General features: G+C 74.0%; 48 protein-coding genes, 3 tRNA genes and 1 riboswitch. Of the genes, 28 read left to right on the top strand and 23 right to left on the bottom strand.

The annotated features are described in order from the left end of the window. Positions 1-16: 16 nt before the first annotated feature. Positions 17-92 (bottom strand) — tRNA-Arg (locus tag K353_RS31335). Between the two features lie 174 nt (positions 93-266). Beyond that, positions 267-357: transfer RNA gene (locus tag K353_RS31330), tRNA-Ser, on the bottom strand. Positions 358-558: 201 nt separating this feature from the next. Here K353_RS31330 and K353_RS31325 point away from each other — a divergent pair. Beyond that, a complete protein-coding gene (locus K353_RS31325) occupies positions 559-3,966 on the top strand; it encodes a PAS domain-containing protein (RefSeq protein WP_111556879.1) in 3,408 nt (1,135 codons plus the stop codon). A 146-nt stretch (positions 3,967-4,112) separates the two neighbouring features. Here K353_RS31325 and K353_RS31320 read toward each other — a convergent pair whose 3' ends face one another. The 3 genes from K353_RS31320 to K353_RS31310 form a co-directional block, all read right to left on the bottom strand. Then, on the bottom strand, positions 4,113-4,658 hold the full coding sequence (locus K353_RS31320) for a DUF4396 domain-containing protein (protein WP_111556878.1): 546 nt from the start codon (positions 4,656-4,658) through the stop codon (positions 4,113-4,115). Positions 4,659-4,769: 111 nt separating this feature from the next. Continuing rightward, positions 4,770-6,440: a long-chain fatty acid--CoA ligase gene (locus K353_RS31315; RefSeq protein ID WP_111556877.1), complete on the bottom strand. Its 1,671-nt coding sequence runs from the start codon at positions 6,438-6,440 to the stop codon at positions 4,770-4,772. Between the two features lie 259 nt (positions 6,441-6,699). Further along, positions 6,700-7,758: a DUF1906 domain-containing protein gene (locus K353_RS31310; RefSeq protein WP_111556876.1), complete on the bottom strand. Its 1,059-nt coding sequence runs from the start codon at positions 7,756-7,758 to the stop codon at positions 6,700-6,702. Between the two features lie 272 nt (positions 7,759-8,030). On the opposite strand from K353_RS31310, the gene K353_RS31305 reads away from it, so the two are divergent. Continuing rightward, a complete protein-coding gene (locus K353_RS31305) occupies positions 8,031-8,939 on the top strand; it encodes a DMT family transporter (protein WP_146616628.1) in 909 nt (302 codons plus the stop codon). Between the two features lie 285 nt (positions 8,940-9,224). Here the strand turns inward: K353_RS31305 and K353_RS31300 are convergent, their stop codons facing one another. Both K353_RS31300 and K353_RS31295 read right to left on the bottom strand, forming a co-directional pair. Further along, positions 9,225-9,557, bottom strand: coding sequence for a hypothetical protein (locus tag K353_RS31300; protein WP_111556874.1), 333 nt, complete (start codon positions 9,555-9,557; stop codon positions 9,225-9,227). Between the two features lie 597 nt (positions 9,558-10,154). Then, complete coding sequence (locus tag K353_RS31295; RefSeq protein WP_111556873.1) at positions 10,155-11,519, bottom strand: FAD-binding oxidoreductase; 1,365 nt, start codon at positions 11,517-11,519, stop codon at positions 10,155-10,157. A gap of 116 nt (positions 11,520-11,635) precedes the next feature. Between K353_RS31295 and K353_RS34080 the strand changes: the two genes are divergently transcribed. From K353_RS34080 to K353_RS31285, 4 genes are all read left to right on the top strand, one after another. After that, positions 11,636-11,857, top strand: coding sequence for a hypothetical protein (locus tag K353_RS34080; RefSeq protein ID WP_146616627.1), 222 nt, complete (start codon positions 11,636-11,638; stop codon positions 11,855-11,857). 747 nt (positions 11,858-12,604) lie between these two features. Next, a complete protein-coding gene (locus K353_RS34665) occupies positions 12,605-12,928 on the top strand; it encodes a hypothetical protein (protein WP_158585549.1) in 324 nt (107 codons plus the stop codon). A 4-nt stretch (positions 12,929-12,932) separates the two neighbouring features. Continuing rightward, positions 12,933-13,631, top strand: a complete 699-nt coding sequence (locus K353_RS31290) for a helix-turn-helix transcriptional regulator (RefSeq protein WP_158585548.1) — start codon at positions 12,933-12,935, stop codon at positions 13,629-13,631. 177 nt (positions 13,632-13,808) lie between these two features. Continuing rightward, positions 13,809-15,014, top strand: a complete 1,206-nt coding sequence (locus tag K353_RS31285) for a response regulator (protein WP_111556871.1) — start codon at positions 13,809-13,811, stop codon at positions 15,012-15,014. 118 nt (positions 15,015-15,132) lie between these two features. On the opposite strand, the gene K353_RS31280 is transcribed toward K353_RS31285, so the two are convergent. Together K353_RS31280 and K353_RS31275 are read right to left on the bottom strand one after the other, a co-directional pair. After that, a tRNA-Ser gene (locus K353_RS31280) sits at positions 15,133-15,218 on the bottom strand. Positions 15,219-15,297: 79 nt separating this feature from the next. Beyond that, entirely contained in the window at positions 15,298-17,007 is a 1,710-nt protein-coding gene (locus K353_RS31275; RefSeq protein ID WP_111556870.1) for a S1C family serine protease, read from the bottom strand. Positions 17,008-17,250: 243 nt separating this feature from the next. Next, positions 17,251-17,402, top strand: a riboswitch (TPP riboswitch). A 14-nt stretch (positions 17,403-17,416) separates the two neighbouring features. Here K353_RS31275 and K353_RS31270 point away from each other — a divergent pair. Next, a complete protein-coding gene (locus K353_RS31270) occupies positions 17,417-18,769 on the top strand; it encodes a cytosine permease (RefSeq protein WP_233533949.1) in 1,353 nt (450 codons plus the stop codon). Positions 18,770-18,858: 89 nt separating this feature from the next. On the opposite strand, the gene K353_RS31265 is transcribed toward K353_RS31270, so the two are convergent. Further along, positions 18,859-19,890 carry a medium chain dehydrogenase/reductase family protein gene (locus tag K353_RS31265; protein ID WP_111556868.1) on the bottom strand — a complete coding sequence of 344 codons (1,032 nt, stop codon included), beginning with the start codon at positions 19,888-19,890 and terminating at the stop codon, positions 18,859-18,861. A 271-nt stretch (positions 19,891-20,161) separates the two neighbouring features. Between K353_RS31265 and K353_RS31260 the strand changes: the two genes are divergently transcribed. The 4 genes from K353_RS31260 (at position 20,162) to K353_RS31245 (ending at position 23,765) form a co-directional block, all read left to right on the top strand. Continuing rightward, positions 20,162-20,818, top strand: a complete 657-nt coding sequence (locus tag K353_RS31260; protein WP_111556867.1) for a TetR/AcrR family transcriptional regulator — start codon at positions 20,162-20,164, stop codon at positions 20,816-20,818. A gap of 151 nt (positions 20,819-20,969) precedes the next feature. Then, entirely contained in the window at positions 20,970-21,845 is an 876-nt protein-coding gene (locus tag K353_RS31255; RefSeq protein ID WP_233533948.1) for a glycerophosphodiester phosphodiesterase, read from the top strand. Between the two features lie 316 nt (positions 21,846-22,161). Then, positions 22,162-22,713 (top strand): ATP-binding protein, encoded by a 552-nt coding sequence (locus K353_RS31250; RefSeq protein WP_233533950.1) that lies wholly within the window; start codon positions 22,162-22,164, stop codon positions 22,711-22,713. 74 nt (positions 22,714-22,787) lie between these two features. Next, positions 22,788-23,765, top strand: a complete 978-nt coding sequence (locus tag K353_RS31245; protein WP_111556866.1) for a DUF5926 family protein — start codon at positions 22,788-22,790, stop codon at positions 23,763-23,765. Between the two features lie 262 nt (positions 23,766-24,027). On the opposite strand, the gene K353_RS31240 is transcribed toward K353_RS31245, so the two are convergent. Beyond that, positions 24,028-24,690 (bottom strand): bifunctional DNA primase/polymerase, encoded by a 663-nt coding sequence (locus K353_RS31240; RefSeq protein ID WP_111556865.1) that lies wholly within the window; start codon positions 24,688-24,690, stop codon positions 24,028-24,030. Between the two features lie 395 nt (positions 24,691-25,085). On the opposite strand from K353_RS31240, the gene K353_RS31235 reads away from it, so the two are divergent. From K353_RS31235 to K353_RS31225, 3 genes are all read left to right on the top strand, one after another. After that, a complete protein-coding gene (locus K353_RS31235) occupies positions 25,086-26,609 on the top strand; it encodes a PP2C family protein-serine/threonine phosphatase (protein WP_111556864.1) in 1,524 nt (507 codons plus the stop codon). A 163-nt stretch (positions 26,610-26,772) separates the two neighbouring features. Further along, the gene (locus tag K353_RS31230) at positions 26,773-28,260 is read left to right on the top strand and encodes an aminopeptidase P family protein (protein ID WP_111556863.1); all 1,488 of its coding nucleotides are present in this window, start codon (positions 26,773-26,775) and stop codon (positions 28,258-28,260) included. A gap of 428 nt (positions 28,261-28,688) precedes the next feature. Then, positions 28,689-29,705: a helix-turn-helix domain-containing protein gene (locus K353_RS31225; RefSeq protein WP_111556862.1), complete on the top strand. Its 1,017-nt coding sequence runs from the start codon at positions 28,689-28,691 to the stop codon at positions 29,703-29,705. Between the two features lie 34 nt (positions 29,706-29,739). On the opposite strand, the gene K353_RS31220 is transcribed toward K353_RS31225, so the two are convergent. The 6 genes from K353_RS31220 to K353_RS31195 form a co-directional block, all read right to left on the bottom strand. After that, positions 29,740-30,513 (bottom strand): MerR family transcriptional regulator, encoded by a 774-nt coding sequence (locus K353_RS31220; RefSeq protein WP_111556861.1) that lies wholly within the window; start codon positions 30,511-30,513, stop codon positions 29,740-29,742. Positions 30,514-30,628: 115 nt separating this feature from the next. Next, entirely contained in the window at positions 30,629-31,045 is a 417-nt protein-coding gene (locus tag K353_RS31215) for a PPOX class F420-dependent oxidoreductase (RefSeq protein WP_199528304.1), read from the bottom strand. Between the two features lie 42 nt (positions 31,046-31,087). Further along, positions 31,088-31,510 (bottom strand): MarR family winged helix-turn-helix transcriptional regulator, encoded by a 423-nt coding sequence (locus K353_RS31210; RefSeq protein ID WP_100837337.1) that lies wholly within the window; start codon positions 31,508-31,510, stop codon positions 31,088-31,090. Positions 31,511-31,563: 53 nt separating this feature from the next. Beyond that, positions 31,564-32,697: a hypothetical protein gene (locus K353_RS31205; RefSeq protein WP_111556859.1), complete on the bottom strand. Its 1,134-nt coding sequence runs from the start codon at positions 32,695-32,697 to the stop codon at positions 31,564-31,566. A 182-nt stretch (positions 32,698-32,879) separates the two neighbouring features. Next, positions 32,880-33,203, bottom strand: a complete 324-nt coding sequence (locus K353_RS31200; RefSeq protein WP_111556858.1) for a co-chaperone YbbN — start codon at positions 33,201-33,203, stop codon at positions 32,880-32,882. A gap of 22 nt (positions 33,204-33,225) precedes the next feature. After that, the gene (locus tag K353_RS31195) at positions 33,226-33,642 is read right to left on the bottom strand and encodes a MerR family transcriptional regulator (RefSeq protein WP_111556857.1); all 417 of its coding nucleotides are present in this window, start codon (positions 33,640-33,642) and stop codon (positions 33,226-33,228) included. A gap of 327 nt (positions 33,643-33,969) precedes the next feature. Here K353_RS31195 and K353_RS31190 point away from each other — a divergent pair, with 327 nt between their 5' ends. Both K353_RS31190 and K353_RS31185 read left to right on the top strand, forming a co-directional pair. Continuing rightward, positions 33,970-34,323, top strand: coding sequence for a YciI family protein (locus K353_RS31190; RefSeq protein ID WP_111556856.1), 354 nt, complete (start codon positions 33,970-33,972; stop codon positions 34,321-34,323). Beyond that, positions 34,320-35,561, top strand: coding sequence for an RNA polymerase sigma factor (locus K353_RS31185; protein WP_111556855.1), 1,242 nt, complete (start codon positions 34,320-34,322; stop codon positions 35,559-35,561). Before K353_RS31190 ends, K353_RS31185 begins: the two co-directional genes overlap by 4 nt. 60 nt (positions 35,562-35,621) lie before the next feature. On the opposite strand, the gene K353_RS31180 is transcribed toward K353_RS31185, so the two are convergent. Further along, a complete protein-coding gene (locus tag K353_RS31180) occupies positions 35,622-36,812 on the bottom strand; it encodes an ROK family transcriptional regulator (protein WP_111556854.1) in 1,191 nt (396 codons plus the stop codon). A gap of 160 nt (positions 36,813-36,972) precedes the next feature. Here K353_RS31180 and K353_RS31175 point away from each other — a divergent pair, with 160 nt between their 5' ends. Next, the gene (locus K353_RS31175; protein ID WP_233533947.1) at positions 36,973-37,200 is read left to right on the top strand and encodes a hypothetical protein; all 228 of its coding nucleotides are present in this window, start codon (positions 36,973-36,975) and stop codon (positions 37,198-37,200) included. A gap of 44 nt (positions 37,201-37,244) precedes the next feature. On the opposite strand, the gene K353_RS31170 is transcribed toward K353_RS31175, so the two are convergent. The 3 genes from K353_RS31170 to K353_RS31160 are packed head-to-tail and all read right to left on the bottom strand — an operon-like array spanning position 37,245 to position 40,479. Further along, positions 37,245-38,513: a sugar ABC transporter permease gene (locus K353_RS31170; protein WP_111556882.1), complete on the bottom strand. Its 1,269-nt coding sequence runs from the start codon at positions 38,511-38,513 to the stop codon at positions 37,245-37,247. A 47-nt stretch (positions 38,514-38,560) separates the two neighbouring features. Continuing rightward, positions 38,561-39,343 (bottom strand): ATP-binding cassette domain-containing protein, encoded by a 783-nt coding sequence (locus K353_RS31165; RefSeq protein WP_370447686.1) that lies wholly within the window; start codon positions 39,341-39,343, stop codon positions 38,561-38,563. A gap of 32 nt (positions 39,344-39,375) precedes the next feature. After that, positions 39,376-40,479: a sugar ABC transporter substrate-binding protein gene (locus tag K353_RS31160; RefSeq protein ID WP_111556852.1), complete on the bottom strand. Its 1,104-nt coding sequence runs from the start codon at positions 40,477-40,479 to the stop codon at positions 39,376-39,378. Positions 40,480-40,699: 220 nt separating this feature from the next. Between K353_RS31160 and K353_RS31155 the strand changes: the two genes are divergently transcribed. Continuing rightward, on the top strand, positions 40,700-41,944 hold the full coding sequence (locus tag K353_RS31155) for an LCP family protein (RefSeq protein ID WP_111556851.1): 1,245 nt from the start codon (positions 40,700-40,702) through the stop codon (positions 41,942-41,944). A gap of 34 nt (positions 41,945-41,978) precedes the next feature. Here the strand turns inward: K353_RS31155 and K353_RS31150 are convergent, their stop codons facing one another. After that, positions 41,979-42,233: an alpha/beta hydrolase gene (locus K353_RS31150; protein WP_111556850.1), complete on the bottom strand. Its 255-nt coding sequence runs from the start codon at positions 42,231-42,233 to the stop codon at positions 41,979-41,981. Positions 42,234-42,724: 491 nt separating this feature from the next. Between K353_RS31150 and K353_RS31145 the strand changes: the two genes are divergently transcribed. The 6 genes from K353_RS31145 (at position 42,725) to K353_RS31120 (ending at position 48,019) form a co-directional block, all read left to right on the top strand. Then, the gene (locus tag K353_RS31145; protein ID WP_111556849.1) at positions 42,725-43,993 is read left to right on the top strand and encodes an ATP-binding protein; all 1,269 of its coding nucleotides are present in this window, start codon (positions 42,725-42,727) and stop codon (positions 43,991-43,993) included. Next, complete coding sequence (locus K353_RS31140) at positions 43,990-44,391, top strand: roadblock/LC7 domain-containing protein (protein ID WP_033250356.1); 402 nt, start codon at positions 43,990-43,992, stop codon at positions 44,389-44,391. The genes K353_RS31145 and K353_RS31140 overlap by 4 nt, the downstream gene beginning before the upstream one ends. Then, positions 44,388-44,768, top strand: a complete 381-nt coding sequence (locus K353_RS31135) for a DUF742 domain-containing protein (protein ID WP_100837323.1) — start codon at positions 44,388-44,390, stop codon at positions 44,766-44,768. The genes K353_RS31140 and K353_RS31135 overlap by 4 nt, the downstream gene beginning before the upstream one ends. After that, a complete protein-coding gene (locus K353_RS31130) occupies positions 44,743-45,354 on the top strand; it encodes an ATP/GTP-binding protein (RefSeq protein ID WP_111556848.1) in 612 nt (203 codons plus the stop codon). The genes K353_RS31135 and K353_RS31130 overlap by 26 nt, the downstream gene beginning before the upstream one ends. A 15-nt stretch (positions 45,355-45,369) precedes the next feature. After that, the gene (locus K353_RS31125) at positions 45,370-46,686 is read left to right on the top strand and encodes a cytochrome P450 (protein ID WP_111556847.1); all 1,317 of its coding nucleotides are present in this window, start codon (positions 45,370-45,372) and stop codon (positions 46,684-46,686) included. A 118-nt stretch (positions 46,687-46,804) separates the two neighbouring features. Next, the gene (locus K353_RS31120; RefSeq protein WP_233533946.1) at positions 46,805-48,019 is read left to right on the top strand and encodes a tryptophan dimethylallyltransferase family protein; all 1,215 of its coding nucleotides are present in this window, start codon (positions 46,805-46,807) and stop codon (positions 48,017-48,019) included. 274 nt (positions 48,020-48,293) lie between these two features. Here K353_RS31120 and K353_RS31115 read toward each other — a convergent pair whose 3' ends face one another. Next, positions 48,294-49,583: an NAD(P)/FAD-dependent oxidoreductase gene (locus tag K353_RS31115; RefSeq protein WP_111556845.1), complete on the bottom strand. Its 1,290-nt coding sequence runs from the start codon at positions 49,581-49,583 to the stop codon at positions 48,294-48,296. Between the two features lie 238 nt (positions 49,584-49,821). Here K353_RS31115 and K353_RS36680 point away from each other — a divergent pair, with 238 nt between their 5' ends. The 4 genes from K353_RS36680 to xerC all read left to right on the top strand — a co-directional run bounded on the left by K353_RS36680 (position 49,822) and on the right by xerC (position 56,969). Next, complete coding sequence (locus tag K353_RS36680) at positions 49,822-53,178, top strand: BTAD domain-containing putative transcriptional regulator (protein WP_255410784.1); 3,357 nt, start codon at positions 49,822-49,824, stop codon at positions 53,176-53,178. Between the two features lie 343 nt (positions 53,179-53,521). Beyond that, a complete protein-coding gene (locus tag K353_RS31100; RefSeq protein ID WP_233533945.1) occupies positions 53,522-54,769 on the top strand; it encodes an MFS transporter in 1,248 nt (415 codons plus the stop codon). 137 nt (positions 54,770-54,906) lie between these two features. Next, the gene (locus K353_RS37360; RefSeq protein WP_158585547.1) at positions 54,907-55,302 is read left to right on the top strand and encodes a zinc-binding dehydrogenase; all 396 of its coding nucleotides are present in this window, start codon (positions 54,907-54,909) and stop codon (positions 55,300-55,302) included. A 575-nt stretch (positions 55,303-55,877) separates the two neighbouring features. Further along, on the top strand, positions 55,878-56,969 hold the full coding sequence (xerC, locus tag K353_RS36275) for a tyrosine recombinase XerC (RefSeq protein WP_233533944.1): 1,092 nt from the start codon (positions 55,878-55,880) through the stop codon (positions 56,967-56,969). Positions 56,970-57,303: the final 334 nt, after the last annotated feature.

Genomic DNA, 57,303 nt, shown 5'->3' with positions numbered 1-57,303 from the left:
AGCCGCGAGCGGAGTTTGGTGCGCTCAGCAGGATTCGAACCTGCAACCTCTTGATCCGTAGTCAAGTGCTCTATCCGTTGAGCTATGAGCGCTCGCCCCGGCGGACTGGCCTCCTGGGCGGTGCGGGGACAACATTACATGACCGTCGACCTGGGGCGAAATCGATTGCCGACGACCCGGCGACCCGGCGGCGAGGGCCCGGACCGCGCCGGACCCGGACGACGCAGGAGCCCCGCCGGTCAGTGACCGACGGGGCTCCCGGTGAGCGGAGGCGGAGGGATTTGAACCCTCGATGGACGGTAAAGCCCAAACCGCATTAGCAGTGCGGCGCCATAGACCGGACTAGGCGACGCCTCCAACAGCCGGACCACCACCGGCACTCCGGCGCGTTCCGTGCGACTGCGATGATGCCACAGCCGACGGCCCCGGCACCAACCACCACAACGATACTGGCCGGGTCGTCCACGGCGCAAAGAAGAATGAGATACTTCCCTCTCCGAGGAGAGCCAGAGCCGCCCGTCGCAGCGGCGGCACGAAGCCGTGAGGAGACCTGTCGACGTGAGCAGCAGGCCGACCCGAGGCGCTGCTCGCCTCGCCGCGATACTCGATGCACTGCCCGAACCGCTGCTGCTGGTGAACAGCAACGGCACCGTGGTCGACGTCAACAAGGCCGCCGTGGAGAGCCTGCAGGCACCCGGCACCTCGCTGGTCGGCATGGGCGTGCTGGACCTGCTGCCGGAGTTCGACCCCAGTCGGATCCCCGGTTCCATGCGGCCCCCCGCGAGCGAGACCGAGAGCCTGGACCGACCGGTCCGAATGACCGCACGGCGCACCGACGGCACCGCCTTCACCGTCGAGGTGTCCGGGAACGACTTCACCGACGAGGGCGGCGGGGAGGCGCACGGCTTCCTGTCCTTCAACACCAACGACCAGGGGCTGCTGCTGCTCCTGGTCCGCGACATGTCGGCCCGGCTCGGCGTGGAGTCCGAGCTGCGCCGCCAGCACAAGCAGACCGAGATGATCCTGCGCGCCGCCGCCGAGGGCGTCCTCGGCGTCGACCTGGAGGGCCGCGTGGTGCTGGTCAACCCGGCTGCCGCGCACATCCTGGACTTCCGGGCCAGCGAGCTCGGCGGCCGCGAGCTGCACCCGCTGATCCAGCACTCGCAGCCCGACGGCAGCCCGCTCGCCGCCGAGAGCTCCGCGCTGGTGGACACCCTGCACTCCGGCCGCAAGCACCGGATCCGCGACACCGTGCTGTGGCGCAAGGACGGCCGGCCGGTCACCGTCGACCTGACCACCGCCCCCGTCCGGGACGGCGAACAGCTGGTCGGCGCGGTGATGACCTTCACCGACCGCACCCGCGAACTCGCCCTCGCCGCCCGCAACGAGCACCTCACCGCCGTCCTGGAGAGCGAACTCGGCGGGGCGCTCACCGCGCTGCGCGGCCGGATCGACGCGCTGGCCGCCGACCCCGCCGGTCAGCTCTGGCCCGAGGCCAACTGGACGCTGCGCCGGCTCGCCGACGAGTGCGGCCGGTTCGGGAAGCTGATCGACGGCGTGCTGGAGCACCAGCGCTTCGAGGCCGCCGCCGACCGCGGCAAGGCGTCCCTCGACCGCGAGCGGGTCGGCCTGGACGAGGTCGTGCAGCTCGCCGTCGACCGGGCCGGGGAACTCGTCGGGCCCGGCCGGGTCCGCTACTCGGTGCACGCCGCCGCCGTGAAGGTGCTCGCCGACCGCGAGCGGCTCGCCCGGGCGCTCGCCCACCTGGTGGCCGACGTCAGCGGCGTCACGCCCGCCCCCGGGCCGGCCCGGGCCGAGGGCGAGGGCCCCGCCGGGACCTCGTTCGCCGGGCCCGCGCCGGCCGGCGAACAGCCCCCGATGGTGGTGCTGGCCGCCGCCCGGCGCGGCGACGTCGCCCGGATCGAGGTGCGCGGCCCCGCCCGCAGCTCCAGCGCCGTGCACCTGCCGATCGCCCGGGCCGCCGTCCAGCGGCACGGCGGCGTGCTCCAGCGCCACGACCTGCCCGACGGGGGCGGCGCCACCTACGTGGTGGAACTGCCGCTCGACCCCGACGGCGACGCGTCCGGCGGGCCGGACAGGCAGCAGCACGTCCCCAAGGACTCCGACACCGCGATGATCCCGGACCTGCCCGGGCAGGCCGGTCCGGGGGGTCCGGACGCTCCGGACGGATCGCGTCCGGCCGAGGGCGGGGCGCCGGGCGACCCGGCGGCTCCGAGCGCCGCGCGCGCCGACGACACCCAGGGCTCCGGCCGCCGCCGGGCCCGGGCCGCCGAGGCGCGCGAGGTCCGGGACGCGGCGGAGCAGCAGGCCCCGCGCGGGCCGATCGCGCTCGGCGCCGGGCCGGCCGCCGACGACACCTCCGGCGGCGGCGCGATCGCCCTCGGACCGGCCGAGAACCCCGAGGGCGGCGCCCGCTCCGGGCGGCGGGCCCGCCGGGCCGCCGCGCAGGCCGCGCCCGGCGACAGCTCCGGGGCGCTGCGCATCCCCGGCGTCCCCGACCCCGGGACGCCCGTCTACCCGGGCCTGGAGAGCGCGCTGGCGGCCACCACCCCGGAGCCGGTCACCCCGACCGCCCAGCCCACCGGACGCCGGCGGCGGCTCGCGCTGCCCGCCGACACCGCCCAGAGCGCGGAGGAGGTCACGGCGGTCCTGCCGCCCGTCCCCGCCACCGACCCGGTCCCAGCGGTCCCGCCGGTTCCGCCGGTCCCGCCGACCGTCCCGGCACCGAGTGCCGGTGCTTCGGGCTCCGGTGCTTCGGGCTCCGGTGTTCCGGACGCCGGGGGGCCGGACGCCGGGCCGTCGAACGGCGCGCTGGAGGTCGCCCGCCCCGCCGCCGCGGCGCTGCCCGCCGGGGCGGACGCCGCCCCGCAGGCCCCCGAGCCGGTCGGCAGCGGGCTGGGCGAGCTGCTGCCGCCGCGGCCGGTGGGCGGTTTCCCGGCCGCGTTCCCCGGCGCTCCGGTGCCGGGCCAGGCACCCGCCCAGAACGCGCTGCCCGTCGGCGGGAGCGGCCCGTCCGCGGTCGACCCCGTCCTGCTGAACGGCCAGCGCCTGGGCGGGACGGCCCCGCAGGGCGGGCCCGGCGAGGGCGGCGGCCCCGGGGCGGCCCTGGCGCTGCCCGGCGGACCGGGCGGCGCACCCGTCGAGGGGCGCACCCCGCCCCGGCCGATGGCCGAACTCGCCCGGGCCAGGGACCTCCCGCAGGACGGCCCGCGCCCGCTGCTGGTGTGGCCCGAGCCCGACCCGTCCACCCGGGGCGCGCTGGAGACCCGGGGCTTCCAGCCGGTCGTCGTCGCCTCCCGCGAGGAGGTGGACGCGCAGGTGCCGCAGGCCCCCGCCGCGCTGTTCGTCGACCCGCTGACCGGCCCGATCACCCGTACCGCGCTGCAGTCGCTGCGCACCGCCGCGCTGGCCGGGCGGGTGCCGGTGCTGCTGGCCGCCGGTCTCGGCCAGGCCACCCGGGACGCCGCGTACGGCGCCGACCCGGCGGTGCTGCTGCGGGCGCTCGCGCCCCGGGACGGCGAGAACCACGCGGCCCGGGTGCTGCTGGTGGAGTCCGACCCGGAGGTCGCGGCGGCGCTGGTGGCCAGCCTGGAGCGGCGCGGCATGCACGTCGAGCACGCCGCCGACGAGAACGAGGCGGTGGCACGGGCCAGCAGCCTCCAGCCGAACCTGGTGGTGCTGGACCTCCAGCGGATCGAGCGCCGCAACCTCGGGCTGCTCGACTGGCTGCGCGCCAACGACCGCCTGCACCGCACCCCGCTGGTCGTCTACACCTCGGCCGACCTGGACCCGCAGGCCCGGGCCGGGCTGCGCACCGGCGAGAACGTGCTGTTCCTCGCCGAGCGCTCCACCACCGAGGACGTGCAGGGCCGGATCGTCGAACTGCTGGCCAGGATCGGCGCGTTGGGCCAGTTCGCGGGGGCGGGTAGCAGCACCTCCTTCTGACGTACCGTCAACCGCCTTCCCCGGGAGGCCCGGCCGGCGTCCGGCACTTGGTGGCGGTCGACGGTGCCGACGGGCCGGTCACCGGCAACACCGCCGCCGCCGGGCGCCGAGCGGCCGGGGGCGGGCGGCCGGGGCGGCGGCCGGGGTCAGTGGTAGGCGTGGACCACCGCGTGGCCACGGCCGCGGCCGATCAGCCAGCGGTTGACCGGGACGGTGACCAGGAAGGCCAGCACCAGGGAGCCGGCCAGCGACGCCCAGAACAGCGCCTGGCCGAGACCCGCGTCCATCGCCCCGGGAACGGTCACCATGACGCCGTTGTCGATCAGTTCCATGACGATGATCGACACGGTGTCGGCGGCCAGCGCGACCTTCAGCGCGGCCCGGAAGGGCAGACCGGCCTTCCGCACGCCCCGCATGGTCAACGCGTAGCCGAACACGAAGGCGAGCGCGGTGGACAGCACCACGGTCGCGCCGTTGTGCAGGCCGAGGCCGACGCCGATCACCTGACCGAGCACCTCGCCGATGGCGCAGCCGGTCAGGCAGTGCAGGGTCGCCTGCGCGGCGGTGCGCCAGCCGCTGCCGCCGCCACCGCCGCCGTGCCCGGGGTGCGTGTGCGGGGCGTGCTGCGCGTGGTGCGGGGCGTGCTGCGCGTGCGCGTGGTGCGCGTGCCCGTGGTGCGCGTCGTGCTCCATGACGGCCCTCCTCGTCCGAACCGGTGGGTTCCTCCGACCGCAAGGAACGCCATACCCCCAGGGGGTATTCCCACCCGGCCACCCGAGCTTCCCGAGGAGGGCCGTCCGGCGTCAGCTCCTGTCGGCCTTGCCGAGCACCGTCACGTCGAGGCGCTCCGCCGCGTAGTCCGCCCGGATCACCTTCTTGTCGAACTTGCCGACCGAGGTCTTCGGCACCGACTCGATCAGCGACCAGCGCTCCGGCAGCTGCCAGGAGGCGACCCGTTCGGCCAGGAAGGCCCGCAGCTCGGGCAGACCGGCCGTGGCGCCGGGCCGCAGCACCACGGTGGCCAGCGGGCGCTCGCCCCACTTCTCGTCCGGGACGGCCACCACCGCGGCCTCGGCGACCTCGGGGTGCGCCATCAGGTGGTTCTCCAGCGCGACCGAACTGATCCACTCGCCACCGGACTTGATCACGTCCTTGGCCCGGTCGGTGAGGGTCAGGTAGCCGTCGGCGGTGATGGTGCCGACGTCGCCGGTGCGCAGCCAGCCGTCCGGGCTGAACTTGTCCTCGGGGGACTCGGCCTCGTGGCCCGCGCCGCCGAAGTACGCCGCGGCGATCCACGGCCCGCGCACCTCCAGCTCGCCCTCGGCGGTGCCGTCGTGCGGCACCGGCTCGCCGCCGGGGCCGATCAGCCGCGCCTGGACGGAGGCCGGGAAGACGCCCTGGGTGACCCGGTACGCCCACTCGTCCTCGCCGGTGACGCCGGCGGGCGGGTGCGCGACGGTGCCCAGCGGGGAGGTCTCGGTCATGCCCCAGGCGTGGATCACCCGGATGCCGTGCCGCTCCTGGAAGGCCCGCATCAGCGCGGGCGGACAGGCCGAACCGCCGATGACGACGGTCTCCAGGGCGGAGGTGTCGTAGTCGCCAGCGTCCAGCTCGTCCAGCAGGCCGGTCCAGATGGTCGGGACGGCCGCGCCGAAGGTCGGCTTGACCCGGTCGATCATCTCGGCGAGCGGCTTGGGCTGCAGGAAGCGGTCCGGCATCAGCAGGCTCGAACCGGTCATGAACGCCGCGTGCGGGATGCCCCAGGCGTTGACGTGGAACATCGGCACGACCGGCAGCACGGTGTCGCGGGCGGTCAGGCCGAAGCTGGAGGCGGCGATGATCTGCATCGAGTGCAGGTAGATCGAGCGGTGGCTGTAGACCACGCCCTTGGGGTCGCCGGTGGTGCCGGAGGTGTAGCAGAGCGCGGCGGCCTGCTTCTCGTCGATGTCGGTCTGCCACGGGTAGTCGGCCGGCCGCCCGGCGATCAGCGCCTCGTACTCGTGCACCGTCCCGTCGAACCCGGCCAGCAGCGCCGGGTCGTACGCCCCGGACACCACGATGTGCTCGACCGTCCCGGCCAGCTGCGGCAGCACGGCGGCCAGCAGCGGGAGCACCGTGCCGTTGACGATGATCACCCGGTCCGCGGCGTGCTTGACGATGTAGACCAGCTGGTGCGCGGGCAGCCGCAGGTTCAGGGTGTGCAGCACCGCGCCCATGGACGGTATGGCCAGGTACGCCTCCTGGTGCTCGGTGTTGTTCCACATCAGCGTCGCCACGACGCTCCCGTCCGTCACCCCGAGCTCGTCGCGGAGGGCGTGGGCGAGCTGTCCGGCCCGGGCACCGATCTCGGCGAAGGTCCGCACCACCGGGCCGTCCTCGGTCCAGGTGGTGACGGTCGACCGGCCGTGGATGGTGGAGCCGTGCTGCAGAATCCGGGCAACCGTGAGCGGAACGTCCTGCATCGTGCTGTACACGCGGGTCCTCCTTGACCGGCCGGCACGTTGCTACCCGCAGGTAGCAAGCGATTTCTCCGATTGTTTCCCCGGTGCACCCCCGCTGTCAGCAGTCGCAACCGAGATGAGACCGACCCCGCAGGTCGCGGGGCGTGGGGGGGCGAGGCGTGGGGGGCGGGTGGCCGTGCGTGCTTCCGGCCGCTTCCGGCCGCTTCCCTCCACGTCCGGCCGCCCCGGCTCCTCGGCGCTGCCCGGCGCTCCTCGCGCTGTCCGGCGCTGCTCAGCGGGCGACCGGGGCGTCCACCTGGTTGCGGTCGATGGCCAGTGCGGCGCCGCCGTAGCTCTCCTTGGCGTTGCCGTGGTGCTGGTGGATCCGGGAGTGGCCGACCCACAGGTCGTCGCCAAGTCGGCCCGCGCCGTCGGTGGTGGTGGCCCGGTCGTCCCAGTTGGCGTACCAGACCGCGTCCGGGAGCGGGCCGCTGCCGGCCCGGGCCGCGGCGGCCAGGTCGGCCACCCCCGAGTTGGTGGAGGAGTAGAAGCCGGAGCGGAAGCCCGCCCGGTGCAGCGCCTGCGTCCAGGCGACGGTGAAGTCCATCACCGCCTGGCTGCACGCCCGGTTGCCGCTCGGGTACGCCTCGATGTCCAGGTAGACGGGGGTGCCGGTGCGCAGACCGAGGTTCTTCACCGCGCGCACCGCCTCGGCCGCCTCCTCCTTGCCCTGCTGGACCGCCTTCGCCGGGTCGATCCGCTGCCCCTTGTTGCTCGGCGCCATGCACGGGGCCTGCCGTCCGACGTGGGTGGGGATCAGCTGCCAGCCCATCTCGCGGACCTCGCTCACCCAGGCCGCCGTCAGCCGGGACTGGCCGCAGGCCCGCTGCCGTCCGCTGGTGTAGATCCCGACCGCGCCGTACGGGGAGGTGCCCCACCAGGCGCGCATGGTCTCCAGCGGCGGCGCGGAGCAGGCGTCGAACCCGGCGCCCGTGAACACCTCGGCGGGCAGCGGCTCCCGGCGCGCGCCCAACGGGTCGGCAAGCAGCGTCCGGCGCAACCGGACGGGCGGCGCCGCGGCGGCGGTCCGGGCCTCGGTCCGCGCCCCGGTCAGCGCGGCGGCCTGGTGCGCCAATGCGGGCAGCTGCCGGGCCGGCGGTTGCTGGGCGGCGAGTTCGGGGGCGAGCGGCGGGGACTGCCGGGACACGGAGGTGGAGGCGGAAGCAGAGGTGGAGGCGGGGGCGATGGCGGCGGTCGAGCCGGTCGTCGGCATTCCGACGGCCCCCTGGTCGGTGGCGAGCAGCAGGACGAGTGACGCGGCCGTCAGGGCCGCGGGGCCGAGGTAGCGCACCCCCCAGAACTACTGACGGGCCGTCAGCCCGCCCGGCAGGACACGCCGCCGCCGTCGCCCGGTCACCCGGGTGGCTCTGTGGCGACGCTCACCGGTAACCGTCTTTGACCATTTCCACTCCTTACGACAGACTCGATCACATGCCAGGCACGTCCCTCACCGCTGAAAGCACAAGCGAACTTCCAGGAGTCACCTACGTTTCGAAGGTCGATTCCGGTTCCGGCCGGGTACGGGCGGGCGGCCCGCGCCGCCCCGGCGTACGACGACCGGACGTGCGACGACCGGACGTGCGACGGGTGCGCGGTGTCCGGCAGCGGCTGGGGCGCGTCCCGGCTCCGGTGCTCTGCCTGGTGTCGATGCTGGCGGTGCAGCTCGGGGTGGCGGCGTCCAAGCCGCTGTTCGGGGTGCTGGGGGTGGCGGGCGCGACCTTCCTGCGGATCTCCTTCGCCGCCGTCGTGCTGCTCGCCGTCACCCGGCCCCGGCTGCGCGGCCGCAGCCGGCGGGACCTGGCGATGGCCGGACTGCTCGGCGTCGCCTCCGCCGGGATGACCCTGCTGTTCGCGGGCGCCGTCGACCGGCTGCCGATGGGCACCGCGGCCACCATCGAGTTCCTCGGCCCGCTGGCCGTCGCCCTGGTCTTCGCCCGCCGCGCCGGGCACGTGCTGTGGGCGGCGCTGGCGGCCGCCGGGGTCGCCCTGCTCACCCTGCTGGGCGGCGAGGGCGGTTCCGGCCCGGGCGGCCTGGACCCGGTCGGCCTGGCCTGCGCGTTCGGCGCGGCCGCCTGCTACGCGGGCTACATCCTGTTCACCGACAAGGTCGGCGCGGCCTTCAAGGGCTTCGAGGGCCTGGCGGTGTCGTTCACCATCGGCACCGTCGTGCTCGCTCCGTTCGGCGCCGCCGAGGCGGTGCGCGGCCTGTCCGGTTCCGACTCCCCCGGGCTGCTGCTGCTCGCCGTCGCGGGGGTCGCGCTGCTCTTCCCGGTGCTGCCGTACGCGCTGGAGATGACCGCGCTGCGCCGGATGTCGCAGCGGGTGTTCAGCGTGATCGTCAGCCTCGACCCGGCGGTCAGCGCCCTGGTCGGCCTGCTGGTGCTCGGCCAGGTGCTGGGGCTGCCGCAGGTGCTGGGCATCTGCTGCGTGGTCGCCGCGAGCGTGGGGGCGACACTGACCGCGCGCCGCTGATCCGCCGGGACGCTGAGCCGCCGGGTCGCCAGGTGGCGCTGGGCGCTGTTGGGCCGCCGGGCCGCCGGGTGGCGCGGCCCCGGCCGGGTCGGGCCGGGCCGGGCCGGGATGCGCCTCGGGGGCGCGGCAACCGCCGTGTGGCGGTGTCGCGCCCCCGAGGGGTTCCGATCGTCGTCCGTGGTACGCCCCGAGGCGGTGACCCTTTCCACTCCCGGGTGCTCCGGCGGTCCGTGCTCCGTCCGGTCCGGCGCCCCCGCCGGTCCGTGCGCACCTCCCGCCGGGAGGTCAGAACGAGTAGACCGGCGCGAAGACGAGGTTGAAGTTCTTGTTGGACTGGTCGGCGTAGACGACCCCGGTGTTTCCCTTCACCCCGAGGGTGTTGTTCTGGTTCGACGCACCGGCACCGGTCGCCGTCTGCTGGGTGGAGTTGTAGTTGCCGTCGACCGGTCCGAAGACGTTGCCGCTGCCGAAGTCCGAGACCACGCTGCTGTTCGAGCCGTGGCCGGCAGCCGCACCGTTGTCGGCCGCCGCGGCACCCGCCCCGGCCAGCAGCAGACCCGCTGCGAGCGGGACGGACGCGACCAGCGCGGCCAGGCGTGTGGTGCGGAAGCGCGCCATGGGATTCCCTCCGTTGGTTCTTGCCGGTTATTGCGAGCTGGAAAAAAGGTGTTCCGGAGTTCGCGGCCAGACGATGCTCCGGGGCTGCGACGCCGAGGGACAGACTTCCGCAACAAATCGACAAAGCACCAGCACCGCTGAGCCTTTTCCCCCATTAGCGTGACGCGGCGACACTGGCGCATAATCTCGGGCCGATCGGTTCGTCGGCAGACACACCGCCTGCGAGCTGGCGATTCGCCCGGACGGCGGGAGCCGTACCGCCCTCCGGGCGGGGGCGCGGCGACCGGTTTCCGGCGAGTCGCGCAAGCCCCGGGGCGCACGAACTGTCCGGCCGCGCCCCACCGGGGTCGCATGACCACACAAAGTCGATATTCAGCCAGTGTCGAAATTCCTCATACCATCCGGATGCCACATTATGATGGTCGGGTCAATGGTAGGCGAATTTCCCGACCATCATCTTGTGATGATCGGGAAATTTCCGCTGCGGCTAGGGGTCGGGAATCAGGGGTCAGGAGTCGAAGCAGGAACCCGACCGACCGGACGGCCGAGCGGCCGACTGGCCGGACGGGCGGAGGAGCGGACGGATGGGCGAGCGGGTCAGAGCATCTTGCCCGGGTTGAGGATGCCCAGCGGGTCGAACGCCGCCTTGATCTGGCGCTGCAGCTCCAGCCCGACCGGGCCCAGTTCCCGGGCCAGCCACTCGCGCTTCAGCAGGCCGATGCCGTGCTCGCCGGTCACCGTCCCGCCCAGTTCCAGGCCGAGCGCCATGATCTCGTCGAAGGAGCTCCGGGCCCGGGCCGTCTGCTCCTCGTCCTTGGCGTCGAAGATCACCACCGGGTGGGTGTTGCCGTCGCCCGCGTGCGAGACCACGCCGATGGTCAGCCGGTGCCGGTCGGCGATCTCGGCGACGCCGTTCAGCATCGCGGCCAGCGCGCTCCGCGGCACCGCCACGTCGTCGATCATCGTGGTACCCATCCGTTCCAGCGCGGGCAGCGACAACCGCCGCGCCTGGAGCAGCAGTTCGGACTCCGCCCGGTCCTCGGCCGGCACCACCCCGGTGGCCCCGGCGGCGGTGCACAGCGACTCGACCTCGGCCAGCCGCTCGCGCTGGTCCGGGCCGTCGAAGGCGACCAGCAGCAGGGCCCGGGTCGACTCCGGCAGGCCCATCCGCGCCATCTCGTTGACCGCCCGGACGGTGGTGGCGTCCATCAGCTCCATCAGCGAGGGCGCGTGCCCGGCCGCCATCACCTCGCACACCGCCTGCCCGGCGGCCTCCACCGAGTCGAACTCCGCGGCCAGCACCAGCTGCGGCCCCGGCGCGGGCCGCAGCGCCAGCACCGCCTCGACCACCACGCCCAGGGTGCCCTCCGAGCCGACCAGCAGCCGGGTCAGGTCGTACCCGGCGACGCCCTTGGCGGTGCGCCGTCCCGTCCGCAGCAGCCGCCCGTCCGCCAGCACCACGTCCAGGCCGAGCACGTACTCGCTGGTCACCCCGTACTTCACGCAGCACAGGCCGCCGGCGCCGGTGCCGATGTTGCCGCCGATGGTGCAGGACTCCCAGCTCGACGGGTCCGGCGGGTAGGACAGGCCCAGGGCCTCGGCGGCGCGGGACAGCTCGGCGTTGACCACGCCCGGCTGCACCACGGCGATCCGGTCGACCGCGTCGAGGTGCAGGATGCGGTTCATCCTGGTCAGCGACAGCAGGATGCAGCCGTCCACCGCGTTGGCACCGCCCGACAGCCCCGTCCGGGCGCCCTGCGGCACCACCGGGACCCGCAGCTCGGTCGCCGTCCGCAGCACGAATCGCACCTGCTCGACCGTCTCCGGGAACACCAGCACCGCCGGTTCGCCCGCCGCACAGAACCCGGCCATGTCCCGCGCGTACGCGGCCGTCACGTCCGGATCCACCGCCACCGCGCCGTCGGGCAGCCCCGCGCGCAGCCGTTCGACCAACTCACCCACGGCAAAGACCTCCACTCGCCTCGTCCACACGTCCATCCCACTCCCCCGGCCCCGGCCGGACAACCGCCCCGCCGCCCCCTGTCGCGCTGTCGGTCGGCTCCGGCACCCTGGTACCCATGCGCGCACCACGGATCCAGTGCCCCGACTGCGACCGACCGGTCGCCCTGATGCCCACCCGCCGTACCGGCTACGGCGTCATCCACGACCACAAGCGCGACCGCCGCTCGTTCAGCCTCTGCACCGGCAGCATGCGCCAGCTCCCGCTCAGCGAGGCCACCCGGTGGCAGGACGCGCTCCCCGGCCTCCCCGTCCCGGACGAGCCGCCGACGCTGTTCTGACCCCGGACGGCGGACGGGTCGTGCCGCGGAGGGGAGCGGACGGGTCGTGTTGCCGTGGGGCGTTCCCGGGAACACCGGGCCGGGCCGGTCACCTGCCGTACCGGCGGGCGTCCGGGCGGGGCGGTTCGGGCGGGGCCGCGCGGTCGGCCGGAAAAGGCGGCAGGTGGCGCGCCTGGCGGCACACCACCTGCGGCGAGCGGGGGCGCGGCAACGCCGTCCGCTCGCAGTCCCCGGAGGTGTCGGTGGAGTCCGCGTACGCCTAGGGAATGTCCAGTGTTGCGCAATGGCAACACCGTGCGGGGGAAGACTCACACGCGACGCTGGCCACCTGCAATCGGGATCTGGACAAGTCCGCATCAACGGGCGGGCAGTGTGTATCTGATGGTTCAAAATGCTAATGTTCCTCCCCCTTCGGGCCCGGGTGTACAGCCGGGACGCGAATCGCGCCTGGTCAGGGCATTCAGTGAATGAACATGCCGCCCTTTCCGCCTGGGGTGGCACCCCGGCGGCACCCGGCGTTCCCGCCCCGGCGATCCGGTCGAAACCCGATCCCCGGGCCGCCTGCCGACTGGACGGCCTTGCAACAAAAGCGAGTTGACAACCATCGGCCGTCCGGGCGACCACCGGACGGGGTGGGATGATTCATCCGCCGCCGAATCGGGAGTCGGCAAACTCCCGGTCGATCGATTGCGGCCCGGACCGCGAGGTCCCGGTGGAGTCCGTCCCTTTCGGCTAGGAGAGAACCCCTTGCACCAGCGCATTCCCGCCGTCACCGCCTGCATGGGGACCGGCGCCCGGCCCGTCGCCGGTTTCGGAAGTCCCGGCGGCTCCGGTTCGTTCGGCGGCTCCGGTGGTCTCCGTGGCCCCGGTTCCCTCGACGGCTCCGGGATCTCCGGGGTCGAGGCGGTGATCGTCATCGTGCTGGCCGTGGCCGTCGTCGTCCTCGTCCGCTCCGGTGCCGCCGCCGAGAGCGTGCTGGCCCTGCTCGGCGGCGTCGGCACCGTCTCGACGGGTGTCATCGTCTCGGTGCGGGCCGGTCGGCGCCCGCGTCTGGTCGCGTTGGAGGGCTGATCCGGTGGGACGCCCCGAGCGGCCCGTCACCGAACGTACGAAGGAGTCCGCGGCGCTGGCGCAGTACCTGCGCCAACTGCGCCGGCGCGCGGGCCTCACCTACTCCCAGCTGGGCGCGGCCACCGGGCTGACCGCCTCCCGGCTCTCCCGGGCCGCGAGCGGCGAAGCGGTGCCGCCGCTGGAGGTGGTGGAGGCGTACGTCCGCGGGTGCGGCGCCGACAAGAAGGAGCTGGCGGCGGTCCGGACCCGCTGGCGGGCCGCCCGCCAGGCCGAGGCGCCGCCGCCGGTGGACCGCCCCCGTGACATCAGGCTGGTCGACACCCCGAGCGAGTTGTGGGCCGCGATGGTGCACCTGCACCGCCGGATCGGACGCCCGTCCCTGCGCCAGCTGGAGAAGCGGGCCGGCGGGCTCGGCCAGCTCCCGCGCAGCACGCTCAACCTGGTGCTCCGCCGGGAGATGCCCCCGTCCCCGGTGCTGCTGGACGCCTTCGTCCGGGCCTGCGGCGTCCCGGCGGCGGACGCCGTGCACTGGGCCGGCGCCTGGAGCCGGGCCTACACCCCGCGCAGCTCGGCCGTGATCCACCCGGAGCCGCGGGACGCCCGCTTCCCGCACCCCAGGGGGTCGGCACCCGCGACCCGCCGGGGCACCCTCGCCGCCGCGGACGGGACGGCCCCGCTCGTCGGCTCGCCCCGGCCGGACTGACCGGGGCGCCGCCGCAGGAGCAGCGCGTCGCAGCCCGGCACAGCACGTCCGAGCGCGTCGCAGCACAGCACGTCCGCGCGTGTCGCAGTGCGTCCGAGCAGAGCAGGTACGAGCACGTCGGAGAACACGGGCAGGCCCGGCACCGTTCGGGCCCGGGTCGTGCGGAGGAATGAGGACATGGGCGATCTACAGCCCCTGGACGACAAGCTCAACAGGCAGTGCCGGGAGTTCGCGGAGGCGCTGCGCGAACTGTTCGCCCAGCTCTCGATCTCGCTGCGCCGCTGCGCCGTGCGCTGCTGCGTCAGCCCCGGCACGCTCTCGCGCTACCTGTCGGGCACCCGGATCGCCCCGCAGGACTTCATCGACGACCTGGTCCGCGAGATCGAGCGGGAGCACGGCACCCGGATCGAACCGGCGGCCCTCGAACGGCTGCGCCTGCTGCGCCGGGCCGCCGTCCGGACCACCGACTCGATCAGCCAGGCCGTGCACCAACTGGAGGACCAGCTGAAGGCCGCCGACGCCCGGGCCCGCTCCACCTCCGCCCGCCGCGAACGGCTGGACAGCGCGCTGGACGGCCAGCGCGGCCTGCTCGCCGACCTGGACCGGCGCCTGAAACGCCTGGAGGCCGACCACCGCGCGGACGCCGGCCCGACCGCGCTCCCCGCCGAACGGGACCTCCCGGCCGAGCACGGCGTCCTGGCCGAGCACGGTCTGCTGACCGCGCACGGCCTGGTCACCGAACGCGACCTGCTGGCCGAGCGCGATCTGCTCGTCGCCCAAGTAGCCGATCTGATCAGCCAGTTGGAGGAAGCCCGGGCCCAGGTCGCGTTCGCCGAGATGCGCTGCGACCTGCTGGAGCGCCAACTCGCCGTGGTCGACACCCAGCGCGGGGCCGCCCTGCCCGGCCCCGAACTGGTCACCCTGGTCGAACCGCACACCGGCCCGCCGCTGCCCGGCGCCGCCACCCCGCCCCCGAAGGTCCTGCTGGTCGACGACAAGCGCCCCAACCTGCTCGCCCTGGAAGCCGTCCTCGGCACCTCCGGGCACCAGGTGGTCTCCGTCTCCTCCGGCCCCGAGGCGCTCAAGGCCCTGCTGGAGACCGACGTCTCGGACTTCGCGGTGATCATCCTCGACGTCCAGATGCCCGGCATGGACGGCTACGAGACCGCCGCCCACATCAAGCGCCGCGCCCGCACCCGCGACATCCCGATCATCTTCCTCACCGCCGTCGGCAACGACCCCGAGTACTCGATGCGCGGCTACGCGGCCGGCGCCGTCGACTTCATCGTCAAGCCCTTCGACCCCTGGGCCCTGCGCGCCAAGGTCGCCGTGTTCGTCGAGATCTTCCTGGAACGCCGCCTCTACGCGTCCCCCCGCGACTGACCCCCGCCCACACCACCCACCCCGCGCGCACCGCCCGGGCCGAACCCGGGAAACACGCCGGGGCGGGTACCGACTGTCCGTCAGTACCCGCCCCGGGCCGGTGCGTCATCCACCGCAGCGGAGGGTGTGGGATTTGAACCCACGGTGGCGCGAGGCCACGACAGTTTTCAAGACTGGTCCCTTAGGCCGCTCGGGCAACCCTCCTCGGCGGAGGCCAGCCTAACGGGTCGGGGCCGGTGGGGTGCACACCGTTTTGGGGTGCGCACCGTTTCGGGGGTGGGGGTCAGTTGTCGCCCTTGCGTTCGCCGAGGGTGACGGTGGTCTTGGCGGCCTTGCCGTCGCGCTTGTACTCGACGTCGACCTTCTCGCCGGGCTTGTGCGTCCAGATTTCGCTGACCAGGGTCGGGCCGCTGTCGATGGCGATGCCGCCGAGCTTGGTGATGACGTCGCCCGCCTTGAGGCCGGCCTGGTCGGCGGGGCCGCCGGGGGTGACGGCGGGGGTGCCCTGGACGGCGGCGGTGGCGATCTGGGCGCCGTCGCCGGTGTAGGAGTCGTTGCGCAGGACGCCGAGGATCGCGTAGACGGGGGTGCCGTCCTTGATCAGGGTCTGGGCGACCCACTTGGCCTGGTTGATCGGGATGGCGAAGCCGAGGCCGATGGAGCCGGCCCGGCCGTTGCCGCTGGTGTTGGACTGGATCGCCGAGTTGATGCCGATCACCGAGCCGGAGGCGTCGAGCAGCGGGCCGCCGGAGTTGCCCGGGTTGATCGAGGCGTCGGTCTGCAGGGCGTTCATGTAGGACGCCTGGGCGCCGGTCTCGTCGCCGGAGGCCACCGGGCGGTCCTTGGCCGAGATGATGCCGGTGGTGACGGTGCCCTCCAGGCCGTAGGGGGCGCCGATGGCGATGGTGGCGTCGCCGATGGCGACCTTGTCGGAGTCGCCGAGCGGCAGCGGGTTGAGCTTGTCGGTCGGCGGGTTGTCGAGCCGGACCACCGCGACGTCGTAGCCCTCGGCGCGGCCGACCACCGAGGCGCTGTACGAGGAGCCGTCGGAGAACTTGACGGTGAGCTTGCCGCCGTTGGCGGCGGGGGCGACCACGTGGTTGTTGGTCAGGATGTGGCCCTCGGTGTCGAAGACGAAACCGGTGCCGGTGCCGGACTCGCTGGAGCCCTCGGCCTTGATGGTGACGGTGGACGGCAGCGCCTTCGCGGCGATCCCGGCAACCGAGTCGGGGGCCCGGTCGAGGTTCTGGTGGGTGTTGCCGACCGCCACGGTGGTGCTGTTGCGGCTGGCGCTGGAGCCGCCGTTCTTGCCGTTGTCGGCGACGGACGCGCCGATCGCACCGCCCGCCAGGCCCGCCACCAGGGCGACGGCCGCGACCAGGGCGATCAGCGAGCCGCGCTTGCGCTTGCCGGGGCCGCCGGCGCCGGGCTGCGGCGCCCCCCACGGCGCGCCGGGCCCGCCCGCGCCGCCCGCGGTGTCGCCGCCGGACGGGTGGCCCCAGCCGCCGACCGGGTGACCGGCGCCGAACGGGTGCTGCGAGTGCTGCGAGTGCTGCGGCGCGCCGGGGTCGCCGGGCGCGCCCGGGCCACCCGGAGCGCCCGGTGCCTCCTGGAGCAGCGGCACGGGGGCGACGGCCGGGTTGACCGCGGTCCGCGCCTCGTCCGGCCGGGCGTACGGGCTGACCGGCTCGGCGACCGTCCCGTACGGGTTCTGGAACGGCGGCGGCGCGTCCACCGGGGCGGCGGGCGCGGCCGGGGCGGCGGCCTGCGGCGCGTCGGGCACCTTGCCGAGCTGGATGGTCTGCTCGGCCGGGGCGGGAGCCGGGGCCTGGCCCGGGGCCGGGGCATGGGGCAGCACCGGCGGCGGGGCGTCCAGGTAGGCGGGGGCGGGTGCGGGGGCGGGCGTACCGGAGCCGGCGGCCACCGCCTCGGTGCCGGCGGGCTCGGGGGCCTTCTCCGGCGGGGTGGTACCACTCGCGTGCTCGGTGCTCACGGACGACCTCCATCGCTGAACAGAACCTTCGGTCGCGAACCGCGGCGCTGGGGGCACGGCTCGCAACCTCGGTGCACAGTTTTTCCTATACCGGATTCGGACACCGTAAGCGGGCCCCTGAAGAAATGATGAGAAGCCTTAGGCAGCTCTGACATGCACATCGATGGTCCCGCGATGCGGACGCCCGTCCCCCCGGTCTTGGCGTTCCCCCGCCCGGAGGCTAGCCTGTCGCTCCTGTAAACCGAAGAACGTCGCGGGAGCTTGGACCAGCCAGGCTGAGAGTGCGCCGGTTCGACCGTAGGGCATGGCGGTGACGCCACCACGGGCGAGGGGGCGCTGACCGCCGGAACCTGTCCGGGTAATGCCGGCGTAGGGAGTATCGGCCATGACGGCTGTTCCGTCTGCCCAGATGTCCGACCGTGCCGTCGAGGCGCGGTCCGAGGCCCCGCTCACCCTCGACACCGCCCCGCCGCGCACCCTGGACTTCCGGGCGCTGTTCGCGCTGTGGGCCAACCTTGGGGTCAGCCTGATCGGCTTCACCAGCGCCGCGACCGTCCTCGGCGAGCCCGGCCACGAGCTGGGGTTCACCGCCGCGGTGACGGCGATCCTCGCGGGCACCGCGATCGGCACCGCGATGCTGGCGGTGGCCGCCCTGGTGGGCGCCCGGACGGGTGCCCCGGCGATGGCGGTGCTGCGCGGACTGTTCGGCACCCGGCTGTCGTACGTGCCGACGGTGCTGAACATCGTGCAGTGCGTCGGCTGGGGCGTGTACGAGCTGACGGTGATCGCCTGGGGCGCGCAGACCGTCTCCGGCACCGAGGGCTGGCGCTGGCTGTTCGTGCTGCTGGCGGGCGTGCTGACCACGGTGCTGACGATCTGGCCGCTGGGCGCGATCGCGGTGCTGCGCAAGTACGTGGCGGTCGCGGTGGGCGTGGCGATGGTCTACTTCACGGTGCAGTTCGCCCGGACGGGCTTCCCGGACCCGGGCGCGGGCAACTGGGACGGCTTCCTGGGCGCGACGGACGCGGTGATCGCGGTGTCGATCTCCTTCGTGCCGCTGGCCGCGGACTACACCCGGCACGCGCGCAGCTCGGCGAAGGCGTTCTGGGGGACGTTCTCCGGCTACACGGTGGCCCAGGTCTGGTGCTACGTGCTGGGCGTGGTGGCGCTGCTGCAGTCCGGCGGCGACGCGAACCGGATCTTCGAGTCGTTCACCGGCGTGGCGGCGGGCTGGGCGTTCCTGCTGGTGCTGGTGCTGCGGGAGACCGACCAGTCGTTCGCAAACGTGTACTCGACGGCGATGTCGATCCACAACCTGTGGCCGCGGGTGGACCGCCGGGTGCTGACCGGCGGGATCGGCGTGCTGGTGACGGTGCTGGCGCTGCGGATCAAGGAGTTCACCGACTCGTACTACGGGTTCCTGGGCCTGATCGGCTCGGTGTTCGTGCCGCTGTTCGCGGTGCTGGCGGTGGACTACTTCCTGGGCGCGGGCCGACGCGGCTGGAACACGGCGCAGGACGCCCCGGCGCGCTGGGTGATGCTGCTGCCGTGGGTGGTGGGCTTCGCGGTGTACCAATTCCTGGCCCCGTCGAAGATCGGCGGCTGGTGGACCGGCCGGTGGGAGGACCTCCAGCAGCTGGTGCACTTCACCCCGGCGGCGTGGTCCTCGGCCTCGCTGTTCTCCTTCCTGGTGGCGGCGCTGGCCACCCTCGCGGTGACCGCGCTGGAGCGCCCGCGGGCGGCGGCGGAGCCACGGGGCTGACGCCCGGGCGGGCCTGCCGGGGACGGGACGGGCCTGCCGGGGACGGGGTGGCGGGTGCGTCCGGGGCGGCGTGGTGCGTCCGGGAGCGGTCAGGGGACCAGCACCACCTTGCCGGTGACGGTGCCGGACTCGGCCAGGCGCAGGGCCTCGGCGGCGGCGGTGAGCGGGAGGCGGGCGGCGAGCGGCGCGGTGAGGTCGCCGCGTCGCAGGGCCTCCAGGACGGCGGTGAGGTCGGCGCGCAGCCGGGCCCGGAAGCGGGCGGGGCGCAGGGAGCGGCCGGCCCAGATGTTGTAGAAGTGCGCGCGGCGGCCGTTCGGCAGCGCGTTCCACCACCAGGTGCGGGCGAGGACCTTGAGCACCGGCCACTGCTTGGAGCCGGTGTCGTCGCGGGTGGCGGCGCTGCCGTAGGCCACCAGGGTGCCGCCGGGGGCGAGCAGCCGCCACGAGTCGAGGACGCTGCGGCCCCCGACGTGGTCGAAGACGGCGTCGACCCCGCCGGGGGCGAGGCGGCGGACCTGGGCCGGGACGTCGCCGGTGCGGTAGTCGACGGGGGTGACGCCCAGGGCGCGCAGCGCGTCGTGGTGCCGGACGGAGGCGGTGCCGATCACCCGGGCCCCGGTGGCCAGCGCGAGTTGGGCCAGCAGCTGGCCGACGCCGCCGCCCGCGCCGTGCACCAGGACGGTCTGCCCGGAGCGGACCCGGGCGTGGCGGTGCAGCAGCTGCCAGGCGGTGATGCCGTTGACGACCGCGGTCTCGGCCGCGGCGGGCTCCAGGCCGGCCGGGACGTCGACGGTGTCGGCCGGGTCGAGCAGGACGTGGCTGGCCCAGCCGCCGGTCTTGACCAGGGCCGCGACCCGGCGGCCGATCAGCCCCGGGTCGGCGCCGGGCCCGGCGGCCGCCACCGTGCCGACCAGGTCGTAGCCCGGGACGAACGGGAACGGCGGCTGGTCGTAGTAGCGGCCACGACGCATCTGCTGCTCGGCGAAGGACACGCCGGTGGCTTCGACCGCGACCAGCACCTGCCCGGGGCCGGGCTTCGGCAGCGCGGAGCGGCGGACCTCCAGACCCTCCGGCTCGACGACACCGGGCAGGACGATCTCGACGAGTTGTTCGCTTCGCATGGTGGTCTCACTTTCGATAGTGACAGTCACTAGAGTTAGAAGCTCTAACAAGAAACGTTGTAGCACCACACTTCCGCGAGAGTCAACAGCAAACGCGATAGGGTCTAACCAAACGGACAAGGTGAAACCCAGCCGCAGAACCCGGGGCCGGTGCACTGAGCGCGGAGTACGGAGCCCGGAGCACCTGAGCACTGAGCACTGAGCGCCGGGCGAGGGACGCGGAACGTACGCCCCGGCCACCGCCCACCGCCCACCGAACGAGAGGAACCCCATGGAGACCGGCACCCCCCGGGAGCGCTACCGCGCCCAGGTCCGCGAGGAGGTCAAGCGGCACGCCCGCGAGCAGATCGCCGAGGCCGGTGCCTCCGCGCTGTCGCTGAACGCGATCGCCAAGCGGATGGGCATGAGCGGACCGGCTCTCTACCGCTACTTCGCCAACCGCGACGAGCTGATCACCGAGCTGATCACCGACGCCTACCGCAGCCTCGAACAGGCCCTGCGCGGGCCGGCCGAGGCGGGCGCCGACCTGCCCGAGCTGGCGGGCGCCCTGCGGCGGTGGGCGCTGGCCGACCCGCAGCGCTACTTCCTGCTGTACGGCACCCCCGTTCCCGGCTACCACGCGCCGTCGGAGACCACCGCCATCGCCGCCTCGATCATGACCGCGCTGCTGGACGCCGCCGTCCGGCACCAGACCCCGGCGGTCGACCCGAGCCGGGCCGACGCCCGCCTCTACACGCACCTGGCGCACCACCACGCCTGGGCCGGCGACCACCCGGCCCCGTCCCACGCGCTGCGCCGGGCGCTGGCGTTCTGGACCAGGCTGCACGGCGTGCTCTCGCTGGAGCTGGCCGGCCACTTCACCGGCATGGGACTCGACGCCGAACTGCTCTACACCGCCGAGGCGGAGTCCCTCGCCGGACCGCGCTGACCCACCCGGCCCCGCCCCGCCCCCGCACGCCCCCGCCCCGCCCCTGCACCGCTCTGCACCGCCCCGCCCCACCCGTCGGCGGCCGTCTGTTCACCCGCCCGCCGCCGTGCCGGAGGACGGCCGCCATCCGGTGCCGCGTACGGTGGTTCACGTGGACACCCAGCACAGCACGGCCGGTTCGCCCGCCGTTCCGATCGACCGCACCGCCGTGAAGGTGATCGCCCACCGGGGCTCCTCCGCAGCCCTGCCGGAGCACACCGAGGCGGCCTACCGGCGGGCGCTGGAGGAGGGTGCGGACGGGCTGGAGTGCGACGTCCGGGTCACCGCCGACGGGCAGTTGGTGTGCGTGCACGACCGTACGGTGGGCCGGACCTCGGACGGGCAGGGCGTGGTGTCGGCGATGACGCTGGCTCAGCTGTCGGCGCTGGACTTCGGTTCGTGGAAGCACCCGGAGCGGCCGGCGCCCAGCCCGGTGCTCACCCTGGAGCGGCTGCTGGAGCTGGTCGCGGACGCCGGGCGGCGGGTGGAGCTGGCGATCGAGACCAAGCACCCGGTGCGGTACGCGGGCCGGGTGGAGGCCGAACTGCTGCGGATGCTGGGCCGGTTCGGCCTGCTCCCGGCCGGCCCGGCCGACCCGGTAGGCCCGGCCGACCCGGCAGGCGCGACCGATCCGGCAGGCCCGCTAGGCGAGACCGAGTCCGCGGTGCGGGTGATGAGCTTCTCCGAGCTGGCCCTGCACCGGGTCCGGCGGGCCGCCCCGGCGGTGCCCCGGGTGTACCTGTGGGAGCGCCGGCTGCCGGTGCTGGGCCGGACCAGGTCGCTGCCGGGCGGCGCGGCGATCGCCGGGCCGGGCATCGAGCTGGTGCGGCGCGACCCGGGTCTGGTGACGGCGCTGCGCCGAGCCGGGCACCGGGTGCACGTGTGGACGGTGGACCGGCCGGAGGACGTCGAACTCTGCCTGGAACTGGGCGTGGAGGCGCTGATCACCAACCGCCCGGCCGAGGTGCTCGCCCAGCTCGGCCGCTGAGCCGACCCCGGCCTGACCCCGGCCCGGCCCCGGGCCAGTCCCGGCCCGGACACAGGCCCATCCCCAGCCCAGCCACGGGCCCGGGCCAGGTGGCACCCCGCCGCCAATCGCGTGGCAGAAATACCGAACGGGGTATTTCCGGACGTGTTTCCCACAGATCGTCACAACGGAACGTGAGGCTCACCTCACCTTTTGCCCACTGTCCGTGCGGATGTCGTTAATACCGGCATCGGATCGTCGAACGCCCGTTTCCGACGCATTACCTGCGGGCATCCATCCCTCGGCAGAAGCTGAAGGAGGTCCGGGGGTGGCGTTGATGGTGGCGCGAGCTGTGCCAGTTCAGGCCGGGTCGACCTCATCGGCCATGGCGGTTCCGCACGGTCCGGCCAGCGTTTCGGCCGCGCGGCGCAGGCTGCGCGGCGATCTCGGCGACCGGTCGCTACCGGAAGCGGTGATTGACGACGCGGTGTTGATCCTCTCCGAACTGCTCAGCAATTCCTGTCGGCACGCGAGACCGCTGGAACCGGTTCCGGACACCGCCGGTGGCGCAGTCGGAGGCGCAGTCGGAGGCACCGCCGGGGGCACCGGCATCGCCGCCGATGAGGCCGCGGAGAGCGGTACGGTGCTGGTGAGTTGGCAGATGTGCGGTGACGGCCTGCTGACCCTGGAGGTGACGGACGGCGGGGCGAGCACCCGGCCGATCCCGGCCCGGCCCTCGGTGACGGCGCGCGGCGGCCGGGGCCTGAGCATCGTGGGCGAGCTGGCGCAGGACTGGGGGGTGCGGCACGCACCCGGTCAGGTGACGGTGTGGGCCCAGCTGTCGGCGTTCGGGCAGGTCGCGGGCGGCGGGCGGCGGCGGAGCGCCTGAGCGGCCCGGGCGGTCGGTTCCCGGCGAAGTAGGCTGCCCGGTGCAACGTCCGACGTCTCCGGGAGAGCCGCACCATGGCCAAGAAGGCCGCGAAGAAGCAGCCCAGCCAGTCCACCGCCGTCGAGGGCGAGGTCCCGGTCGTCGGGGCGCGCGAGGCGTGCCCGTGCGGCTCGGGCCGCCGGTACAAGGCCTGCCACGGCCGCCAGGCGGCGCACGCGGTGCAGGAGTTGGTGCACCGCCCGTTCGAGGGCCTGCCGGGCGAGGCCGACTGGGTGGCCCTGCGCGAGCTGGTCCCGGCCGCCACGGTTCCGCTGACGCTGGCCGCCGGGGTGGCGCAGGAGGCCGTCGGCGAGGTCCCGTCGGTGACGCTGGCGACGGTGCTGCCGCTGGCCTGGCCGGCGCTGCGCCGTCCGGACGGGTCGATCCTGCTGGGCCTGCAGACCCAGTCCTCCTCCGGTGACCTGAGCCGCGACCTGGCGGACGCCCTGGAGCTGGCGCTGGCCACCGAGCCGGGCACCCCGGTGCCGGCCCGCCGGACCAACCCGGGCGGCCGCCGCCTGCAGGAACTGCTGGACACCACGGCGGCGTTCGTCCCCGAGGTGCACACCGGCTTCGAGTTCTGGCTGGAGGACGCCGAGGCGGCGTCCGGGGAGGTGGCGGCCTCGCTGGAGCGGGCCAACGCCTCCGCGATCCCGACCGAGAAGCTGGCCGGGGTGGACTCCGCGTACTGGTGCGGCACCCCGGACAAGAACCACCTGCGCTGGGTGATGGACGTCCCCGAGGAGCAGCTGCTGGACGCGCTGGCCCGGCTGTCGGCGGTCGGCGACAGCTCGCTGGGCGAGGGCACCAAGCTGGTGGGTTCGTTCCGGGCGCACGGCCTGACCGTCCCGGTGTGGGACCTGCCGCTGGAGATGACCGCGTCCGACGTGGAGAAGCCGGCCGTGGAGTTCGCCGGGAAGCTGGCCGCGGTGCTGGCCGCGCCCGCGCCGCTGTCCGCAGAGGAGCGCCGGGCCCGGGCCAACCTGGTGAGCCGTCAGATCACCCTGAACTGACCGGGAGCGCCCCGGCAGTGGCTCCGGCGGCAGCCCCGGTGGCGGCCCCGGAGCCACCCGGACGTGACCCGGAGGTGACCCGGGTCACATTTCCGCCGCCGTCAAAGTCCTTTCCGCGTGGACAAATTGGCGCGGAGCCGGATCTTTGTTACTGTTTGAACAGTCCGACCGCTGGTGCATCCCCCGTCGCCAGCGGTCGGACATTTCTCGTTCCGGGCCGCACCGCACAGCCTAACTGACGGGACATCATCAAAAAAGCCGGTCAGGACTGCGGGAGCGCCACCGCGCTGGCCGTGATCAACCCGCCGAGCAGCGTCCCGACCTCCGGCAGCCAGGGCCGCCCCGGCCCCGGTCGGCGCACCCAATGCACCGGGCCCGCCCCCGTCCGGGACGGCGGCAGCACCAGGTAGCCGCCCGGCCCGTGGTAGCGCAGCGCGCCCGGCACCCAGGGCCGTTCGGCCAGCAGCCCGCCCAGCTCCGGCAGCGTGTACGGCGCGGTCAGCAGCACGAACCGGCCCGGCGTACCGAGCACCGGCCCGTACGGGACGCCGATCTCGTCCAGGTGCCGCAGCAGCCACGGCCCGGCCGGCCGCGGCAGGCTCACCGCGCCCAGCGCCCGCCCGGTCGCCGCCAGCACCGGGGCGCCCGGCGCCCGGCGCTCCCACCACCAGCGCACCATCCGCGGATCGGTGGTGGCCGCCTCCAGCGGCGGGTCGTCCGGATGGCCGCCGGGCACCGCGCAGGACCGGTCGGCGCACGAGCACGGGCCCGGCGCCCCGCGCAGCGCCCGGGCGCCCGGCAGCACCGGCCAGCCGCACCCCTCGGCGGCCCGCAGGGCGGCGGCGAGCGCCAGCGAACGGCTCCGGCGGCCCGGCCACCACCGGCCGACGCGCTCCGGCAGCAGCTCTCGGCGGGGTGGGCGCATGGCGGCTCGTTCCTTTCCGCGTCCATCGGGGCGCACGGCACGGTCGGTGCGATCTTCTGATCGTTCGGATCGGCGTGGTCGGGGTGCGGGCGGTACGTGCGCCGGTACGCGTGCGTCTCGGCTACCCGCTGCTGGAACGAGAATCCCCCATACGTCCGGATGGACGCGGCCGGGCAGGCCCCGGTTCCACCGTACGAGTGAGTGCGCGCGGCCCCGGGTGGCACCCCGGCGGCCTGCGCATACGATCCCTGGCACGTTCGGCCCCGCACTCCTGGACATGCCCCGATCGGCCTGTGTACAAGTGGGGGAAACATGCCGAGTAGTGAGTAAAGACATCATTTCGGTCGGTCTCGGTGGTCCTGCGTGACACGTTCCGGATTGTGGGGAGTTGCGACATGACCGACGTCCACCCGTTGACGTCCCCGGCGCCCGCCGCCACCGCACTGCCGCCCGCCCCGCCCGCTCCGGCGGCCCCCGGGGCCCAGGGGGCACCGGCGGTCGGCCCGGTGCGGGCGGCCGACCCGGCGCGCGCCGCCGGACCCGTGCAGGCGGTCGATCCGGCGCGGGCGGCCGGCCCGGCGGACGCCGTCGACCCGGCGCTGCTGCCGGAGTTCGGCGAGGCGCCCTCCGCCGACCTGCAGGACCGTTTGGCCGGATGGCTGTCCGATTTCACCAGCCTCCAGGAGCACCTGGAGCTGCTGGCCCGGGCCGACGGCCTCACCGGCACCCTCGACGCGCTGCTGGACTCCGGCGCGGCCCTGCTCGGCGCCCGCCGCGGCCTGGTGGTGACGCTGCCGCCCGGCGTGGACCGCCAGCCGGCCCGACCGGTCGGGCTCGGCCTGGACCGGGCGATGCTCGGCGCGCTGGAGACCGTCCCGGTCGAGCACGGCCCGTTCGCCGGACTGCTCGGCCACCCCGGCCCGGACGGCCGGCTGCTGATCGCCGACCTGGCCGCCGACCCCGCGGTCGGCCCCCGCTTCCGCGAGGTCGCCGAGCAGCTCGGCCTCGGCGCCTGCTACGCGCTGCCGCTGGCCACCGGCCCGGCGGGCGCGCTCGGCGCCGCCGCCTGGTTCTACGACGAGCCCGGCAGCCCCGACGAGCGCCGCGAGCACCTGGCGCGCCGCTACTGCGAGTTCGCCGCCCCGCTGCTGGCCCGCCAGCTGGAGGCGGACCGGGCGGTGCGCGCCGCCGAGACGCTGCGCCGCTCGCTGCTGCCCGGCCACCTGCCGGCCCTCGCCGGTCTGAAGGTGGCGGCCCGCTGCGTGCCCGCCGCGCTGGAGCGGGCCGCGAACAGCGACTGGTACGACGCGGTCGCGCTGCCCGACGACACCGTCGGCCTGACCGTGGGCAGCGTGCTCGGCGGCGGCCCGGGCGCCGGCCCGGGGGCGGGTGCCGACGCGGCCGCCGCGATGGGCCGGGTGCGGTCCGCGCTGCGCGCCTACGCGGTGCTGGAGGGCGAGGACCCGGTCTCGGTCCTCGGCGACCTGGAACTGCTGCTGAAGACCACCGAGCCGACCCGCTCCGCCACCGCCGTCTACGCCTGCGTCGACCCGGCCGAGCGCCGGATCGCGCTGGCCGGGGCCGCCAACTGCCCGCCGGTGCTGCTCACCCGGTACGGCGCGAACTTCGTGGAGACCTCGCTCTCCGCGCCGCTGGGCATGCTCAGCTGCTGGGAGGCCCCCGGGGTGGAGCTCACCGCGGAGCGCGGCGACGTGCTGGTGCTGTACACCGAGGGCCTGGCCCGCCGCTTCGCCCCGAACCTGCACGCCGGGCAGAGCGCGCTGCGCCGGGCCGCCGCCGACGCCCCGCGCGACGTCCGGCTCGACCCGGACCGGCTCTGCGCCCACCTGCTGGAGCGGGCCGGCGGCGGGGAGCCCGGCGGCGACGACCTGGTGCTGCTGGCGGCCCGCTTCGAGTAGCCCGGCCGGGCCGGGACCCGGCACCCGGACGCACCGGCGAGAACCGCCGAGCGGACGCCCTTCCTCCGCTCGAACGGCCCTACGTACCATGGGGGCGACATCCGCCCGCACGCCCCGCGACCCGGGGACGGGCGGGCGGCAGCGCGCGCGAGGAGGCGACGTAGTGACCGAGGACCGCAGCCCGGCGGTGGCCGAGAACCCCGAGGGGTCCGCAGAGGGCGAGGAGGAGCCGGTCAAGAGCCGCAAGAACGGCCTGTACGACGGGATCTCCGACGAGCTGGCCGCGTCCATGCGCACCGGCTGGGCGGACACCGAGCTGCGCGGGCTGGAGCCGGACGTCCAGGCCCCGTACGCGGCCGAGCGCCGCGCCAAGCTCTCCGCCGCCTTCCCGGGCGAGCGCCTGGTCGTCCCGGCGGGCAACCTGCGCACCCGCGCCAACGACACCGAGTACGCCTTCCGCGCCGCCAGCGAGTACGTGCACCTGACCGGCAACCGGACCGAGGACGCCGTCCTGGTCGGCGAGCCGGTCGACGGCGGCCACGCGTTCGCGCTGTACCTGCTGCCGCGCTCCGACCGGGAGAACGGCGAGTTCTGGCTGAGCGGCCAGGGCGAGCTGTGGGTCGGCCGCCGCCACTCGCTGGCCGAGTCCGAGCAGCTGTACGGCCTGCCGGTGCGGGACGTCCGCACGGCCGCCGAGGAGCTGGCCGCCGTCACCGTGCCGACCCGGATCGTGCGCGGCTACGACGCGGCCCTGGAGGCCGCCCTCGCCGAGCAGCTCGACGAGGCGAAGGACGACGAGCTGAAGGTCTTCCTGTCCGGGCTGCGCCTGGTCAAGGACGCGTGGGAGATCGGCGAGCTGCGCGCCGCCTGCGACGCCACCGTCAGGGGCTTCACCGACGTGGTGCGCGAGCTGGACCGGGCCGTGGCCACCTCCGAGCGCTGGATCGAGGGCACCTTCTGGCGCCGCGCCCGGGTCGAGGGCAACGACGTCGGCTACGGCACGATCGCCGCGGCCGGCCCGCACGCCACCACCCTGCACTGGGTGCGCAACGACGGCGACGTGCGCCCCGGCGAGCTGCTGCTGCTGGACGCGGGCGTGGAGACCCACACCCTCTACACCGCCGACGTCACCCGCACCCTGCCGGTCAACGGCCGGTTCGGTCCGCTCCAGCGGAAGATCTACGACGCGGTGTACGAGGCCCAGGAGGCCGGCATCGCCGCGGTGAAGCCGGGCGGGCGGTTCCGCGACTTCCACGACGCCGCGCAGCGGGTGCTCGCCGCCCGCCTGCTGGAGTGGGGCCTGATCGACGCCTCGGTGTACGACCTGGAGAAGGTCCTGGAGCTCGGCCTGCAGCGCCGCTGGACGCTGCACGGCACCGGCCACATGCTCGGCCTGGACGTGCACGACTGCGCGCACGCCCGCCGGGAGGACTACGTGGACGCGGTGCTGGAGCCGGGCGTGGTGCTGACCGTCGAGCCCGGCCTGTACTTCCAGGCCGACGACCTGACCGTCCCCGAGGAGTACCGCGGCATCGGCGTCCGGATCGAGGACGACATCCTGGTCACCGCCGACGGCAACGAGAACCTCTCCGCGGGCCTGCCCCGGCAGGCCGACGAGGTCGAGTCCTGGATGGCCTCGCTGGCCTCCTGACGCCCCGCCCTGCGGCACCGACACCCGCCGCGCCGCCCGCGGCGCGTCCACGGCGAAGCCCCCGGCCGGTCCGTCCGGCGGGGGCTCCGTCGTGCTCAGTGGCGCCGGCCCCAGCCGGAGCGGGCGGCGCGGATCGGGAGTTTCTTCTCATAACGGGCGAAGGAGGACATGGACATCTGACGCTCTCCGGACGTGGTGGGGGAAGAGGACGGGGAACGGCCGCACCGGGCCCCGGTGTGATGACTCCTCATCCTCCCGGGAGGTTGTCTCCCGATTCCAAAGGTTTTCCGCCGCCGCCCCCACCCGTACGGTCGGCCTCCGCCACCGTCCGTGCGCACCCGCCCGCCCCGCCGCCGCTCCCGGCGCCCCGGCCGGGCGGACGGCTACACTCGGCGCGAGTCCGCCGACGGCCGCCCCGGGAGCACCAGATGGCCGAGCCCGTACCCCTCACGATCGGAAGGCGCCCGGCGCCGGTGCACACCGTCGCGGTGTACGCCTTCGCGGGCATGGCCCCGTTCGAACTCGGCGTGGTGGTCGAGGTGTTCGCCCTGGCCCGGCCCGAGCTGGCCGGGCTGCTGGCCGCCCCCTGGTACGACGTGCGGGTGTGCGCCGAGCGGCCGGGCCACCCGCTGGAGGCGGTCGGCGGGTTCTCGCTGACGCCCCGGCACGGGCTGGAGGAACTCGCCGCCGCCGACACCGTCGTGGTGGTCGGGGTGCCCGATCCGCTCGGCGACGTCCCGCCCGCCGTGGTCGCCGCGCTGCGCACCGCGCACGCCCGCGGCGCGCGGGTGGTCTCGATCTGCTCCGGCGCCTTCGCGCTGGCCGCCGCCGGGCTGCTGGACGGCCTGCCCGCCACCACCCACTGGCGGTACGCGCCGGAACTGCGCCGCCGCTACCCGGCCGTCCGGGTCGACCCGGACGTGCTGTACGTCGACAACGGCCGGGTGCTGACCAGTGCGGGCAGCGCCGCGGGCATCGACCTGTGCCTGCACCTGGTGCGCCAGGACCACGGCGCGAAGGTCGCCAACACCGTCGCCCGCCGCTTCGTCGTCCCGCCGCACCGGGACGGCGGGCAGGCGCAGTTCATCGAGGCGGCGGTGCGGCCGGTGGACGAGCCGGAGGACGGGGTGGCCCGCTCGATGCGCTGGGCGCTGGACCACCTCGCCCGGCCGCTGACCGTGCCGCTGCTGGCCCGGGCGGCCGGCATGTCCGACCGCTCGTACCTGCGGCACTTCACCGCCCGCAACGGGGTCAGCCCGATGCGGTGGGTGGCGATCCAGCGGATCGCGGCCAGCCTGCCGCTGCTGGAGTCGCCGGAGGGCAGCGTGGAGGAGATCGCCGCGGCGGTGGGCTTCGAGTCGGCGGCGACCTTCCGCCACCACTTCGGCCGCACCATGCGCACCTCGCCGACCGCCTACCGGCGCACCTTCGGCCGGGCCGCCTGAGCCGCCGCCGGGCGGCCCGGCGGGCTCAGGCGGCTCAGCCCTCCCGCTCCAGCCGGTCCGCGTTGGCGTGGATCGCGTCCCGCAGCCACCGGGCGAGGCCCGGGGCGAGCTTCTCGTAGGTCTCGGTGAACCGCGGGTCGGCGACGTACATGTCGCCGAGGCAGCGGTGCGTCTGCGGACCGCAGTCGTAGAAGTTCACCCCGATGTGCTGCCGGTGCTGCTCGGCCACCGCCGTCGCCTGTTCGCCGTCCGGGGCCGCACCGGCGGTGAACGCCGCCACCAGGGCGTCGTTGACGCTGTCGGCCTCGGCCTTGATCCGCTCCCAGTCCGCCTTGGTGTAGCGGGCGGTGCGCTGCCGGGACTGCTCCCAGGCGGGGGTGTCGCCCCAGCGCTGCCGGGCCTCGTCCTCCCACTCCTCCCGGTAGTCCGCGCCGAACACCTCGAACTTCTCCTCCGGGGTCAACCGGATCCCCATGGTCCTCGCCTCCATCGCTCGTTCGACCGCCGCGGCGAGTTCCTCCAGCGTGCGGATCCGGTCGCCGATCAGCTCGCGCTGCCGGCGCAGGTGCTCGCTCGGGCCGACCGTCCGGTCGTCCAGGATCGCCGCGATCTCCTCCAGCGGGAAGCCGAGTTCGCGGTAGAACAGGATCTGCTGGAGCCGGTCCAGCTCGGCCTCGCCGTAGCACCGGTAGCCGGCCGGGGTGCGGCCACCGGGCACCAGCAGGCCGATCCGGTCGTAGTGGTGCAGGGTGCGCACCGTGACCTTGGCGACCGCCGCCAGCCGGCCGACCGAGTAGCCCTCGTCCATCGCGTTCCCTCCTTCCCGCCGCTCGTGCGACCAGCCTGCGGCCTGACGCGGCGTGAGGGTCAAGCGCGGGCGGCGCTCCACCGGGCGGCGACCGGACGGGCGGCGGACGGCCGGTTCAGTCGGCGACGCCGCTCTGCGCGACGACCTTGCCGATCCGCAGCCGGACCAGCAGCTCGCCCGGGACGCCGTTGCGGGCGGCGTACTCCTCGGCGCGCTGCTCGCCCATGTAGCGGGCGGCGATCCGGCCCGCCCAGTGCCGGAGCCGGTCCGGTTCCTCGCTGACCGTCGCCACGCCCTCGACCAGGACGAACGCGAACGGCGGGCGGTCGTCGTCCACGCACAGCGCGGCCCGGCCGTCGCGGAGCAGGGTGCGGCCCTTGACGGTGTCCCGGCCGGTGTTGAAGACCAGGTCGTCGCCGTCGAGCAGGAACCAGATCGGGGCGAGGTGCGGGCGGCCGTCGGCCCGGGTGGTGGCGAGTTTGCCGGTGCGGGTGCCGTGGGCGAGGAAGGCGCGCCACTCGGGCTCGGTCATGGTGGGCATGGCCGCCATCCTCGCAACTCGCCCCGGGGCCGCCTACTCGGACTCGCCGTAGCGGACCAGGTAGGCGGCGAACCGGTCCAGGTCCTCGTCGCCCCAGGAGGTGAAGCGCTCGGTGAAGGCCCGCCGCCGCTGCTCGTACGCCTCCGCCAGCAGCTGTTCGCCGGCCGCCGTCAGGTGCAGCAGCTGGCCGCGCTGGTCGTCCGGGTCGGCCTGGCGGCCCAGCAGCCCGAGCCGCTCCAGCGCGCCGACCTGGCGGCTGACGGTGGACTTGTCGAGCATGAAGTGCGACGCCAGGTCGGCGGCCCGGCAGGAGCCCCGCTCCTTGACCAGGTCGAGCATGCTGTAGGTGACCAGCGAGAGCTCGGGGTGCAGCTGGGCTGCCTTGTGGCGGGCCCGGCGGGCGAACGCGGTGAGCTCGCGCTGGATGGTCTCCAGCGCGGCGTCGCGGTCGGGCATGGCGTGGCTCCTTCGTCGTGCGGTGTTGCCGACCACGGTAGGGGCAGCCGCGCTCAGACGCCGACCGCCTCCTCCATCTCCTCCTCGGCCGGGTCCTCGGCGGACTCGTCGCGGGACTCGTCACGGGACCCGTCGGCGGACTTCGCGGTGGGCTCCGCGGCGGGCTGCTGCCCGACCGGCTGCTGCCCGGCCGGCCGCACGGCGGCCCGGTCCCGGCGGCGCTCGGTGCGGGCGGCCGGGACGAGCAGCGCCGCGCCGGCCGCGAGCCAGGCGAACAGGGTGGCGACGTGGCCGCCGAGCCCGGCCCGGCCGCCGAAGTAGACGTGGTCGCGGACGCCCTCCAGGAAGCCCGCGCCGTTCCAGAAGGCGTGCAGGGCGCCGTAGAAGCCGTTCTGCAGCTCGGGCTGGAAGATGCCGCCGGAGCTGGTGAAGTTGAGCATCACGAACAGCGCCATCATGGTCAGCGTGGTCCACCGGCCGAGGAAGGTGTGCAGGGCGGTGCCGATCGCGACGATGCCCGCCGAGTACAGCCAGCTCATCGCCCAGACGCCGAGCAGCCCGTGGTCCACCAGGTGGAAGACCGGTCCGGCCAGCGCCGTGCCGAGCAGGCTGACCACCAGCGCCACGCCGAGGCCGAGCAGCGCCCGCACCCGCATCGCCAGCACCGCGCCGGCCGCGCCGAGCACCGCGACCGAGCCGTAGGAGCCGATGCTGAGCGCCACCAGCAGGAAGAACAGGCCCTGCCCGGTCGGGTCGCCGGCCGGCAGCGGGGTCAGTTCCTGGACGGTCAGCGGCCTGCCCTGGTGGGCGGCGACCTGGGTGAACACCTTCTCGGCGGCGGTCGCCGAGGTCTCCGAGCCGGCGGTGGCCACCAGCAGGGTGGGCGCGTCGGCGTCCGGCACGTACGCGGCGGTCAGGTCGCGGTCGAGCAGCCGGTGCCGGGCGGCGTCGGTGTCGGCCACGGTGGTGACGTCCAGCCCGTCGCCGGCCGCGTCCTTCAGGGTCTGCGCCAGCACCTGGGCCTGCGGGCCCTGCCCGACCACCGCGACCGGCAGCTGGTGCGGGGCGGGGGCGTGGAAGGCGGAGAGGTACGCGATCCCCATGCCCAGGCACATCAGCAGCGGTGTGACCAGGTGGGTGAGGACGTGCCGCAGGGCGGGGCGGGGCACCGCTGACAGCGAGGACATCACAGCTCCATGGTTGGCAAGTGCAACTATTATTTGGTTGCACTTTACAACGCAACTGTGCTCCGCATCCATCCCCCGCCCCGCCCTGTGGCCTACCTCACCCCCGGCACGGAGCCTTTCTCACCCCCGGCGCGGAGCCCTCCCCGCCCCCGGCGCGGGGCCGCACGGCAGGTCGTCGGACCTCACAGCAGGTCGTCGAGCTCCCGCAGCAGCCGGCTCTTGGCCCGCGCCCCCACCAGCGACCGCACCGGCTCGCCGTCCCGGAACACCATCAGCGTCGGCATCGACAGCACCCCGTACGCGTTCCGGGTCTCCGGGTTCGCGTCCACGTCCAGCGCCACCACGGCCAGCCGGCCCTCCTGCTCCACCGCCAGCTCCGCCAGCACCGGCGCCAGCTGCCGGCACGGCGGGCACCACTCGGCGGTGAACTCCACCAGCACCGGCCCCCGGGCCGCCAGCACCCGCTCGGCGAAGTCCCGGTCCGTCACCCTGCGCACGCCACCCATCGCGTCCTCCTGTCGGTCGTCGTCACTCCTCGGTGCGGACCAGCTCGCAGCGCGGCTGCCCGTCGGCCTCCCCGGCCAGCGCGTCGCGGGCCGCCTCGGCCTGCGCCAGCTGCCCCGCCAGCACCTCCCGGACCTCGCTCAACCGGGCCACCACGGCGTCCAGTTCGGCCAGCTTCGCCCGGTACACCTCCAGCGAGGCCGGGCACGAGTCACCCGCCGGATGACCCGCCCGCAGGCACTCCACGAACGGCCGGGTCTCCTCCAGCTCGAACCCGAAGTCCTGGAGCACCCGGATCTGCCGCAGCAGCCGCAGGTCCTCCTCGTCGTACGCCCGGTACCCGTTCCCGCCGCGCCGCGCGGGCAGCAGCCCCCGCGACTCGTAGTACCGCAGCGCCCGGGTGGTGGTCCCCGCCCGCCGTGCCAGCTCGCCGATCCGCATGCCACGACGCTAGACCTTCACCCCGGCGTCAACGCCAGCCCCTTCCGCCGCCGGCCCCCCGCGGTGATCGTTGCGCTCGCCCGGTGACCGAACCGACCACGGCCGGCGCCGCCCGGGCATGCACCCCGTCACCCGCCTGACCCCGTCACCCGCCACCCGCCACCCGCCACCCGTCATCCGTCACCCGGCGCGCGGCGGCGGGGTGCGGCGGGCGGCTCGGGAAGATTTCCGCGGAGAAGTTCCGGCAGCATGTAGAGAACCCGTTCCCCGCTCCGACCACTGGACGCAAGCACGACACCGCACGAACGAACCGAGGAAGTGGTCCCCGTGAAGTACCTGCTGATGACCTACGGCAACCAGGAGAAGTGGGACTCGCTGCCGGCCGAGGGCTGGACCGAGGCGATCGCCCAGCAGGACGCGTTCAACAAGCGCTACCAGGAGAGCGGCGAGCTGATCGGCGCGTACGGGCTGAACGACGCCCCGACCTGCCGGATGGTGGGGCGGAAGGACGGGCTGCCGGTGGTCAGCGACGGCCCCTACCTGGAGACCAAGGAGTACATGGCGAGCTTCTACCTGCTCGACGTCGACAGCGACGAGCGGGCGCTGGAGATCGCCGCCGACATGCCGTGGGCCGACCGGGAGCCGGTGGAGCTGTGGCCGATCCTGCACGAGGCCAAGTGAGTCCGACCGCTCCGGCCGACCAGGACCTGCTGCGCGCGCTCGCGCCGCAGGTCCTGGCGGCGCTGCTGCACCGCCACGCCGGCGCCTTCGACGCCTGCGAGGACGCGGTGCAGGAGGCGCTGCTCGCGGCGGCCGAGCAGTGGCCGCGGGAGGGCCGCCCGGCCAACCCGCGCGGCTGGCTGGTGACGGTGGCCGCGCGCCGGCTGGTGGACCTGGTCCGGGCCGACCGGGCCCGCCGGGAGCGGGAGGAGCGGCTGTTCCTGGCGACCCCGCAGTCCGAGCTGCTGGGCCGCCCGGCGGACGCCGACCCCGACGCGGACCGGGACGACTCGCTGGCCCTGCTGTTCCTGTGCTGCCACCCCGCGCTGACCGCGCCGAGCCGGATCGCGCTGACGCTGCGCGCGGTCGGCGGCCTGGGCACCGCGCAGATCGCGGCGGCGTTCCTGGTGCCGGAGGCGACGATGGCGCAGCGGATCAGCCGCGCCAAGCAGACCATCCGCGCCTCCGGGCTGCCGTTCGCGCTCCCGGCCCCGGCCGAGGCGGACGGGCGGCTGCGCGAGGTGCTCCAGGTGCTCTACCTGGTCTTCAACGAGGGCTACACCGCCACCGCGGGCCGCGACCTGACCTCCCCCCGGCTGTCCGAGGAGGCGATCCGGCTGACCCGGCTGCTGCACCGGCTGCTGCCGCAGGACGCGGAGGTGATGGGCCTGCTGGCGCTGATGCTGCTGACCGACGCCCGCCGTCCGGCCCGGACCGGCCCGGGCGGCGAGCTGGTGCCGCTGGCCGAGCAGGACCGCGGCCGGTGGGACGCGGCGGCGATCGCGGAGGGCACCGCCCTGGTCGAGCGGGCCCTCCCGGCCGGCCGGGTGGGCCCGTACCAGTTGCAGGCGGCGATCGCGGCCCTGCACGACGAGGCGCCGGACGTGGCGGCCACCGACTGGCCGCAGATCCTGGCCCTGTACGACCTGCTGCTCCGGGTCGCCCCCGGCCCGGTGCCCGCGCTGAACCGGGCCGTGGCCCTGGCCGAGGTGCACGGCCCGGATCCCGCGCTCAAGGAACTCGACGCCCTGGCGGGCGCGTTGGACCGCCACCACCGCTACCACGCGGTCCGCGCCGAACTCCTCGCTCGCACCGGCGACCCCGCCGCGGCCGCCACCGCCTTCCGCCGCGCCGCCGCCCTGGCGCCCACCCTCCCGGAACGCCGCCACCTCAGCGCACGCGCCGGCGCCCTCTCCTGAGCGCCCTCCCCCGAGCGCCCCGCCGGGGCGTCCCCGCGGCCTGCCGCTCGGCCGGACCGCTCAGCCGCCGACCGCAGCGGCGACCGCCGCGTCGATCGCGCCGTAGAGCTCGGAGCGCAGGCCGAGGCGGCTGGTCCGGATGTCGACGGCCTCGGCCACGGCGGGCTGGGCGTAGCGGTCGACGGATTCGCGGATGCCGTGGACGAGGGGGGCGCCGGCCTGGCCGAGTTCGCCGCCGATGACGATGGCGGCGGGGTTGAGGCAGTTGACCAGGTCGGCGAGGACGCGGCCGATGGTGCGGCCGGCCTCGCCGATCACGCGGGCGGCGGCGGGGACGTCGGCGAGCCGGTCGAGCGGCGGGAGGTCGACGTGTTCGCCGGGGCGGGCGCCGGGGGCGAGGACGTGGGCCAGTCGGCGGCGGACCTCGGTGATGGAGACGACGGACTCCAGGCAGCCGCGGTTGCCGCAGCGGCACCAGGTGCCGGTGTCGGGGAGCTGGATGTGGCCGATCTCGCCGGAGATGCCGCTGGCGCCGCGGTAGAGGCGCCCGTCGAGCAGGAGTCCGGCGCCGATGCCGGTGGACGCCTTGACGTAGATCAGGTCGTTGACGGTGCCGCCGGCACCGTGGGCGCGTTCGCCGCGGGCGCCCATCTCGGCGTCGTTGCCGACGGTGACGGGGCGGCCGAAGACCCGGCCGAGTTCGGCGGCGGGGTCCATGCCGATCCACTGGGAGAGGGTGGAGGGGGCGCGGACCACGTTGGTGCGGGTGTCGAGGGCGCCGGGGATGCCGGCGGCGATCGCGGTGATCCCGTCGAGGCGGTGTCCGGCGGCGTCGAGGGCCTGTCCGGCGAGCGTCTCGGCGGCCTGGAGGACCTCGCGCGGGTGGTTGTCGACGTCGAGGTGGGCGGTGGCCTCGCCGAGGACGGTGCCGGAGGTGTCGGCGACGGCGGCGGTGAGGTGGGTGTGGCCGAAGTCGAAGGCGAGCACCAGGGCGTGCGCGCGGCGCAGGCTGACGGCGGCGGCGCGGCGTCCGCGTCCGGCGGCGGGCGGGCCGGTGGTGGTGGCGTCCTCGCTGACGAGCCCCTCGTCGAGCAGGTCGGTGACGGCGCTGCTGACGGCGGAGCGGGAGAGCCCGGTGAGCCGGCTGATCTCGGCGCGGCTGAGCGTGCCGTGCTCGCCGAGGACGGCGAGCAGGGTGGCCCGGGTGCGCAGGCGGCGGGCCGAGGGGGCCGGGACGGCGGGGGCTGTCATGCACGGAACGGTAGCGGACTCCCCCTTGATTTCACCGCTGAACGGATTATTTGACGGTCTGCTCGTCCTCTTGACGGACGAATTGGCCTATACCTATGGTCGAGGGCATTAGCAACACCTCATGTGCCGGTACGCGGGACGCGCCGGGAGAGGAAGGCCGATGAACGCCATCCAGAGCCGTCATCGCTGGTGCGTCGAGATACCGCACGCCAACGAGATCCGCTCCGGCCGCCACCTGTTCATCGTGGACGCCGCCGTCGAGGAGGACGCCCGCCAGGAGGCGATCGAGCGCGCCGAATCGGCCGAGGCCCGCAGACACCGGCGCGACGCCGACCTGGACCTGGCCCAGGTCACCGTGGTCCACCTGGGACTGCTCCGCACGCACTGATCCCCCGACGGCCCGCCGGCCGCCGGGGGATCCGCCGTCGCGCCTCAGGCCCGCCCGGCCGACTTCTGGGTCCGCCGCGCCAGCGAGTCGATCACCACCGCGGCCAGCAGCACCGCACCGGTGATCATGAACTGGATCGCGTTGCTCAGCCCCTGGATGTTCATCCCGGACTGGATCGAGCCGATCACCAGCGCACCGAGCAGCGCCGACCAGGTCGACCCGCGCCCGCCGAACAGGCTGGTGCCGCCGATCACGGCCGCCGCGATGGCGTTCATCAGCAGGTTGCCGCCGCCGGAGGTCTGCGAGGCCGACTGGATCTGCGCGGCCAGGAACAGGCCGCCGATCGCCGCCATGGTGGAACAGATCATGAACACCGTGATCCGCACCAGGGACACGTTGATGCCGGCCCGCCGGGCGCCCTCGATGTTCCCGCCCAGCGCGAACACCTTCCGCCCGTACGGGGTGCGGCGCAGCACGAACTCCAGCACCACCACGAAGACCACGAAGACCAGCAGCGCCAGCGGCAGCCCCTTGTACCGGTTGAGCGTCCAGGCCACCAGGAACCCGACCACGGCCAGCGCCGCGCTGCGCACCAGGATGTCGGTGAGCGCCCGGTAGGGGACGCCGGCCGCCCGCCGCCGCCGGGCGTCCAGCAGCGAGGAGCCGAGGAACAGCACCACGCCGGCCGCCGCCAGTCCGTAGGCGGCGATCTGCTGCCCGTAGATGGTGGAGTACAGCCGCGAGACGATGTCCTTGCCGGACAGGTTGACGGTGCCGCTGGCGCCCAGGACCTGGAGCATCAGGCCGTTCCAGCCGAGGTTGCCGGCCAGCGTCACGACGAACGCCGGGACGCCGACCTTGGCGAAGAACAGGCCCTGCACCAGGCCGACCACCGCGCCGCCGGCGACCGCGGACAGCAGCGCCAGCCACTGGTTGACGCCGTGCGTGACGTTCATGACCGCGAAGATCGCCGCGCACAGGCCGCTGACCGAGCCGACCGACAGGTCGATCTCGCCGAGCAGCAGCACGAACACCACGCCCAGCGCGATCATGCCGGTGCCGACGATCTGCTGGGAGAGGTTGGACAGGTTCTGCGCCGACAGGAAGCTGCTGTTCAGCGAGCCGAACACGGCCCAGATGACGACCAGCGCGACCACCACCGGGGCCGAGCCCAGCTCGCCGCTGGTCAGCCGCCGCCGGAACTCAATCAGGTAGCCCTTGAGGCCCTCCTGCCGGACGATCAGCCGCGGGTCGACGGCCGGGGTGGCCTCCGCGGCCACCGGGACGGGCGCGTTGACGCCGCCGGTCGGCATGGCGTCCTCGGGCAGCCCGTGGTGTTCGGGCTCCGGGGTGTCCCCGCTCATCGCTCGCCTCCCTCACCGCGGGCCCGCCGGCGGGTCACGGCGTTGTCCGTGGCGCCGGTGATGGCCGAGATGATCTGCTCCTGGTTGGTGGAGTGCTTGTCGAAGACCCCGTTGTTGCGGCCCAGCCGCAGCACCGCGACGGTGTCCGCGACCGCCATCACGTCGGCCATGTTGTGGCTGATCAGGATCACCCCGAGGCGCTGGTCGCGCAGCCGCTCGACCAGGTCCAGGACCTGCGCGGTCTGCTCGACGCCGAGCGCGGCGGTCGGTTCGTCCAGGATCACCACCCTGGGCGAGCCGACCAGCGCCCGGGCGATCGCCACCACCTGGCGCTGGCCGCCGGAGAGCGAGGCGATCGGGATGCGCACGCTGGGGATCCGGATCGAGAGCGAGTCCAGCAGCTTCCGGGAGCGCTGCTCCATCGCGACCTCGTCCAGGACCAGCCCGAACTGCTTGATCTCCCGGCCGAGGAACAGGTTGCCGACCACGTCCAGGTTGTCGCAGAGCGCGAGGTCCTGGTAGACGGTGGCGATGCCCAACTGCTGGGCGTCCTGCGGCCGGTGGATGGACACCGGCCGCCCCTCCCACTCGATCACGCCCTCGTCCGGCTGGTTGACCCCGGCGATGGTCTTCACCAGCGTCGACTTGCCGGCGCCGTTGTCGCCGACCAGCGCGAGCACCTCGCCGGCCCGGACCTCCAGTTCGATGCCGGTGAGCGCCTGGACGGCGCCGAACCGCTTCGAGATCCCCCGCAGTGCCAGTACGGTCTCACCCGCCACCGCGACCACCTCCTCTTCCGGTCGGGGGCGGCTTACTGGATTCCGGCGGCCTGGCAGGCCGAGGCGTAGTCCGGGGTGCAGATCTGCTGCGCGGTGTACAGGCCGTCGGCGATCACGGTGGACTTGATGTTGTCCTTAGTGAGCACGACCGGGGCGATCAGCAGCGAGTCGACCTTGGTGCCGCTGCCGTTGGTCGAGGTGGTCGGCTTGAGCGAGGACCCCAGGCTCTTGCCCTGGGCGAACTGCACCGCCATCTCGCCGGCCGCGTCCGCCTCCGGCTTGTACGGCTTGTAGATCGACATCGTCTGGGTTCCCGCCAGGATCCGCTGCACGGCGTCGAGTTGGGCGTCCTGGCCGGTCAGCGGGACGTTCAGGTTGGCGGCCTTGAGGGCGGTGGCGATGCCGGCCGCCATGCCGTCGTTGGCGGAGTAGACGCCCACCACGTTCGGGGCGCCGATCGCGGTGATCGCGGCGGCGGCCTCCTGGTTGGCGGTATTCGGGTCCCACTGCGGGGTGTCGTACTCCTTGCCGATCTTCAGCTTGCCGTCGATCGCGCTGTGCGCGCCGGCCTTGAAGTCGGCGGCGTTCGGGTCGGTCGGCGAACCGTTGATCATGATGATCTGGCCGCTGCCCGCCTTGTCGCCGACCGCCGTGACCAGCGCCTCGCCCTGGAGTTCGCCGACCTTGTGGTTGTCGAAGGAGACGTAGGCGTCGACCGGGCCCTGGGCGAGCCGGTCGTAGGCGATCACCTTGACGCCCGCGTCGTGCGCCTTCTGCACCGAGGACTGGATCGCCTTGGAGTCCACCGCGTCCAGGATCAGCACCTGGTCGCCCTTGGTCAGCGCGGTGTCCACCTGGGTCTGCTGCTGCGTCGCGTCCTGGTTGGCGTTGTAGTAGTCGATCTGCGCGTCGGGCGCCAGCGACTTGATCTTCGCCTCGATCAGCGGGCGGTCGAACTGCTCGTACCGGGTGGTCTTGGACTCCGGCAGCAGCAGACCGATCTTCACCGCCTGGTTCGCGCTGCCGGAGGAGCCCGGGGAGCCGGACGACTGCTTGGCGCTGCCGCAGGCCGCCAGGCCCACGGCGAGCGTGGCCGCGGTGGCCGCGACGGCGATCCGACGGAGACCGGTGTGCATGATGCCCTCTTCCTGTCGATGGCGCCCCCGTCACCGAGTGTGAGAACGGTCGGCGTCCGCCACGATCGGGGTTGCTCCGAGCGGGTGGCGGGGCCCGCGGTGGGCATGCGGGAGGGAGTGCGCGGGCGGGGTGTGACGGCACCCGTCCGGGTTTGTATGCTTCGCTCGGCCTCTACAGCCCTGTAGAAGTTCGGCCGGCGGCAAGGGGTGAGGGGGCGTCATGTCCGTACGCAACGAGAGAACCGGCCACGACGGTGCACGCGGCCTCGGCCGACGGGGGCGGCGGATCGCCCTGTGGGCCACCGTCGGCACCGTCTCGCTGGCCGTCCTGGCCGGCGGGCTGCTGTACCACCGGCTCAACGGCAACCTGAGCACCTTCGGCGGCGACGGCGTCAGCCGGGACCGGCCGCCCGCCGCCGGCGCCGACGGCGAGGGCCGCACCCCCGTCAACCTGCTGCTGATCGGCTCCGACACCCGCTCGGGCGGCAACCAGGACCTCGGCGGCGGGGAGGACGGCGGCGCCCGCTCGGACACCGCGATCCTGCTGCACGTCTACGCCGACCACCGGCACGCCGTCGGGGTCTCCCTCCCGCGCGACTCGCTGGTCGAGATCCCGCCCTGCCTGCTGCCCGACAAGACCTGGACCCCGGACCGGCCCAGCGCGATGTTCAACAGCGCCTTCTCGGTCGGCGACACCGAACAGGGCAACCCGGCCTGCACCCAGAACACCGTCGAGAAGCTCACCGGCCTGCGGATCGACCACACCCTGGTGATCGACTTCAAGGGCTTCGCCGACATGACCACCGCGGTCGGCGGCGTCGACGTCTGCCTGCCCCGGGCCGTCTACGAGGGCGACCTGGACCCCCACCTCGGACAGCGCGGCAAGGAGCTGTTCAAGCAGGGCCACCAGACCGTCTCCGGGCAGGCCGCGCTCGACTACGTCCGGATCCGGCACGGCCTCGGCGACGGCTCCGACATCGGCCGCACCAAGCGCCAGCAGGCCTTCCTCGCCGCGCTGATCAGGCAGGTCAAGGCGCAGGGCATGGACCCCACCACGCTGCTGCCGCTGGCCGACGCCGCCACCAAGGCACTCACCGTGGACGAGGGACTCGGCTCCGCGAGCAAGCTGGTCGACTTCGCGACGTCGCTCAAGAACGTCGACCTGCACGACGTCAAGTTCCTCACCGTCCCCTGGCGCTACCAGGGCGAACGGGTCGCCCTGGTGCACCCCGACGCCGACCGGCTGTGGGCCGCGCTGCGCTCCGACCACACCCTGGACGGGCAGGACGCCTCCGCGTCCGCCCCCGCCCCCGCTTCCGACTCTGTCTCCGCCTCCGTCGAACCCGCTTCCGTCCCCGCCACCACCGCCACCACCCCACCGGCCCCCACCGACCCGCTGCCCACCAGCGTCAGCCAGGCCCGCTCCGCCGACGAGGACGCCTGCGCCGACCTCACCTACGGCTGACCCGCCGCTCGCACCGCCGTCGCCGGTGACGGCGTCAGGCGGCGGGCGGGAGGAGGCGGGTGAGCGGGCGGCGGCCTTCGGGCCAGGTGCCGAGGTGGGAGGCGGCATTGATGTGGCCGAGGTCGCCGGCTTCGACGAGGTCGGCGACCCGGGCGTCGCGGTCGGGGTGGTCCCAGGAGTCGTGCTCGACCCGGACGGTGCGGCGGTCGGCGGTGTGCCGGTAGTGCTGCCAGGGCCCGGGGCCGGAGTTGCCGATGCCCACGAGGTGCACAAAGGTGACGGGTTCCATGGAGACCTCGTGCTCGGCGCCGCGGACCGGTGGTCCGGCGGCGCGGAAGGGCCGGGGATCGGCGCCGACCCCGCGGGAGGAGGAGTGGATCGTGTGTCCGCACCTTAACGGCAGGTTGCGCGACGTGGCGGTCTCGTGCGGGCGCCGGCCGGAGGGCAGTATGAAGGGCTCCTTGACGCGGCGTCGGAAAAACCCGGGAACTCGGGCGTTGCTCCCGCACCGGAGACCCGCCCTGTGGTAAACGGCCCGGTGGGAGGCGGTGGGACGGCCACGGGGGGCCGGTCGGACCGGGTACTGACGATCAATCAGGGTGCTGACCTGGGGTTCCAACTACCCTTGTCCACGCCGGAGCAGACGGGTCTTCACGCCTGGCTGGGCGACCGTTCACCTGTTCGCCCGATGATACGATCATCCCGCTTGGGGGAGCGGCGGGTTCACCCTGCGATGACGGGGATTCAGCAGTCGGCCGCCAGTCGCCTGAAGAGAGTCTTATGACGAAATACACAGCGGACCCGTTGCTCTGGGTCCTCTTCCTCGTCCTGGCCGCCGCGGTCCTCATCGTGGTCCGCCAGCGCAAGGCAGCAGCGGCACTCCGACAGGAGATCGACGGGCTCCGGGAGCACTACACCGACCTGGAGCACCACTATACGCAGTCGGTCGCCTCCGCCCAGGAGCAAGCGGACGAGGCAACCAAAACGGTATTGAAGTCCGCCATGCGGACGCTCCAGGGCCTCGCGGCGGAGCAGCAGTTGATCCTCTCCCGGCTGCAGGACAAGTACGGCGAGTCCGTCATGCTGCAGGACCTGCTGGAGGTCGACCACACCAACTCCCAGTTCGGCCGCCGCGCCCAGTCCATCGCCGTCCTGTGCGGCGGCTGGCTCGGCCGCCACCGCGACGTCGCCTCGGTGTACGACGTGGTGCGCTCCGCCCAGGGCCGCATCCGCCACTACCGCCGGGTGGAGATCCTCTCCCAGGTGGACTTCGGCATCTCCAGCCGCGCGGTGGAGCCGGTCGCCCTGGCGCTGGCCGAGCTGCTCGACAACGCGACCTCGTACTCCAGCCCCGACACCGTCGTCGAGATCAACATCCGCACCGTGCCCAAGGGCGTGGTGATCGTGGTGGACGACGCCGGCGTCGGCATGAACGACGAGGAACGGGCCCGCGCCGAACGGCTGCTGACCACCGAGCGGGTCACCGGCGTCAGCGGACTCGGCAACCCGCCGCAGTTCGGCCTCGCCGTGATCGGCGTGCTCTCCGAGCGCTTCGGCTTCGAGGTCTCGGTGGACTCCAGCTCCCCCTACGGCGGTGTCCGCTCCGTGCTGCTGCTGCCGCACGAGCTGCTCACCAACATGCCGGAGCGGCGCGCCCAGCCGCCCGCCCCGACCGTCCAGGCGGCCGTCCAGAGCCAGGCACCCGCCCCGGCCCCGGCGCCCGTCCCCGTGGCGCGACCGGCAGCGCAGCCGGCCGCGCTGCCCGCCGCGGTCCCTCCCGCGGCCACCGAATCCTTCGGCTCCACCGAGGACGGGCTGCCGATCCGCCGCCGCAAGCGGCCGATGGCGATCGTCCCGACGAACGAATCCGCCCCCTACGGCGCGCCCGCAGCGCCCGCCGCCCCCTCGTCCCGTTCCGGGGCGCAGACCGCGGCGATGCTGGGGGCTTTCCAGCGCGGCACCAGGTCCGGTCGCGCCACCCAGCGGGACGACGCGAACCAGACGACCAGCACCCGCGGTGCAAGCAGTGAAGGGCATGAGTTCTCGTGAACGACGATCTGTCTTGGATGCTCGACAGCGCGCTGGAGATCCCCGGGGCCCTGCACGCGGTCCTGATCTCCGCCGACGGCCTGCTGATGGCCCGCACCAGGGACATCGACAAGGACAACGCCGACCGGGTGGCCGCCGCGATGAGCGGCGTCCAGTCGCTCAGCCGCTCGCTCGGCTTCTTCTGCGACAACCCGACGCAGCGCTGGCAGCAGACCCTGGTCGAGTTCGACGGCGGCTGGGTGTTCCTGATCTCCGCCGGTGACGGCGCCTACCTGGGCGTCTCCGCGCTGCCGGACGTCGACATGCAGGACATCACCTTCCGGATGCAGCAGCTCGTGGGCCAGCTCGGCAAGTTCCTCGCCGCGCCGCCCCGCGAGGACATCGGGGTCCGCAGGTGAGGGGCGGCGGCGAGGACTTCGAGTTCGAGCCTGCGGATTTAGTCCGCGCCTACATCATCACCAAGGGGCGGGAGCTGCCGGACGAGCAGCAGCTGTCCCTGATCACCCTGGTCACCGCCACCCCGGAGGAAGGCCGCCGCCCCAACCGGCTCACCCCGGAGGAGGAGCGGCTGCTGGACATCTGCTCGGCCGGCTACCTCTCGGTCGCCGAGGTGGCGGGCCACACCCGGCTGCCGCTGGGCGTGGTCCGCATCGTCCTGGCCTCGCTCACCGAGAGCGGCCACCTGATGACCCGTCCGCCGGTCCCGAGGGCCCGGAACGCCGACAAGGACCTTCTGGAGGAGGTGCTCAATGGGCTTCACCGCAAGTTCGGATGACCGGGTCGGGCTGACCACCGACGACTACGTCGCCGGAGGTGCCACCCAGACCGCCGTGAAGATCCTCGTCGTCGGGCACTTCGCCGTCGGCAAGACCACCTTCATCGGCTCGATCTCCGAGATCGAACCGCTCTCCACCGAAGAGACCATGACCCAGGCCGCCGAGGCCGTCGACGACCTCAAGGGCGTCAAGGGCAAGACCACCACCACGGTCGCCCTGGACTTCGGCCGTCTCACCCTCAGCGAACGCGTGGTGCTCTACCTGTTCGGCACCCCCGGGCAGACCCGCTTCGTCCAGATGTGGGAGGACATGGCCCGCGGCGCCCTCGGCGCGCTGATCCTGGTCGACCCCGAACGGCTCGCCGACTCCTTCCCCGTGATCGACCTGATCGAGCAGTACGGGCTGGACTACGCCATCGCCGTCAACCACTTCGACGGCAACCCGGAGCGCGCCGAGAAGGCGCTGCGGGAGGCCCTCGACCTGCTCGACGAAACCCCGGTCGTCACCTGCGACGCGCGCAACGAGAAGTCGTCGGCCGCCGCACTCACCACTCTCGTCCGCTATTTGCTGGACCGCGCCAGCTAGGAGCAATACGCAGCCATGGACGCTCACTCTTCCGCCCCGGTACCCCCGCCCGGGTGCCCGGCCCACGGCGGCCGAGTGCCGCTGTACGGAGCCGAGTTCGCCGCCAACCCGCAGTCGTACTACGACTACCTGCGGCACTACGGCCCGACCGCCCCGGTCGAGCTGGCCCCCGGGGTGAACGCCACCCTGGTCACCGAGTACTCGGCCGCCCTGCAGCTGCTGCAGGACTCCGCGACCTTCCGCAAGGACGGGCGGCGGTGGCGCGAGCTCAACGAGGGCGTCGTCCCGATGGACAGCCCGGTGGTCCCGATCCTCATGCACCGCCCCAACGCCATGTTCGCCGACGGCGCCGAGCACCTGCGGCTGCGCCAGGCCATCACCGACACCATGGCCCGGATCGACTCCCGCCGGCTGTCCCGGGTCACCCAGCAGGTCTCCGACTTCCTGATCGCCCAGTTCGGCTACCGGGGCTCGGTCGACCTGGTCGGCGGCTACGCCCGGCAGCTGCCGCTGTTCGTCTTCAACGAGCTGTTCGGCTGCCCCGCCGACATCGGCGACCGGGTGCTGTTCGGCATCACCGGCATGTTCGACGGCATCAACGCGGAGCAGGCCGCCGAGGTGCTGTACGGCGCGGTCGGCGAACTCGTCGCGCTCAAGCGCAGCCGTCCCGGCGAGGACGTCGCCTCCTGGCTGATGCAGCACCAGGCGCGGCTCACCGACGAGGAGGCCGTGCACCAACTCGCCCTGCTGCTGGCCGGCACCGACCCGGAGGGCAACTTCATCGGCTCCACCCTGCACCGGCTGCTCACCCACGACGCGTACGCCCACCAGGGCGGCCTGATCGACGAGGCGATCGACGACACGCTGTGGGAGAACCCGCCGTTCGCGAACCTCGCCCCGCACTACCCGGCGATGGACACCGAGTTCGCCGGCGAGCAGTTCAAGGCCGGCGACCTGATGCTGGTCTCGTTCGCCGCCGCCAACCGCAGCCCGATCCTGGCCGGCGAGCGCCAGGTCGGCAGCCGGGCGCACCTGGCCTGGAGCGCCGGCCCGCACGCCTGCCCCTCCAAGGACTCGGCGCGGCAGATCGCGATGACCGCGATCGAGAACCTGTTCAACAAGCTGCCGGACATCGAACTCGCCGTCCCCGAGGCCAGCCTGAGCTGGCGTCCGGGCCCGTTCAACCGCGGCCTGGTCGCGCTCCCCACCCGGTTCAGCCCGGTCGAGCCGGCCCGTCCGGTGCCCGCCGCCGCGCCGGCCCGGCCGGTGGCGGCCAAGACCCCCGAGAAGACCGGACGGTGGAGCCAGTTCCTCAACTGGCTCTCCAAGTGATCTTCACAACAGTACTCATGTCACGTGCGTCGCATGAATATTGATCGGCTCGGGTATTCAGCAGCGCAATTGCCTCCGCCATATGCGGTTGCCCGCTGACCGAGAACAGGAGGGTGTCGTGGAGAGAGTCTCCAAGGACGCCTGGGCTTCGTACACCGCCCCCTCGCACCCGCCGATACCCGGCGGTCGGGGGGGCGTCGGGCGTCTTCCGTGCCCCCCCGCCGGCCCGGCCGGCCTGAACGAACTGCTGCCCCCGTCCAAAGCCGCCACCCGCACCATCGGCTCCCACACCGCCAGACAGCTGCTCGCCCTGTGCGAACTCGCCGGACTGGGCCGCCGGGAGTCCGGCGCCTACGCCCGGGCCGTCAACGCCGCCCTCGGGCCGGTCGCCGACCGCTCCCTCGACCTCCCCCCCGGTACGCCGTCGTTCCTCTCCGACGACCACACCCCGGTCGAGTTCTCGCTCTCCTTCTCCGCCGACCGCGCCCCCACCCTGCGGGTCCTCTTCGAACCCGCCAGCGGCTTCGGCACCCCCGCCGAGAGCAGCCGCCTCGCCCTGCGCGCCCTGCACGGCCTCGCCGGACACTGGGGCATCTCCACCGAACAGCTCGACACCGTCACCGACCTGTTCCTCCCGGACGAGCCGCAGGGGGCGTTCTCCCTGTGGATCGCCCTGGAGCTGCTCCCCGGCGGCACCCCCCGGATGAAGGCCTACCTCAACCCGGCCGCCCACGGGGCCGCCCACGCCGAACGCACCGTCCGCGCGGCGCTGCGCCGACTCGGCCACCACCACGCCGACAGCGACCTGCCCGAAGGCGACCAACTGCTCTTCCTCGCCCTCGACCTCGGCGACTGGCCCGAACCCCGGCTCAAGATCTACACCACCCACCACGGACTCACCCCCGCCGCCGCCGGCACCCTCGGCCGGATGCCCGGCGGCCCCGGCCCCGCCGAACTCGAGTCCTTCCTGCGCACCGCCGCCGGCATCACCCCCGACACCAACCCCCGGCTCACCCTGCGCCCCGTCCAGACCTGCCACGGCTACACCGACACCACCGGCGTGCCCAGCGCGTTCACCGCGTACGTGCCCGTCCGCGACTACGCCCGGCACGACGGCGAGGTGCTCGACCGCGCGGTCGTCCTGCTCGACCGCTACGGCATCGACCCGTCCGGACTGCGCAACGCCCTCGGCGCGCTCACCCCCCGCCCGCTGGAGGACGGCGTCGGCCTGATCTCCTACCTCGCCCTGGCCCACCAGCACGGCCGGACGCCCCGGATCACCGCGTACCTCTCCTCCGAGGCGTACCGGGTCCGACCGCCGAACGTGCGCTGACGCGCCCGGCCCGAACCGGCTCCCGGCGGCCGTCCCCTCCCCTGTGACCGCCGCACCGCACCGCGTCCGTGGCCGCTCCGACGCTCACGCTCACGTTCACGTCCGTACCCGCATCCCCGGCGCCGCCCCTTGCTCTTCCCGTGCTCCTCTTGCTCTTCCCGCTCTTCGTTCCCGCTCTTCGTCGTTCCCGTTCCTGCCACCGTCGGGCGCGGCCGCAGGCGGAACCGCCCGTGGGACCGCACGCCCACGCGCGACTCCGCACCCTCACTGCGGCCTACGCCTCGCGCAGCTCACGGAGGTACGAGCCGACGTCCACCTGGATCGAGGACCCCGTCGACATGCCGTACCGGCGCTCGATCCCGGCCAGGTGCCCGCCGATCTCCTTCCGCATCACGTCCGCCGCGGGCAGCACCGCCTCCCCCGTCAGCAGCCGCGCCACCCACTGCGCCTGCGCCTCCACCAGCCGGGTGATCGACCCCACCGGGCGGATCAGGCCCAGGAACAGCAGCCCCGGCAGCTCCGGCGCCACCACCCGGCGGTACAGCCGGACCGGACCGGTCGCGCCGGCCGGGTGCCCGTCCGGCAGGAACGGGAACCGCCAGTCGAAGCCGGTGCAGAACACGATCGCGTCCGCCTCCGTCCAACTCCCGTCCGTGAAAAGGACGGTGGAACCCTCCAGCGAGGCGATACCGGGCTTCGGCAGCACCGCGCCGTGCCGGATCCGGCTCAGGATCTCGTCCGAGATGGTCACCGCCGAGGAGAAGATCCGGTGGTCCGGCTCGGGCAGCCCGTAGTCCGACATCCGGCCGCGCGCCACCTCCAGCGCCTGCTCCACGAACTCCCGCTGCTCCTCCAGCGACTTGGCGGTGAACCAGGGCGCCTCGGCGATCAGGTCCACCGATACGCCGTGCAGCTGCTTGGGTATGACGTGCAGGCCGCGGCGGGCCGAGAGCACCGTCCGGGCCGCGTGCCGCGACAGGTCGGCCGCGATGTCCACCCCGGACGCGCCCATGCCCACCACGACCACCCGCTGGCCGGTGAAGTCCCGGCCGTCCATGAAGTCCATCGAGTGCAGCATCGCCCCGGTGAAGGACTCCGCGCCCGGCGGCAGCGGGTTCGGCATCGTCGGCACGTTGTGGTGCCCCGAGGCCACCACCACCTGGTCGAACGTCCGCCGGGTCTCCACCCCCGCGGCACCGCGGCTGACCACCGTCCACACCCCGTACGCGTCCTGACGCACCGACAGCACCTCGGTGCGGAACTCGATGTGCGGCAGCAGCCCCGCCCACTCGGCGAACTCCCGCAGGTACGCCGCCACGTCGCTGTGCCGCGGGTACAGCGGCATCTCGTCGGACATCGGGAAGGCCGCGAACCCGGTCAACTGCTTGGCGCTGTTCAGGTGCAGCGCCTGGTACGCCGGACCCGGCTCGCCCGCCGACGGCCGACGCCAGATCCCGCCCACCCCCGGGGAGCGCTCCAGGCAGACGAAGTCCAGCCCGCGCTCGCGCAACGCGTACGCCGCCGCCAGCCCCGACAGCCCCGCGCCGATCACACAGACACCCACTGCGACCTCCATGAATCGCTCAGCAGATAACTCGCCGCTCCCCCAACAATCTTGACCCTCCAGCATAAGCAGGGCACATATCGCCCCCAGGGCCGCCACCGGCCCACCACGCCCGCTGCGGAGGGCGGTTCGGATTCCGGGAGATACGGCTGCGCCGGGGCGGCTCCCCTGGGTGCGCCTTGCCCGGAGCGGCGGGGCCCCTCCACACTGATCGTCCGGGGACGAGGGGGCGGGCGGCATGGTGGAGCACGGATCGGCCGACCGGTCCGCCTTCGGCCCGCTGCTGCGCGCGCTGCGCACCCGGGCCGGGCTCAGCCAGCAGACCGCCGCCGCCCGCGCCGGACTCAGCACCCGGGCCCTGCGCGACCTCGAACACGGCCGGGTCCGGCAGCCCCGCGAACGCACCCTGCACCGGCTCGCCGACGCCCTCGGCCTGACCGCCCCGCAGGCCGCCGGACTGCGGGCCGCCGCGACCGACCTGGGCGCGAACACCGGCGCCGGAGTCCGAGTCGGCGCAGGAGTCGGCTCCGGCTCCGGCTCCGGCTCCGGTTCAGGCGCCGCCGAGGGCGGTCGGACGACGCTGCTGCTGCTCGGCCCGCTCGTCCTGCGCCACGGCCGCGCCAACGTCCCGATCGGCAGCCCCACCCTGCGCCGCCTGCTCGGACTGCTCGCCCTCACCCACCCCGGCGCCGCCACCCGGCAGGAGATCACCGACACCCTGTGGCCGTCCGGACCGCCCGACTCGCAGCAGAGCCTGCTCCACACCCACATCGGCCGACTGCGCCGCCTCCTCGCCCCGAGCACCCCCGGCAGCTCCGACGACCCCGACCACCCGGCCCGCCCGGCCCATCCCGGCATCGTCCGCACCCCCACCGGCTACCGGCTCGACCTGCCCCGCCACCGCACCGACCTCGGACGGTTCGACGACCTGCTGGCCCGCACCACCTCCCTGCGGAACGCCCCCGACCCGGACACCGCGCACCGGGACCTCACCCGCGCCCTGCGGTGGTGGCGCGGCCCCGTCCTCGCCGACGCCGACCCGGCCCTGCGCCGCCACCCCGCCGCGGTCGCCGCCAACGAACGGCGAATCCGCGCCGCCCTGCTGCACGCCGACACCGCCCTGCTGCTGCACCGCGCCGACCAGGCCGTCCACCCGCTCCGGGAACTGGCCCACCTCGAACCGCTCCACGAGGGCCTGCACGCCCGGCTGATCCTCACCCTCGCCGCGAGCGGCCGACAGGCCGCCGCCCTCGACACCTACACCCGCCTGCGCACCCGCCTCGACGAGGAGCTCGGCGTCACCCCCGGCCCCGAACTCCACGACGCCCACCTGCGCGTCCTGCGCGGCCAGCTGCCCGCCCGGCCGGCTCCTCCTCCACCGGCCCGGCCCCCGTCCGGCCCGGCGCCCCTCCCCCCGCCGCCCGCCCAACTCCCGTCCGGCCCGGGCCGGTTCGTCGGCCGCCACCGGTACCTGCGCGAACTCGACGCCCTGCTCCCGGCCGTCCCCGCCGACCCTGCCGGGCCCGCCGACCCGTACCCGCTCGTCACGGTGGTCGGCCCGCCCGGCATCGGCAAGACCGCCCTCGCCACCCACTGGGCGCACGAACACCGCGACCGCTTCCCGGACGGCCAGCTCTTCGCCGACCTGCACGGCCACTCCACCCGGCCCGCCGCACGGCCCGCCGACCTCCTCGCCCGCTTCCTGCGCGCCCTCGGCACCCCGCCCGACCGGCTGCCCGCCGACCCGGACGAGGCCGCCGCGCTCTACCGCACCCTGCTCGCCGACCGCCGCCTGCTGATCGTCCTCGACGACGCCCGGGACGCCGCCCAGGTCCGCCCGCTGCTCCCCGGCGCCCGCGGCTGCGCCGTCCTGGTCACCAGCCGCAACCGCCTCACCGGCCTGCTGGTCGGCAACGGCGCCCACCGCCTCACCCTCGACGCCCTCGACCCGGCGGAGGGCACCCGGCTGCTCGGCACCGTCCTCGGTGCCCCCCGGATCGCCGCCGAACCGGCCGCCACCCGCCGCCTCGTCCACGCCTGCGGCGGCCTCCCCCTCGCCCTCCGCCTCGCCGCCGCCCACCTGGCCGCCGCCCCCGACAGCCCCCTCGCCGACCACGCCCCCGCCCGCCCCGACGCCGGCCTGCTCGCCCGCCTCGACCTCGCGGACGACCCGCACACCGGCCTGCGCACCGCCTTCGACCGCTCCTACCGCGCCCTCCCCGCCCCCGCCCGCCACCTCTTCCGCCTCCTCGGCCGGGCCCCCGCCCCCGGCCTCACCACCCAGGCCGCCACCGCCCTTGCCACCACCACCCCCGCCGAGACCGCCGCCCTGCTGGCCCGCCTCACCGACGCCCACCTCGTCCGGGAAGAACCCCCCGGCCACTACCGGCTGCCCGGCCTGCTCCACCCGTACGCCGCCGGGCTGCCGGCCGAACGAGGTTCCGACGTCGACCAGTCGGCTGACGCCCACCCGCTGCCCGACCCTCCGGGCCTGGCCGCCCCTCCGGGCTCGACCGGCCTCGATCAGCCGACCGGTCCCGCCCGACCGGCCGACCGCGCCCGGCCGGCCACCGTCGCCGTCCGGGCCTGCGAAGCCGGACAGCTCACCGCCGCACGGCAGTTGACGGAGCGCCTGCTCCCACCCGTCGCGGTGTCCCCGTCCGTGCCACCGCGCCCGTCCGCGCCACCGCCCCCGTCCGCCGGGCCGCACCCCGACGACATCACCGTGCTGGGCCTGATCTGCGGGAAGCTCGGCCGCCTGTCCGAGGCCGCCGAGCACTTCGCGCACGCCGCCCGCCTGCTCGGCCCGGCCGCCCCCGGCCTCGACGGGCCGGCCGACCGGGAGGCCATCGCCCGGACCAACCTGGCCGTGGTCCAGCGGGCGCTCGGGCGCCCCGGCGAGGCGATCCGGGTGATCGGCGAGACCCTGCCGGTGCACCGGCGGCACCGCAACCGGTTCAGCGAGGCCGTCGCCCTGACCTGCCTGTCCTCCGCCCACACCGACCTCGGCGACCACGCCACCGGACAGTTGCTCGCCCACACCGCGCTCGCCGCCGCCCGCACCGTGCGCAACCGGGCCCTGGAGGCCAACGCCCACCTCGCCCTCGCCGCCGCGCACGCCCGCGCCCACCGTCCCGCCGAGGCGGCCGCCGGCCACCGCGAGGCCCTGCGCCTGGCCGAGGCCGCGGGCGACCGCCACCCGCAGGCCGTCGCCCTGACCGGCCTCGCCGCCGCCCTGCTCGACACCGACCCGCGCGCCGCGCTGCGCACCGCCGAGCACGCCCTCGTCCTCGCCCGGGAAGCCGAGTTCCGGGTCCCCGAGGGCGACGCCCTCACCGTCCTGGCCCGCGTCCGGGTCCGCCTCGGCGACCCGCGGGCCGCCCTCGCCCTCGGCACCGACGCGCTCGCCCTGCACCGCGCGAGCGGCCACCGCCCCGGCGAGGTCCGGGCCCGCCTCGCCCTCGCCCTGGCCGCCACCGCGCTCAGCACCGGCCCCGGCACCAGCACCGCCAGCGCCGGCGCCGCCGACGCGGTCCGGCACCGCCGGGAGGCGCTGCGGATCGTCCGGGCGGCGGGCGGCACTTCCCTTCGCTGAACCGGAAGTTCCGCGAAACTTCCGCTCCCCGCACATCACCGCAGCTCAGCGCCCCGCCCTCCCCGTCCCGCCCTCTGGTCCCGCTCCGGCCGCCCGGAGAGCCCGGCTCCTTACGGTGAGAACCCCACTGCACCGGACCGGATCCCGAGGTGACACCTTGAGCCGCTACGACCGACTCGCGTACACCCCCGCCGTACGCCGCCTCCAGCAGGAGATGGGCAGCGCCGCCCCGGCCACCCCCTCCTGACCCTCCCCCCCTTTCCCTCCCTCGTCCCCTCTCCCCCTTTCCTCCCTTCTCTCCCACTTCCTCCCTCCTCCCTCCGACCGAAGGACCGACCCCGCCGTGCCCGCCAGCCTGACCGACCGCCCCGCGGCCGTGGCCTCCGCCGAACCCGCCATCTGGTCCCGCAACTTCCGCCGCTACTTCACCGCCCGCAGCGCGGGCCTGCTCAGCTGGGCGATGCTCCCGGTCGCCGTCTCCGCCGGGTTGCTCTCCTCCGGCCACGGCCTGGACACGGCGGGCTACGCGATGGCCTTCCTGGTCGCCCCGTTCGCCGGCCTGGTGCTGTTCGGCGGCGTCCTCGCCGACCGGTTCACCGCCCGCCGGATGATGATCCTCGCCGACCTGGCCAACCTGGCCGCGCACGTCCTGCTCGCCCTGCTCTTCTGGCACGGCATCGACCACCTCTGGCAGCTGTACGCGCTGCTCGCGGTGGCCGGCACCGCGAACGCCCTGTTCCAGCCCGGCGCCTCCTCGACCGTCCCGCTGGTCTCCCGCGACGTCCAGGGCGCCAACGGCGTCCTGCGCACCTCCGAGGCCGCGACCGGTCTGGGCGGCCCCGCGCTGGCCGGCGTGCTGGTCGGCTTCGGCTCCACGGGGTGGGTGATGGCGGTCTCCGCCCTCGCGTACGCCACCAGCGCCGCCTGCCTGTTCGCGCTCCGCCTGGGGCCCGTCCCCGCTCCGCCCGCCGACCGCTCGCTCTGGCGCAACCTGGCCGTCGGCTGGCACGAGTTCCGCTCCCGCAGCTGGCTCTGGGGCGTCGTCCTGATCTGGATGTGCTACGCCGTCCTGGCCTGGGGCCCCCAACTCTCGCTCGCCGCAGGCATCGTGGTCCCCGCCCACGGCCCCACCGCGTTCGGCCTGATCAACTGCGCCCTCGGCGCGGGCACCGTGGCCGGCGGCCTGCTCGCCATCCGCTACAAGCCCCGCCGCCCCCTGGCCGCCGGCGCGGTCGCCATGTTCGCCTACCCCCTCTACCCCCTCGCCATCCTGCTGCATGCCCCGGTCTGGCTGCTCGCCGCCGCCCAGGTGCTGGTCGGCACCGGCATCGGCGTCTGGGGCGTCATGTGGTCCACCGCCGTCCAGACCCAGGTCCCCGGCGAGGTCCTCAACCGGGTCCACGCCTACGAAGTCGCCGGCTCCGTCGGCCTCTACCCCCTCGGCTCCGCCCTCGTCGGCCCCGCCGTCCACGCCTTCGGCACTTCCCACGTCCTCGCCGCCGGCACCCTCGTCGCCGTCCTCACCCCCCTCGCCCTGCTCCTCACCCGCCCCATCCGCACCCTCCCCCGCGTCCCGGACCGCCCGGTCTGACGCTTCAACGCCGTTCCTCCTCAGCCGAGTTGAGCACCCATCCGACGACCCTTCCACCGGGAACACCGGACTGCCCCACGGGGTTCCCGTCCCCGCACGGCCCGCAGCGGGGAGGGCCGCGATCGAGGGGGCACCAGGTGCGAACCGCCGGATTCCGGGTCAACGGAGGCGTCGAAGTACTGGAGGAGCTGGATGCGCCCGAGCCGGTACCGGCCGCCGGTCAGGTCACCGTGCGGGTCGCCTTCGCGGGCGTCGATCTGGCCCACCGCTCCCCCCACCCAATCGGTGGCCACCTCACCGGAGCCCTCCGCCTCCTCGCCACCGGCCGGATCGAACCCGGCATAACGGAGGCCCTCCCCCCGGCAGAAGCCGCCGAGGCCCACCGACTCCTGGAAACCGGCACCGGAAAAGGCAAGCTGCTGCTCGCACTGCACTACCCCCGGCCGCCCCGCCCGGCCACCGAAGAGGCCCCGGGCCACCGACCCGGGGCCTCTCACCGAAGCGGGCACCCAGACGAGCCGTCCGGCAGATAGTAGCCGCCCGCCCAGCCCCGGCGGGGTTCTGGGCCCTGCTCTCGCTCTCGGACCTGCCGTGTGCGCAAACTAGGCCGCCTACACCGACGGCACGGATACCGAGACCATCCGGCAGCCCGGCAGGGAAGCCGCCTTCCCCGGAAGAGGAGAACGAAGAAGCCCCAGGTCGCTGACCTGGGGCTCTCTCATGGAGCGGGTGACGAGAATCGAACTCGCGCTCTAAGCTTGGGAATCTTCTGTGCCGAATCAGGCATTTCCGCAGGTCACAAGCCTTGCAGGCCCCAGCTCGGAGCGCCGTGGATCATGGCCCCTTGACCGCCGACGACCCCGATATACCGCCCCTACTCGCGCAACAGTCGCGCACGACGCTCCACAACCGTTTCGATTCGCCGCCTTGGAGTCGCCTCGATCGCGCCCCGACACAACCGACCGAACGGCCATGAGACATCGACCGCTCCTCGGTGCGCAAGGCTGCAGGCTGGCTACCTGATCGATGCCCGCAGCGCTCCACTTCCCCTGGGCACGCAGCGATGAGACCGAAAGGCTCTCGCCATACGGCATGAACGCGACATACAATGACACTGGGGAGCATTTCCCCGGCCAAGAGCATCGACGGCCAGAAGACCTCAGCACGGCCAGTCGGACTGCCGTATCGGCGCTCCGGTCATCTGCCGCCTTCCACCGACCCAGAGCTCGGTGGAATCCTCCGGGAAGGTCTGCCATGCCTCGCAAGCAGAAGGCACGTCGCCGGTTTCGGCAACGCCCGCCAGTACAGGTCAGGCCGCTGGAGCGCGACCTACACCGACCGTAACGGCCGGACACAGCGGTCTCCGGAAACCTTCGCCACCGAGCTCGACGCCCTGACCTGGCTCGCACTCGTTCAGGCTGACCTCGCCCACGGCCGCCGCACACCCATCACCTCCCCACTCAAGGGCGTCCTGTTCAAGGACTACGCCAAGGACTGGATCGACAACCGCCCCCTCGCGGCCACTACCCGCGGGCTCTACCAGCGCCTACTGAAGGCATGCATCCTGCCTACCTTCGGCAGCACCCCCGTCACCCGCATCACCTTCGCGAAAGTCCGGCACTGGAACTCCGAACAACTGGACAAGCACGGCGAATCAATCGCCGCCAAGGCCTACCGGCTCCTCAAGGCGATCATGGAGACCGCCGTCGCCGACGACGAGACACTCCCCCGCAACCCGTGCCGCATCCGCGGCGCCGGCAGCGAGCACCCGGCCGAACGCCACACTGCCACCGTCACCCAGGTCTTCACGCTCGCCAACGCCGTCGGCGAACGGTGGCGCCTGTTCGTCCTCCTCGGCGCGTTCGCCACCCTCCGCCCCGAAGAACTCGCCTCCCTCAGGCGCGAGGACATCAAGGTCGCCCGACGCCTGATCCGCATCACTTCCGCCTCGCCCGAACTCCTCAACGGCAGGCGCGCCACTGGCCGCCCCAAGTCCGAGGCCGGAACCCGCACCGTCCACCTGCCCGCCATCCTCGACGAAGTACTACACCTGCACATGGACCGCTACGCCGAGCCCGGCCCCTTCGGACTCGTCTTCGTCGGCGAGAAGGGAGCCCCCTTCCGCCGTTCCACCTTCGGCCGCACGTTTCGCAAAGCCCGTGCCGACGTTCCCGGCCTGCCGGAGAACTTCACCTTCTAAGACCTGCGCCACACCGGGAACACGCTCCTCGCCCAGGAAGGCGTCAGCCTCAAGGACCTCATGGTCCGCATGGGCCAGAGCACCCTACGCACAGCCATCGGCTACCAACACTCCGCCGACAACCGCCAACGCGAACTCGCTGTCAAACTCGACCACCGCATCCTCACCGACCTCAGCCACCGCAGCGCAGTCGACAGTCGAACAGCGCCATGAGCCCGACGATCTCCCGAAGAGCGATCAGTGAGCCTTTTCAGCGCTGCAGCTCGAGGGTGAGGACGGCCTTGGCTGCTGACGTCAGCCAGTTCGGGCTGCATCGGGCGTGCTGGAAGATTCT

The organism is Kitasatospora sp. SolWspMP-SS2h, assembly GCF_003259315.1.
In the GTDB taxonomy this organism is placed as follows: Bacteria; Actinomycetota; Actinomycetes; order Streptomycetales; family Streptomycetaceae; genus Kitasatospora; species Kitasatospora fiedleri.
This window is presented reverse-complemented; position numbering and strand designations above follow the sequence as displayed.

Bases quoted from the DNA above. Each gene is read 5' to 3' on its own strand.
- K353_RS31195 (WP_111556857.1), bottom strand. From the start codon at position 33,642: ATGCGGATCGGCGAGCTGGCACGGCGGGCGGGGACCACCACCCGGGCG.
- K353_RS31320 (WP_111556878.1), bottom strand. From the start codon at position 4,658: ATGGAGCACGACGCGCACCACGGGCACGCGCACCACGCGCACGCGCAG.
- K353_RS31155 (WP_111556851.1), top strand. From the start codon at position 40,700: ATGTCCGTACGCAACGAGAGAACCGGCCACGACGGTGCACGCGGCCTC.
- K353_RS31145 (WP_111556849.1), top strand. From the start codon at position 42,725: ATGACGAAATACACAGCGGACCCGTTGCTCTGGGTCCTCTTCCTCGTC.
- K353_RS31245 (WP_111556866.1), top strand. From the start codon at position 22,788: ATGGCCAAGAAGGCCGCGAAGAAGCAGCCCAGCCAGTCCACCGCCGTC.
- K353_RS31225 (WP_111556862.1), top strand. From the start codon at position 28,689: ATGGCCGAGCCCGTACCCCTCACGATCGGAAGGCGCCCGGCGCCGGTG.
- K353_RS31150 (WP_111556850.1), bottom strand. From the start codon at position 42,233: ATGGAACCCGTCACCTTTGTGCACCTCGTGGGCATCGGCAACTCCGGC.
- K353_RS31215 (WP_199528304.1), bottom strand. From the start codon at position 31,045: ATGACCGAGCCCGAGTGGCGCGCCTTCCTCGCCCACGGCACCCGCACC.
- K353_RS31220 (WP_111556861.1), bottom strand. From the start codon at position 30,513: ATGGACGAGGGCTACTCGGTCGGCCGGCTGGCGGCGGTCGCCAAGGTC.
- K353_RS31285 (WP_111556871.1), top strand. From the start codon at position 13,809: ATGGGCGATCTACAGCCCCTGGACGACAAGCTCAACAGGCAGTGCCGG.
- K353_RS31200 (WP_111556858.1), bottom strand. From the start codon at position 33,203: ATGGGTGGCGTGCGCAGGGTGACGGACCGGGACTTCGCCGAGCGGGTG.
- K353_RS31205 (WP_111556859.1), bottom strand. From the start codon at position 32,697: ATGTCCTCGCTGTCAGCGGTGCCCCGCCCCGCCCTGCGGCACGTCCTC.
- K353_RS31250 (WP_233533950.1), top strand. From the start codon at position 22,162: ATGGTGGCGCGAGCTGTGCCAGTTCAGGCCGGGTCGACCTCATCGGCC.
- K353_RS31130 (WP_111556848.1), top strand. From the start codon at position 44,743: ATGGGCTTCACCGCAAGTTCGGATGACCGGGTCGGGCTGACCACCGAC.
- K353_RS31210 (WP_100837337.1), bottom strand. From the start codon at position 31,510: ATGCCCGACCGCGACGCCGCGCTGGAGACCATCCAGCGCGAGCTCACC.
- K353_RS31260 (WP_111556867.1), top strand. From the start codon at position 20,162: ATGGAGACCGGCACCCCCCGGGAGCGCTACCGCGCCCAGGTCCGCGAG.
- K353_RS31175 (WP_233533947.1), top strand. From the start codon at position 36,973: ATGAACGCCATCCAGAGCCGTCATCGCTGGTGCGTCGAGATACCGCAC.
- K353_RS34080 (WP_146616627.1), top strand. From the start codon at position 11,636: ATGCGCGCACCACGGATCCAGTGCCCCGACTGCGACCGACCGGTCGCC.
- K353_RS31170 (WP_111556882.1), bottom strand. From the start codon at position 38,513: ATGCCGACCGGCGGCGTCAACGCGCCCGTCCCGGTGGCCGCGGAGGCC.
- K353_RS31265 (WP_111556868.1), bottom strand. From the start codon at position 19,890: ATGCGAAGCGAACAACTCGTCGAGATCGTCCTGCCCGGTGTCGTCGAG.
- K353_RS31180 (WP_111556854.1), bottom strand. From the start codon at position 36,812: ATGACAGCCCCCGCCGTCCCGGCCCCCTCGGCCCGCCGCCTGCGCACC.
- K353_RS31125 (WP_111556847.1), top strand. From the start codon at position 45,370: ATGGACGCTCACTCTTCCGCCCCGGTACCCCCGCCCGGGTGCCCGGCC.
- K353_RS36680 (WP_255410784.1), top strand. From the start codon at position 49,822: ATGGTGGAGCACGGATCGGCCGACCGGTCCGCCTTCGGCCCGCTGCTG.
- K353_RS31270 (WP_233533949.1), top strand. From the start codon at position 17,417: ATGTCCGACCGTGCCGTCGAGGCGCGGTCCGAGGCCCCGCTCACCCTC.
- K353_RS31300 (WP_111556874.1), bottom strand. From the start codon at position 9,557: ATGGCGCGCTTCCGCACCACACGCCTGGCCGCGCTGGTCGCGTCCGTC.
- K353_RS31160 (WP_111556852.1), bottom strand. From the start codon at position 40,479: ATGCACACCGGTCTCCGTCGGATCGCCGTCGCGGCCACCGCGGCCACG.
- K353_RS31240 (WP_111556865.1), bottom strand. From the start codon at position 24,690: ATGCGCCCACCCCGCCGAGAGCTGCTGCCGGAGCGCGTCGGCCGGTGG.
- xerC (WP_233533944.1), top strand. From the start codon at position 55,878: ATGACACTGGGGAGCATTTCCCCGGCCAAGAGCATCGACGGCCAGAAG.
- K353_RS31235 (WP_111556864.1), top strand. From the start codon at position 25,086: ATGACCGACGTCCACCCGTTGACGTCCCCGGCGCCCGCCGCCACCGCA.